Genomic DNA, 56,817 nt, shown 5'->3' with positions numbered 1-56,817 from the left:
CTGGTGGAGGAGGTCAAGACGCAGAACCGCTTCCGCGACCTGCCCATCGTCATCTACACCGGCAAGGAGCTGACGCCCAAGGACGAGGCCCGGCTGCGCCGCTACACCGGCAGTGTCATCCTCAAGAGCGGGACGAAGAGTCCGGAGCAGCTGCTCAGCGACACGGCGCTGTTCCTCCACCGGTTGGACCAGAACCTGCCGCCTCGCGCCCGCGCCGCCCTGGCTCAGCGCAACGAGAAGGACACGGAGCTGTCCGCCAAGAAGGTCCTGGTGGTGGATGACGACATGCGCAACATCTTCGCGCTCACCAGCGTGCTGGAGAACCACGGCATGCAGGTGGTGTTCGCGGAGAACGGGCGCGCGGCCATCGAGATGCTCGAACAGCACCGCGACGTCGACATCGTCCTCATGGACGTGATGATGCCGGAGATGGACGGCTATGAGACCATGCGGGCCATCCGCAAGGACCTCAAGTACTCCAGCCTCCCCATCATCGCGGTGACGGCGAAGGCGCTGAAGGACGACCGGGAGAAGTGCATGGCGGCCGGCGCGAGCGACTACCTGCCCAAGCCGGTGGACACCGACAAGCTTCTGGAGCTCATCCGTCTTTGGGTGACGGCTTGATTCGCTGAGTGATGGTTACCGTACGGCGCCTCTCTTCCGGGCTTGGGTCCGGTCGAGGGGCCGCCTAGCCTCTTCCACCTTGAGAACAGGTGGGACCGGGGCAGATTCATCCGCCGACTTCAATGACGCCTAGCGAACACATCTCCGCGGACCGCAACCAGGAAAGGGCTTCCCAGCCCCGGGCGAGCATCCTGATGGTGGACGACCATCCGTCCAACCTGCTCGCGCTCGAGGCCATTCTCGAGCCGCTCGGGCAGGAGTTGGTGAAGGCCACCAGCGGTGAGGAGGCCCTCAAGTTCCTGCTTCAGCGCGACTTCGCCGTCATCCTGATGGACGTGCAGATGCCGGGGCTGGACGGCTTCCAGACGGCCACGCTCATCAAGCAGCGCGAGCGCACGCGCACCATCCCCATCATCTTCCTCACCGCGCTCAGCCGCGACGCGGCCCACGTCTTCAAGGGCTATGCGCACGGCGCGGTGGACTACCTGCTCAAGCCGTTCGATCCGGAAATCCTCCGCTCCAAGGTCAGCGTCTTCGTGGACCTGTTCCTCAAGGAGCAGCAGATTCAGCGGCAGGCGGTGTTGCTCCGGCAGCGCGAGCGCGAGGCGCTGGAGCGGCAGAGCGAGCTGCGCCACCTGCGGCTCACGGAGTCCTTGCCGGAGGTGATGTGGGCGGCGCGCTCGGACGGCAGCTTCACCTACGCCAACCGCGCCGCGCGGGACTACACCGGCATCCATGCGGACCAGCCGCTGTCGCTCAACACCTTCCTGGAGTTCGTCCACCCGGTGGACCGCGAGGCCATGCGCGCCGCGTGGGTGCAGGCCATCCGCATGGGGCAGCGCGTGGAGCGCGAGTTCCGCCTGCGCCGCTTCGACGGCGTGTACCGCTGGCACCGGCGCGCGCGGTGCCGGAGCGGGATGAGAATGGCCTGCTGGCCGGCTGGATTGCCGTGGCCACGGACATCGACGACAAGCGCCGGGCGGAGGAGGCGCTGGGGCGCTTCAAGGCGACGCTGGACGCGACGCTGGACTGCGTCCTCATGTTCTCCCCGGACTCGCTGACGCTCACCTACGCCAACGCGGGCGCGGCCAAGCAGCTGGCCAGCAGCGCCGAGGAGCTGGTGGGCCTGTCGGTGCTGGAGGTGGAGAGCGCCTTCGACGAGGCCGGCTTTCGCAAGCTGCTGGCGCCGCTGGTGAGTGGCACGTTGCCCAGCCAGACGTACTCCACCAGCCACCGCCGGCGGGATGGCTCGGAGGTGCCGGTGGAGGTGGTGCTCCAGTACGTGGCGGCGGACGGCGGCCCCGGGCGCTTCATCTCCGTGGCGCGCGACATCACCGAGCGGCAGCGGGCGGAGACGGCGCTGCGGCTGGCCAGCGAGGCGAAGGATTCCTTCCTCGCGGCGGCCAGCCACGAGCTGCGCACGCCGCTGGCCGCGGCCAAGGGCCACGCGCACCTGGCGCTGCTGAAGCTGGGCGGTGAGACAGAGGCCGGGCCGGGCAAGTCGCTCAAAATCATCAACCGGCAAATCGACCGGATGGCCAAGCTGGTGGAGGACCTGTTGGACATCAGCCGGCTCCAGGCGGGCCGCCTGTCGTTGGAGCTGGAGCGGTTCGACCTGAGCCATCTGGTGCACGAGACGCGGGACCGCATGGCGGTGCTGTCGCAAGGCCATGAAATCCACGTCGAGGCGTCAGAGCAGCTCGAGGGGACGTGGGACCGGGGCCGGCTGGACCAGGTGCTCACGAACCTGCTGTCCAATGCGCTGCGCTACTCGCCCGAGGGCGGGCCCGTGTGGGTGCGGGTGCAGGGTGAGCGCGACGAGGGCGTCCACCTGTCGGTGACGGACACCGGCGTGGGAATCCCCAAGGAGAAGCAGGCGCTCATCTTCGAGCGCTTCGGCCGCGCGCACGGCAGCAAGTACGGCGGCCTGGGCCTGGGGCTCACCATCAGCCAGGGCATCGTGGAGCAGCACGGCGGCCGCATCTGGGTGGAGTCTCCGGGCGTCGCCGGAGAGGGCTCCACCTTCCATGTGTGGCTGCCGCGCGAGACGGAGGCGCCCTCCGTCGCCGCGCATCCGGACGCGGACACGCGCTCCACGAACTGAGCGGGCCCGCCCGAGCGGGCCCGCGTTTTTTCTAGGGGTGCGGTTCCCACGCTGGCACGGTCACGTGTCCAATGGAGCGTGGAGAGAAAATGGCCCGGGGACTAGGCGCCTCGGAGCTCGCCGACCTCTATGAAAAGTACGCGCCCACCGTTCACGGGAGGGCAAGGACCCTGCTCGGCCGCGACTCGGACGCCTGGGACGCCGTGCAGGAGGTCTTCTGCCGGCTCCTCCAGGCGGGCGGGGCGTTTCGCGCGGAGGCACGCCCCATGACCTACATCTTCCGGGTCACCACCCATGTCTGCCTCAACATGCTGCGGAGCCGGGCATTGAAGGACGTCCCCGCCCAGGCGCTTGCCGAAGCGGAGGAGGCGGGGGCGGACCCGCAGGAGGTGGAGGCGCGCAACCTGCTGCGGGTGCTGGCCCGCGAGCTGGATGACCGCGCCCTCCAGATTGCGACGCTCCACTTCGTGGACGCGCTCACCCAGGAGGAAATCGTGGAGGTGGTGGGCCTGTCGCGCAAGACAGTGGGGCGCGAGCTGGAGAAGGTCCGGGCCCGCGCGCGGGAACTGGCGCTGGAGCCCCGGTCATGAGCGGGCACCTGTCGAGGCTCGCGTTGGACGAGCTGGTGGTGGGGGACGCGCCACCTCCCGCGCACCTCGCGTCGTGCGAGCAGTGTCAGGCGAAGCTGGCGCGGCTGCGGGAGGCCGCGGGGGCCGCGCGCGTGGCGCCGGAGTTCGCCTGGACGCGGTCTCGGGTGCTGGCCGAGCGTGCGGCGCCCGTGCCTTCACGCACGTTCCTCGGGGCGTGGCGGTGGGCGGTTCCCCTGGTCCTGGCCCTGGGGTTGGCGTCGGTGGTGGTGCTGCGGGAGCCGCCGGAGGGCGTCCGCGTCAAGGGCGGTCCCTTCGTGTCCGTGGTGCGGCAGTCGGATGGCGCCGTGGATGCGCCGCTGTCGCCTGGGGACGTGGTGACGCTCTCGCTCAAGACAGCGCCCTACCGGTACGTGCTGGTGTTCGCCACGGACGCCGCGGGCAAGGTGTCGCTCCTGTGGCCCTCGCGGGGCACGCAGTCCGGAGACCCGGAGACGCTGGTGATGCCGCCGACCTTCATCGTCACGCCCGGTGACTTCGTGTTGGATGCCTTCTTCTCGGATGCGCCGCTGCTGGCTGAACCGGGCCGGGCGGCCCTGGCGATTCGCGCCGCCGCCTGCGCTGCCCGGAAGCAATCCTCGGACTGCCAGCCCTCCGCGCCATTGGACGGCGCGGCACACCACTACCGCCTCGCCGTCCCCGTGAACTCCGGCCCATGATGCTGCTCTCGCTGCTGACCGCCGCGCTGTTGTCCCAGGCTCCCGCCGGAGAAGCTCCGCCCCCAGGCGCTATGCGCTCCTCGTCGGCGCCAACCGGGGTCTGGCCTCGGATGAGCCCCTGCGCTTCGCCGATGCGGACGCGCGCCGCATGTTCACCCTGTTCCGGGACGCGGGCGGCCTTGTCCCGGAGGACGCACAGGTGGTCCTGGGCGCGGATGCGGGCCGGGTGAAGGCTGCCTTGGGGACGTTGCGGGAGCGCATGGCGCGCGATGCCACGCCGGGGGACCAGCTCCTCGTCTACGTGTCGAGCCACGCGGATGGCGAGTCGCTGCACCTCTCCGGGACGCGCCTGCCGGTGAAGGACCTGATGGCGTTCATGGAGGCGTCGCCCGTGGGCGTGGCGGTGATGTTCATCGACTCGTGCCGCTCCGGCGCCGCCACCCGCATCAAGGGGCTGGAGCCAGTGGAGGAGCGGCTGGTGCAGTGGTCCGCGCCCGCCATCAAGGGGCGCGTCATCGTCACGTCGTCCAGCGCGGACGAGGCCTCGCAGGAGGCCGATGACCTCCAGGGCTCCTTCTTCACGCACCACCTGCTGGCGGGACTTCGGGGCGCGGGGGACCTCAACCGGGATGGGCGCGTCACGCTCCAGGAGTCCTATGCCTACGCGTACGGGCGCACGGTGGAGTCCACGCTGCTGACCCGCGCGGGCACCCAGCACCCGAACTTCCACTTCGACTTGAAGGGGCAGGGCGAGCTGGTGCTCACCGAGCCCGTGCTCGCGCCAAGCCGGTTGCTCATCACGGTGCCCGAGCCGGGCGAGTGGGTGGTGGCGTCGGAGCAGGACGGCATGGTGATGGGCGTCTTCTCCAAGGGCAACGGTCCGGTGATGCTGGCCCTGCCGCCGGGAGGCTATCGCCTGCGCTCGCGGCGGGACGCCTCGTGGTTGGAGCTGCGCGTCGCGGTGCCGGAGAAGGGGCACGTGCTGGTGGATGAGCCGCTGCTCAGCAAGGGCACCTTCGTCGCGATGCAGGAGAAGGGGGCCAACGCCACCGGCTGGCGCGGCGCGGTGCACCTGGGCGGCTCCTTCGCGACGCGGACGGCCACCCACTTCGGCTCAGGCACGGGTGGGCAGCTCCAGGCCTTGTTCAACGCGCCCCTCCAGCCGGGCCTCGTGGAAGTGGTGTGGGGCACCGTCGCCGGACGCGCCAGCAAGTCCGTCGTGAGCGGCGGGCTCCGGCAGACGGAGTGGTCACTGCGGCTGGGCATGGGACGCAGGTTCCAGGGCCGGTGGAGCGCGCTGACGCTGGGGCCGGAGCTGGGCGCCTTGTACATCCACCAGCGCGAGGCGGGCACGTCAAGCACGGGAACGGCGCCGTATGGTGGCGTGAGCGCTTCGGCGTGGCTGGGCGTTGAAGGGGTGTCGCTGGTCGTCACCGGTTCCGTGGGCGGCGCCGTGATGCCATTGCCCCAGGGGAATGAGTTGAGGGCGCTCGCGAGCGCCGGCATCGGACTTGGCTGGAACTTCTGACACGGCAGGTTCCCAGCCGCACGGGCTCGCGTGTCCAAATGAAGCACGTCATGCCTGGAGCTATGATGCCTCGCTCTTTCTCGTGTCCTTCCGCGCGTTCCGCATTGCTCTTCGCCACGCTGTCCCTATGGGGGTGCGGCGAACTCTCCGATGGAACACCGCGGACTCCTCCTCCCGTCGACCCACTGCGATTGGAAATCAACAACTCGCGAGGCATGGAGCATGTGAACGATTCGCTCCTCGTCACGGTGCAGACGCAGGGCGGTACCCCGGACAAGATAGAGCTCCTCCGGAATGGCAAGTCGCTGGCCACGCTGCTGCCTCCCTTCCAGTTCACCTGGGATACGACCGTGTTCGAGGAGGGCATCCACCAGCTCCAGGCTCGCGCGGAGTGGAAGGGGCATACCTTCACGAGCGAGGCACATCCCGTGACGGTGGACCGCACAGGGCCCACCGTTCTCTGGGCTTCTCCCAGCGCCTTCGAAACGCTCTTCCATGAGACAGCGACCCTGCTGGTGACCTTCACGGAGCCCATCCGGCTCAAGAGCGCCGAAGCGCCGATGGCCAGCATCCAGGTTGATAACCAGGATTGGTCCTCCCGGATGACGCTGTCCGACGACCGCTTGAGTTTGTCCACGCCGATGATTCAGCCCTTTTCGTTGCCGTCGGAAGGCTCTGCTTCAATGTCCAGCGAGGACATCACGGACCTGGCTGGGAACCCCGCCCAGTTCAGTCCTTCCATGGGACCACGCATCACCTGGTACTGGAGAGTCCCCTCGTTCAAGTCGGAGCCCGGCTTTTCCTTCGAGCGAACCCCAGGGGTGCAGGATGGGGTCTTGGTCGCCGGTCGCCCGGCGCTGGCCGTGGAGCCCGGTGGCGCCTTGGTGTTCGCGGTCGCCGACAGCCGCGGCATGACGACGGAGCGGAACGAGACAGAAGGCGCACACATCGTCGTCGGGCGCCTGGAGGGCAACGTCTGGAGTGTCCTGGGCTCGCCGTTCGCCGCGCCGGGGGCGCGCAAGGAAATGACGGTCTCGCGTCCACAGCTCGCGCTGGGCTCGGACGGCCACCCGGTGGTGGCATTCCTGCAACATGACTCCGCGAGCGCCGACGCCGCGCTCCACGTCCTTCAATGGAAGGACTCCGCCTGGCGGCCACTTGGGACGCGTCTGAATCCGCCAGAGGACGCGGCTCCGTATGATGTCGCTCTCGGCGTCGACAGCGAGGGCCGTCCGGTCGTGGCCTGGAGTGCATCCGACGGCGTTCGCGTGCGACGTTGGACGGAGGGGCAGTGGCTCGCCCTGGGAGACGTCCTGCGGGTGGGCACGGGGCCCGGCTCAACTGTCTCCACGGATGCGCCCGCGTTGAGTGTGGATGGCTCCGGCGGGATTTTCGTGGCGTGGGCCGAAGCCGAGTCCTCGGACGTCTTGGCGGGACTGCATGTCCGCCACTGGAGTGGCACTGACTGGAATGCACTCGGGGAGCGGCTCCTTCACGACCGCTTTTTCCCGGACCGCTATCGAGTCACCCAGCCCGCCTTGGCCACGCTGCCGGATGGACGCCCCGTGGCTGTCTGGGGGGAGATGTATGGCTCGGACTACCATGACGGGGTGGTGGTGGCTCGCTGGTCCGGTTCTGCGTGGAACCTCGAAGTAGTGACCTCCTGGGATGAGAGACTTGACGTGGAGGAGCGGCGCTGGCCGACGGTTGCCGTGGATGGCCATGGCCGGGTGTTGATGACGTTCATCGGAGGCCGTTCGTCATCAAGCCTCTATGCGAGCTGGTACCCCCGTGAGATTTATCGGAAAGAGCGCGTCCGGGATTACTCGGGCGCGCTGCCAACCTCCCTGGCGTTGGATGTGGCGGGCCAGCCGGTGATAGCGGTGTCTAGAGGCGGTTCGTTGAGCATCTACCGTTCGAACCAATGAGCGCTCGTTCCTCGTGAAGGTCGCCTGCCCGTTCCCACCGACCGTCCTTCCAGCGAGGGGGGAGGTAGGGCCGGGCAGGCGCCGCGGTTGATGGCCTCCCCGGATGCTTACCCTTCGCGCGACGTCAGCTCTTTCGCGTCAGGGAGGCGCTCATGAAAGCCGTGGTGCTCAAGTCCTATGGAGACGTGGATGCGCTCGCCATTCAAGACATGCCCGAGCCGAAGGTGGGACCAGGCGAGCTGAAGGTTCGCGTCATCGCCGCCGGCATCAACCCGGTGGACTGGAAGATTCGGCGCGGGGACATGAAGGCGATGATGCCCGTGCAGTTCCCCACCATCCTCGGGCGCGACGTGGCCGGCGAGGTGATGGAGGTGGGCTCGGGCGTCACCGACTTCAAGCCCGGGGACCGCGTCATGGGCGTGGTGAACGCCGGCTACGCGGAGAAGGTCGTCGCGCCGGTGGACGCCTGGGCGAAGGTCCCCGAGTCCATGGACCTGAAGGACGCCGCCGCGCTCCCGCTCGTCACACTCACCGGCGTGCAACTGATGGAAGAGGCGGTGAACCCCCAGAAAGGGGACACGGTGCTCGTCATCGGCGCGCTGGGGGCGGTGGGCCGCGCCGCCGTCTTCGCGGCGAAGGCCCGGGGCGCGAAGGTGCTGGCCGGCGTGCGCGCCAGCCAGAAGGCGGAGGCGCAGAAGCTGGGCGTGGACGGCGTCTTCGCGCTCGACGTCGCGGACGAGTTCTCCAAGCTGCCCATGCTGGACGCGGTGGCGGACACCGTGGGCGGCCGGTGGTGGCCCGCGTGCTGGAGAAGGTGAAGCCCGGAGGCACCCTGGGCAGCGTCCTGGGTGAGCCTCCCGAGGCCAAGGGGCGGCAAATCACCGTGCGCGCCATCCTCTCGCACCCGGACTCGCGCCGCCTGACGCAACTGGGGCAGGCCGTCGCCAGGGGCGACCTGGTCATCCCCGTCAGCAAGCGCTTCCCGCTGGAGCAGGTGAAGGAAGCGCAGAAGCTCGCGGAGCAGGGCGGCGTGGGCAAGGTGCTGCTCGTCAACTGAGCGTCACTTCTCGCGCGTCAGCAACACGACCGCGCCCAGGATGGCGCCCATGGCCAGCCAGGCCGTGGGCGTCATCGTCTCGCCCGCCAGCAGGCCGCCCAGGAGCACCGCCAGCACCGGGTTGACATAGGCGTAGCTGGTGGCCAGCGACGGGCGCGCGTTGCGCAGCAGGTAGCCATAGGCGCTGTAGCCCACCAGCGAGCCGAAGACGACGAGGTAGAAGAACGCGAGCACCGCCTTGGGCGTGGGAATGACCGCGGGGCGTTCCCCAATCAGCAGGCTGAAGCCCAGCATGACGACGCCACCGCACAGCATCTGCGCCGCGGTGGACATCAGTCCCTGGGGCATGGGCAGCCGGCGGCTCCACACCGAGCCCAGCGCCCAGCTCATGGGCGACACCAGCATCGCCAGCGTCGGCAGCAGGCCGCCGCCCATGTCACCGCCCAGGTTGAGCAGGACGATGCCGCCAAAGCCGACGGCCAGTCCCCAGCGCTCCGCGCGTCCGGGCCACTGGCCGAAGAGCCCCCGAAGAGCGCCGTCCACAAGGGGAGGCTGCCCACCACCAGCGCGGCCACGCCCGAGGGCACCGACTGCTGCGCGAATACGAGCCCCCGTTGCCCACGCCCAGCAGCAACAGCCCCACCAGCGCGCTGGCGCCCCACTGACGGGCCGTGGGCATGGGCGCCCCGCGCAGCCACAGCACCGCGAAGAGCAGGGCGCCGGCGAGCACGAAGCGCACCCCTGACATCTGGAAAGGCGGCATGCCACCTTCCAGCGCCCACCGGATGGCCAGATAGGTGGAGCCCCAAATAATATAGAGGGACAGGATGCTGGCGATGAGCCACCCGCGCTGGGGACCACCGGGAAGGACGTCTCCGGAGGGCAGATTGACGGGGGCTGGCTGTGAAACGGGGAGCGGCGCGGCACGCGAGGCGAGCACGGCGCGGCTTGTATCGCTGGCGATTTTCGCCGGCCATGTGGGCATTGCCGCACCTCACAGCCGGGTCCTTCTCGGAGCAGTACAGTGGCGGGCACCGCGCTCGTGCGTCGGGGCGGCCGTCCGGCTGGCCGGAATGTTGGCGTCGGGAATGTCGCGCCGGGTCGCCCGTAGGGACAGGGTGGCTCCCGGATTGAATGCCCGGGGCCGCTTCCTTAGACTTTCCCAGGGAGCCAGGGCGGAGGTGCCGCCGCACCGTGGCTCCGGAGTGAGCGCCAGGGATGTCCGAAGAGCTGGGTGAGCGTGAGAAGGAAGTCCTCCGGGCGGTCGTCCAGGAGTACATCTCCACGGGCGGGCCGGTAGGCAGTCAGCAGCTCACCCGCAGGCCGGGGTTCGAGGTGTCCTCCGCCACCATGCGCAACGTGCTGGCGGACCTGGAGGAGCTGGGCTTCCTGGAGAAGCCCCACACCTCCGCCGGGCGTGTTCCCACCGACCAGGGCTACCGCTTCTACGTGGACACGCTGGTGAAGCTGAGGGACCCGACGCCCCGGGACAGGGAGCTCATCCACGCGGGGCTCGCGCATGAGGCCGACCTGGCGGAGATGCTGGGCGAGGCCAGTCGCATCCTCCATTCGCTGACGCGTCACGCGGGCGTGGTGGTGGCGCCGCGGCCGGAGTCGGCGGTGTTCCGGCGCATCGAGTTCGTCCGGCTGCGCGAGGACCGGGTGCTCGCCATCCTGGTGGGGCAGAGCGGCCAGGTGCACAACAAGGCGATTACCGTGGAGTTCCCCATCACCTCCGACGAGCTGCTCAAGGCGAGCAACTACCTGTCGGAGTTGCTGCGGGAGGTGCCGCTGGAGTCGGCGCGCGAGCGCATCCGCGCGGAGATGGACCAGGAGCAGGCGCTCTACAACGCGCTGACGGCCAAGGCGCTGAAGCTGGGCGCGGCGGCCACGGACCTGGCGTCCACGGAGCGGGTGCTCATCCAGGGCACGGGGTCCTTCTTTGAGCAGCCGGAGTTCGCGGACGTGGAGCGCATGCGCGCGCTCTTCAGGGCCCTGGACGAGAAGCACAAGCTGCTGTCGCTGCTGGACCGGGTGCAGGTGGCCAACGAGATGCAGATTTTCATTGGCGCGGAGAGCGACTTCTCCGCGGCCGGCGACGTCACCGTCATCGCCAGCCCCTACGGAAACCAGGAGCAGGTGCTGGGCACGGTGGGCGTCATCGGCCCCACGCGCATGGACTACCGGCGCGTGATTCCCCTGGTGAACTTCACCGCGCAGGTGCTGTCGCGCGTGCTGGAGAAGGTGTAGCGGGCCTCACTCCGCGCGGGTGACGAGCACCTCCTGCTCACCATTCGCGCGCCGGACATGGAGCCGCACGGGCGTGCCGGGCGCACCCCGGGTGCGGGACTCCGCCTCCGTGCTGTCGCGCACCACCTGGCCATCCACCGCCACCAGCCGGTCCCCCACGTTGACGCCCGCGCGCGCCGCGGGCCCGTCCGGCGTCAGCCACGCGAAGGCGACGTGGCCCCGGTCCTCACTGAAGCCCGCGCCCAGCGTGCCCGGCGTGGCCCGGCGCGGGGACACCGTGACGTCACCCACGTCGGTGGCCTCCGCCTCCGCCACCTTCACGGTGCGCGTCTCCACGCGGCCCTCCGGCGGCAGCAGCCGCACGGTGTGGATGCCCGGGCGCACGTCGCTCAGGCGGAAGCGTCCGTCCTGCCCGGTGAAGGCGTCCGAGCGCCCGCCCACGGCCTTGTCGAGGAACACCGCCACCCCTGGCGCGGGGCCGCCCCCGGCTCCACACCGCGCGCCCGGAGATGGACGCCACGCCGCCGGTGAGCGGCACCTCCACGTCCGAGGTGCCCCCGGGCCGCAGCGTCACCTGGGCTTCGCCCGTGCGGCTGTCCTCGGTGCGCACCGTCACCTTCAGCGCCTGGGCGGGCGCGTCTGGAAGCAAGAAGGTGCTGCCAGCGAAGCGCCGCGTGGTGGGCCAGGCACCGGCCCAGGGCAGGGCCTCACCGTTGGCCTCGAGCAGCTCCAGGGTGAAGCCCTCCGGAGCCGCGCCGCTGCCCGCCACCACGCGCCCGCGCAGGGTGGCCGCGGGCTCCAGCCGCACCGTGAGCGGCGCCTGGTCCTCATGCGCGGCGGGCAGCCGCCCCACGCGCCCCGCGTTGTGGGCCACCAGCTCCAGGGGCTGGGCGCCCTGGGGGCGCGGCGGCATGGCGAACTGGCCCGCCTCGTCCGCGCGCTCCTTGCGCGTCATGGGGAAGTCCCCGCCCTGGATGGCGGCCACGATGGCCAGCGGGCTGGGCACCCCGGAGGGCTCCAGCACGACACCGGACAACACGGAGTCCTCCTTCAACAGCAGGTCCTGCCGCACGGCACCGCCCGAAGGCACCGTCACGAACGGGTCGCTCTCCATGTGGAAGTAGATGGCGGGCGTCTGGTGGAGCAGCGCGACCAGTTGGTAGACGCCCGCGGGCAATTCCAGCTGGAACTGGCCCTGCGCATCCGTCTCCGTGGAGGCCGTGCCCGAGCCGCCCCGAGGCACGGCGTGGACCAGCGCGGGCTCGGTCAGCGGCCCACCCGACGCGCGCGTCACCTGTCCCCACACGGAGCCGGAGTCCGCCAGGGTGAAGTCCGCGCGGGTGACGACGCCCGCCTTCAACGTCTCCATGCGGGACGTCCACCGCTGCGAGCCCTCGCGCCGCGCGCGCACGGAGGTGGGCCCCGCCTCCAGCCCCTCCAGCTTCCAGGCGCCCTCGGCGTCGGTGAGCGCCGTGTGCGCCACGCCAGAGAAGGACGCCGGTTCGGCGCGCACCTGCGCGCCTCCCAGCGGCCGTCCCTCCGCGTCCACCACCAGGCCTTCCAGCGCCGCCGTCGCGGGCTCCAGCCGCACGTCCAGGGGCGTGTGGCCGCCCGGGTTCACCACCACGGCTTCGAACACGCGGCCCGTCATTCCCGCCGCGCGCACCGTCACGTCGTACTCGCCGGGGGGACGTCCATCCGCCACCCGCCATCATCCCCGGACGCCGCCCGGCCCAGCTCGCCCTGGCCGCCCGCGGGAGACGCCACCAGGATGGCTCCGCGCACCGGCGCGCCCTCCACCGTGGACACCGTGCCCGTCAGGCCACTGGCCGCGCCCAGCGTCACCACGAGCCCGCGCAGCGTCTCGCCCGGCGCGACGGACAGCGGCCCCGGCACGCGGCCCAGCTGGTCCCCTCGGCGCGCGGAGACGACCCACGTCCCGGCGTTGACCTCCAGCGCGAAGCCGCCACCTTCCCCGGTGGTGACGCGCACCGGCGCGGTGCCTCCCGCCGCCACCACCTCCGCGTCCGCGACGGGCTGACCCTTCGCGTCGACGACGAAGCCCTCCAGGGTGCTCGCGCCCCAGAGCCCCACGACGACTTCACCGGCCCGCGGCACCTGGAGCAGGCGCAAGGTGCGGCGGCTGAAGCCCGGCGCCTCGGCGGTGAGCTCGTAGCGCCCGGGCGCCAGCTGCGTGAAGGCGAAGCGGCCCTGGGCATCACTCGTCGTCTCCGCCGCTTCTTCCGGCAAGCCGGTGGGGGCCGCCCAGGCCGTGGGCGTCCCGGGGTAGGGCCGCAGCGTCAGTGAGGCGAGTGGCACCGGCTCCTCGCGCCCTTCCGCCACGGTGCGCCCACTCAGCGTCACGCCGTCGGGCAGGCGCAGCTCGACGGCCGTCTCCGCCTCGCCGAGCGGCCGCGTGGCCTCCAACCGCACGGGGCCGTGGCCCGGGGCATGCGCGGACAGCAGGTAGTCGCCGGGCGCCGCGGGCAGGCGGAGCACGCCGCCGTCCGCCGTGGTGCCCTCGCCCGCGCGGCGCCACGGCGTGGCCCCGGTGCCGTCCGCGCCCACGCGCAGGTAGGCCCGCACGCGCGCGCCCATCACGGGCCCCTGGGCGTCCACCACGCGCACCACGAAGGCGCCCAGCTCGGCGTCGGGGGCGGTCTCCAGCGGCGGGGTGGGCGGTGTGCTGGCGCGGGACGGGGCGCCGCTGGTGACGGGCGCTGGCGCGGTCAACGCCGCGGCCTCCGGGCGCGCGCCGGCAGGGGCCGCGGGGACGGGCATGCGGAACCACAGCAGCAGCACAGCCGCGATGGCCAGGCACAAGGCAATCAAGAAGGGGGTTCGATGGCGCACGGGCTCGGCCTCCCCCGCGTCCGGCCGTCGCCGTCGCGGCTGCCCACAGTGTAGGCCAGCCTCGCAGTGAACCGAAACTTCAGGAGGGCGCGGGCGCGTAGACGCGCAGGGCCGCGGGGGCCACCTCGAAGCGCATGGGCGTCTTGCCCACGAGCTCGCCGTCCGCGTTCACCTCCTGGACGGGGTCGGCCTCCACGTAGAGCCGCGCGGCGCGCAGGGCGGTGACGGCGGGGTGCTCCACGTGCTCGCCCGAGCGCAGGGACAGGGCCACCCGCATCAACGTGGCGATGTCCTGGAGCTGGCCCAGGCCGGTCCCTTCGTGCCCCGACGCGGCGGAGGGCGCGGCGATGGCGTAGATGTCCAGCCGCCGATCATCCAGCCGGGCATCGGGCGCCACCATGTTTCCGGCGCCGTGGTAGAGGCCGTTGCCCACCACCAACTGGAGCACGTCCAGCGCCAGCTCCTGGTCATCCGCCTTCAGCCGGATGTGGAAGGGGCGCAGGTCCTTCACCTCCGCCGCGGCCGCCACGGGGTAGGCCAGCTTGCCCGCGCGCTGCTTCAGCCGCTTCGTCAGCCGCTTGGCGATGCCGGTGGCCAGTCCCAGGCTGGCCGCGTTGAGGAAGGGGCGCCCATTGGCCAGGCCCACGTCCACGCGGGCCATGTAGCCCTGGGCGATGACGTCACAGGCGGCCTCGATGTCGGGCGGGATTCCCAGCGAGCGCGCGAAGTCGTTGCCAGTGCCCAGCGGGAGGACACCCAGCGTCACGTCGCGGCCCAGCAGCCGGACCACCGCGCGGCTCAGGGTGCCGTCGCCTCCTCCCACGATGAGGCGGCGGGTGCCCCGTGCCACCATCCGCTCCACCACCGCGTTCAACCGATCCGCTCGGGACAGCGCGTGGCATTCGACGATGGAGACGCCCCGCGCCACGAGTGTTTCCCTGGCGGTCTCGAAGGCCTCACGCCCGGAACGCGAGCGCGTATTCACCACCAACACCGCGGGGCCGTCATCCAGGACGGGCCTGCATGGGGGCTTGATGAGGGCGGGTTCCAGGGTGCCTCCTCTTTCGTGTCGCCCGCCAATCTGTGCACGCACTGCCCGTCCGACCAGCGGGACGCGAGGTGGTGCCGTGCGCGCATCCCCGCCGCGAGTCGCCCCGTGCTCCGGTGCATTCCCGATGTCGGGTGCCACGTGGGCGTGCATGCGTGCGTCGGCGGGTGAACAAGTCCATCCGGCTGCACGCTTCCGGATGAGTGGATGACTGCCCACCTCTGCGCTGGAGCTGGCCCCATGCAGGTGTCAGTCAGGCCTGGAGAGCAAGTCGCATGGCACGAGGAAGCAAGGCGAAGTACACGGCGAAGCAGAAGCGGATGGCCGAGCACATCGAAGAGGGCTACGAGAAGCGCGGCGTCTCCGACGAGACGGCCGAGTCCCGGGCCTGGGCTACCGTGAACAAGCTCACGGGCGGCGGGATGAAGAAGGGCGGCTCGGGCAGCAAGGCCAAGGTCGCGCGCAGCCGTCCCCTGGCGCGGAAGAACGCGCGCAAGGCGGGCCGCAAGGGAGGCAAGGCCACCGCCGCGAAGCGCGCCGGCACCCGTCGCCGCGCCACCACCGGTCGCACGCGCAAGCCCGCTGCTCGAGCCACGCGTTCGGGTTCCAAGTCCACCGCCGCCCGGAGCACCGTGGCCCGTCGCGCCACCGCCCGTCGCACCACCACCGCGAAGCGGCCTGCTTCCAAGTCCCGGAGCGGTACGCGTCGCGGAACCAGCAGCCGCGGCTCGCGCAGCCGCACCCGCACCTAGCACGCCGCCGCTTCCCCATCCCTCTCGCGGGGGTGGGGAAGGGCGGGGCGTGGCCTCAGCGTCGCTCGTCGTCCTTGGCCACCGGCTGGTGCCGGACTCGTTCCAGGGCCATTCGCGCCGGGACGCCTCGTAGCGCGCGAGCAGCGCCGCCGGGTCCTTCACCAGCGTGCGGCAGCCCGCGGCGCGCAGGTCATCCGGAGGAAAGCCGCCCGCGAGCACGCCCACGGAGGCCAGGCTCGACTTGTTGGCTGCGAGCGCGTCATAGGGCGTGTCGCCCACGACGACCGTCACGTCCGTAGGAGGCTTGCCCAGCCGCGCCAGGGCGGCCTCGAAGATGTCCGGGTGGGGCTTGCTCTTGTCCACCTCGTCCGCGCTCGTCTTCGTCTCGAAGAGGCCTTCGATGCCGCACAGCTTCACGTAGTGCTTCAGCTCCTGCTCTTTCGCGCTGGAGGCCAGCACGATGCGGATGCCGCCCGCGCGCAGCCGCTGGAAGAGCTCCCGTACCCGGGGGAAGGGACGCACCTTCGGCAGGAACTCGTCCAGGAACAGCTTGCCGCGGTATTCGTCCAGCTCCTTGCCGAAGCGCTCCACTTCCTCGTCATTGAAGAAGACGGGGATGATCTGGTCGGCGCCCTTGCCAATCTGGCTGCGCACGTGCGCGAACGGGATGTCCCGGCCGAAGTGAAGGAAGGCACGCCGCCATGCCTCGGCGTGCTCGTCCACCGAATCCACCAGGGTTCCATCCACGTCGAAGATGACGTTTTCCACCATGTGCCTTGTCCCTCGGCCTCGAAGGTGGGGATGCCGAGGGTGGCGGTCAACCGTCCGTGGGCTGGGTGGCGGGGGTGGACTCCACCAGTGTCTGCGTCTGTACGTCGTAGCCTTCGGGGGCGGTGAGGGTGAAGCCGTCGTTGGGCAGGGCCGCGTTCAGCTCCACGCGCGTGAGCACCGTCTCGCCTACGCGCTTGCCTCCCTGCCACCGGCCAAGGCGCTTGGGCACGCACAGCGACAAGGCCGCGTCGCAGTGCTCCTCCTCCACGCGCTCCTCGGCCGCGGCGCCGTCCGGTGAGACGGTGCGCCGGCCCAGGAAGTCCAGCTGGGGCCAGCGCAGCACGTAGACCATCTCCAGTCCCGCGGCGTCACCGTCCAGCTTCTGCACCAGCTCCACCGCCTGCGGCGCCAGCGGGTGCGTGGCGCGGCGGACCGTCGCGTGGCTCAGCAAGAGCGGCGTCCGGAAGCCCTCCGGCGTGAAGGGGTGGAACGTCTCCGACAGGAAGCCGGCGAGCTTCGCGGGCGGCAGCTCCGAGGTGAAGGTGCTGAAGCGCTGCTCCCCGTCGAGCTGCTGGAAGAAGTGCGTGCCGTCCCACGCGAAGGTGCGCGAGGCGGGCGGGCCCAGCGTGCCACGCAGGCGCTGCGGCGCGCGGAATTCGAAGGTGAACGTCACCGGCTCCAACCCCGCGTCCTGCACGGTGCCGGCGATGCGGTAGCTCTTCAGCTTCGCTTCGCGGGTGACGAGCCCGGCTTTGACTTCGGGCAGCAGTGTGGCCGCGTCATCGCCGCCCTTCTTGGGGCAGCCGGTGAGGGCCGTCAGGGCACACAACAGGAGGAGGCGTTCACGCATGGGAGGGCACAAAAGCAAGAAGGCCCGCCTGTCGCCAGGGGGCCTTCCGCATGAACCGCGCGGCTTGCGCGGTGTGGACTACTTGACCGCCACGCCCACGGCGCTGGAGCTGGTCACGCCGATGATGGTGCCGGTCAGGGCGTAGATGCCGTGACGGGCGGTGGTGCCCGCGGTCAGCAGCTCCACCTTGGAGGCGCCCATGGCCTTGGCCTCGGCGATGAGCAGCTTGTTGATGACGGTGTCGAGGTCGCTCTGCACGATGTCGACGATGTGGAAGATGGCGGTCAGGCCCAGGGCGTTGGCCTGGACAACGGCCACGGCCTCACCGTTGGAGGCGATCTCCGTGCCGGAGACAACGGCGCTCTCAACGCTGGTGCAGGCAACCATGCTGCTGGCGGCAACGGCGGACAGGACGAGCTTCTTCATGTTCTTTCCCCTCTTGAATTGGATGCTTGTGTGGCGGCCGGACGCCTTGGAGAGCAACCGGCCGTTGTCTTGAGACCTTCAAGCGGGCGGGGTCGTAGCAGATGTCGACTCCATGTCAAGGTCCGTCCGAGACACTTGGTATCGCTCCGGCTGGGCGGCTGCGCGTTGCAATGCACACCTCCTCTTGCTAGCCAACCTCGAGGCTCCCTTCATGGACACCGTCTCCGCTGCCCGCCCCGCGCCGCGTTACTGGGTGCACCTGTTGCTCCTGGTGCTGACGGTAGGGACCACCTTCACCTCGTACCTGCTCTACTTCCATTTCCAGCGGCCCTACTCACTGGGAGAGGTGTCCCCCGAAGCGGCCTTCCGCGCGCTGGCCTTCAGCCTGTCGCTGCTGGCCATCCTGGGGACCCACGAGATGGGGCACTACGTGTTGGCGCGCTGGCACCGGGTTGAAACATCCCTGCCCTATTTCATCCCGCTGCCGGTGCTCGGCGTGGGCACGCTGGGCGCCGTCATCCGCATTCGCGACCGCATCCCGAACCGCAACGCCCTGGTGGACATTGGCGCGGCGGGACCGCTCGCGGGGTTGGCGGTGGCCCTGCCCATCCTCTTCTGGGGGCTGGCTCACTCCACTGTGGTGGATGCGCCGGACATCCCGTCCACCCTCTTTCCAGGGGACGGCTCGCTGTGGGCCATTGGCCGGGACGTCTTCACCTGGGTGATGGACCGCGTCACCAACGCGCCGCCCGCGCCGGAGACGCCTTTCAACGGCGTGCAGACGCTCTTCGGCGACAGCCTGTTGATGCAGGGCCTGACGCGCCTGGCCCTGGGGCCGCTTCCGGAGGGCAAGGACATCCTGGTCCATCCGGTGGTCATCGCTGGCTGGTTCGGGCTGCTCGTCACGCTGCTGAACCTGATGCCCGTGGGGCAGCTCGACGGCGGGCACCTGGCCTATGCGCTGTGGGGCCGGCGCGCGCACTGGGTGGGCCGCGCGGTGGCGTTGGTGCTGTTGGTTCTCACCCTTTTCGTCACCGCGTCCTGGGGCTTGTGGCTGCTGGTGACGAGCAAGCTGGTAGGCTTCGGCCACCCCGAGGTGGTGGAACCCCAGCAACCGCTCAGTCCGCTGAGGAAGTGGATCTGCGCGCTGTGCCTGCTGGCACTCATCGGCTGCGCCATGCCCATTCCCCTGCGCCAGGTGATGACATGAAGTTCCAGTGTGACGCGTGCGAGCGGCTCGTGCCGCTGGAGACCTACCGGACGGAGGCCGGGGGACTCGTGGTGACGTGTGGCCGCTGCGGCGCGGACAGCCGCGTGGGCCCGCCAGCCGCCACCGCGCCGCGAACAGAGGTGCCGGCTGCTCCCGCCGGGGCGGCTGCGCTGGCGCCGTCGCCGGTGGTGCCGGTGGTGCCGCCCTCCGACAGTTGGAGCGCTTCCGCGCCAGTGACGCCGGCCCTGCGGGTGGTGCGTTCGGAGTCGGCGCCGCTGACGGACGACGCGCTCTTCGAGCCGCCCCTGGCGTCTGTCCCAAGTGCGTGGCGCCTCGGCGCGAGGAGGCCCTGTCCTGCCCGCAGTGCGGGCTTGTCTACGTCAACTACCAGCTCGAGGAGCACCCCTGTCGGACGTGCTGGCGGACGCGTGGCGCAAGCTGGCGGCGCGCTGGGAGGACTGGGACGCCCATGACCGGCTGATGACGCTGGCGGTGGGGCGGGGCGAGCTGGCCATGGCGGGGCGGCTGTACCGGATTCGCCTGGCGCGTGCGCCCGACGATGCCGTCGCCCGGCGGGGCCGTGATGAGGTGGTGCGCAGGGCCACCCTGGTGGTGCCGTCATCGGTGGAGCCCGCCGGAACCCCCAACGTCTTCCGACGCCTGAAGACGGTGGCGGTGGGCGTGGGCTTCATCGTGGTGCTGGTGCTGGCCGTGCTCGTCTTCCAGCACCTGCGCACGCTGAGCGCGGGGTACTGAGCGCCGGGCTGGGGCGCCTTGCCGCCGGGGGCGGTGCGGCTCGCTGGCGGAGGAGCAGGCGGCCACCCGGGCCGGCGGCGCGGCCGCGGCCGGAAACGCGCTTGAAACGGCGGTCGCTGCTATTTTGTCCGGCCGCTTCCCGTCTCCCCCTCGGTGCCGATGTCGCTCTCCGTCTCCACCCCCGTCCGTCGACAGCCTGCTCGGTCCGGGAGGCGCGCTCGAGGTCGCGCTGCCCGCGTACGAGCACCGCCCGGAGCAGCTTCAGATGGCGCGCGCCGTGGAGCGGGCCTTCGCCGAGCACAGCTACCTGCTGGCCGAGGCGGGGACCGGCACGGGCAAGACGCTTGCCTACCTGGTGCCCGCGCTGCTGTCGGGACGCCGGGTGGTCGTGTCCACGGCCACGAAGACCTTGCAGGACCAGATTTTCTTCAAGGACCTGCCGCTGATGCGGGAGAAGATGGGCCTGCGCTTCGAGGCCGCGTACCTCAAGGGCCGCAGCAACTATCTCTGCCTGCACCGCTATGACGCCTTCTCCAAGGAGCCGCAGTTCGGCTCGCGCGAGGAGTCGCGCTACTGGCCCAAGCTGAAGGCGTGGGCGGAGGAGACGGACACCGGCGACCGCAGCGAGCTGGACCTGCCCGAGTCCTTCAGCGCCTGGTCGCGCCTGTCCACGACGTCCGAGACGTGCGTGGGCACCCGGTGCCCGCAGTACGAGACGTGCTTCGTCACGCGCATGCGCAAGCGCGCGGAGCAGGCGGACCTGCTGGTGGTCAACCACCACCTCTTCTTCGCGGACCTGGCGCTGCGCAGCTCCGGCAAGCGCACCGAGGGCGTGCTGCCCTGGTACGAGGCCGTCATCTTCGACGAGGCCCATGCGCTGGAAGACGCGGCCAGCGGCCACTTCGGTTGCAGTGTGTCCAACTACCGGCTGGAGGAGCTGGCGCGGGACGCGGTGGCGTCGCTGAAGGAGGACGACGCCCGCCACGCCATGCTGCGCGCGCTGGCGGCCCGGTTGCGCGCGGGGGCGGATGCGCTCTTCGCGCAGGCGCCCCGGGCGCTGGGGCTGTCCGGCCACGAGGCCTCCGTGGCGCTGCGCGCGGAGGTCATGGCGAAGCTGTCCACGCCGCTGGAGGGCGTGCGGGACGCGCTGGCCGCGTTGTCCGCCTTCACGGTGGGCGAGCGCGAGCCGGAGCTGGCCGCCATCACCCGTCGCTCGGACGAGATGGAGGAGCAGCTCTCCTTCCTGGAGAAGGCCGAGTCCTCGGACCACGTCTACTGGGCGGAGCAGCGAGGCAAGGGCCTCTTCCTGCGCGCCAGCCCCATCGACGTGGCGAAGGAGCTGCGCGAGCGGATGTACGGCGCGCTGGACACGGTGGTGTACACGTCCGCGACGCTGGCGGCCGACAGCCGCTTCGACTTCTTCGCCAACCGCATGGGCCTGTACGGCGAGGACGGCCAGCCGGTGACGCGCGTGCGGACGCTGGCGGTGCCCAGCCCCTTCGACTACCCGTCCCAGGCGGCGCTGTACCTGCCCACGCACCTGCCGGACCCGTCCGCGCCGGGCTTCATCGAGGAGGCGGCGGAGGAGATTGAGCGCCTCTGCGAAGTCACGGGTGGGCGCGCCTTCGTGCTCTTCACGTCCCTGCGCAACATGGTGCGGGCCTATGAGCTGGTGGCGCCCCGGTTGCCCTATCAGTCGCTGCTGCAAGGCGAGCGCCCCAAGCAGCAACTGCTGGAGGCCTTCCGCGAGACGCCGAGCGTCCTCTTCGCGGCGCACAGCTTCTGGGAGGGCGTCGACGTGCCGGGCGACGCGCTGAGCCTGGTCATCATCGACCGGCTGCCCTTCGCGTCGCCAGGAGACCCGCTGGTGGCCGCGCGCATCAATCAGCTCCAGCAGCGAGGCGAGGAGCCCTTCGAGCAGTACCAGCTCCCGCACGCGGCGCTGGCGTTGCGGCAGGGCTTCGGCCGGCTCATCCGCACGCAGTCGGACCGGGGCATCGTGGCGATGCTGGACCGGCGCATCGTGACGAAGGCGTATGGCCGGGTGTTCCTCGACAGCCTGCCGCCCGCGCGCCGCATGGAGGACGTGGTGTCGCTGAGCCGCTGGTTCAACGGCCCGGTGCGACCGGTGCGCACCATCCGCTGAGCCTCAGGGCGCGTCGCGCAGCCGCAGGCCGATGCGCGCCAGCAGGGGCGGGCCCAGCGTGTCCACCCCGGCGCGGCCCGCGAGGTACTCGCGGTCGAAGAGGTTCTCCACCGCGCCGAAGACGTGCAGCTTCCAGAAGAGGCGGCGGCTGGCGGACACGTCCACCACGGCGTAGCCGCCCATGGGGCGCTCGTTGAGGTCGTCCTCGAACTGAGCGCCCGTCACGCGAAGCTGCACCGTGGCCGTCACGATGTCGGGGTCGTGGAAGGTGAGGATGGCGGTGCCCCGGTGTCGTGGGTCCTGGGCGAGCTGCTTGCCCACCAGCCCGGGCTGCCCGGGCGAGCGCGTCACGACAGGGTCCACGAAGGTGTACGCGAGCAGCGCCGTCCACTGGCGTGCCAGCCTCCAGTCCACGCTCGCCTCCACGCCGCGCACCCGCGCCTGTCCCAGGTTCTCCCGCTGGCGCGTGGAGCCATCCGGAAGCGGCTGCTCCAACGTGACGTTGGTGATGGGGTCGTCGAGCACGTTCCAGAAGCCCGTCACGCGCGTGGTGAGGCCCAGCGAGGAGGACTCGGCTTCCACGCCGGCCTCGGCGCCCCACAGTCGCTCCGCGCCCAGGTGGGCGTTGGCGGCGGTGAGGAGGGTGCCCACCTGGAAGGGGCGGTACAGCTCGTTGAGCGTGGGGGCGCGGAACGCACGGTAGGCGGAGGCGCGCAGGGTGAGCCCCTCCAGCGGACGCACTCGCAGGCCCAACCGTGGGCTGAGCTGCTGCTCGGTGCGGTCGTCGAAGCGCGTGGTGGCCACCGCGCCGTTGGCGCGCTCCAGACGCTGCTCACCGTCCTGGTTGCGCCACACGTCCATCCGGAGCGCGGCGCTGAGCTCCAGGGCGGGCGAGGGTGTGTAGAGGTCCTCGATGAAGACACCGCCGGACAGTTGGGTGCCTCCGGTGTCGCGCAGGCGGAGGGAGGTCTCCGAGGGCGCGGGCGGGAAGAGCTGCTCCCGGGACGTGCCCGCCATGCGGCGCGCGTCCAGGCCGGCGGTGAGGACGTGCGTGCCCAGGGCCGTCCAGGACGGGCCGGACCAGACGAGGGACGCGCCCTGGTCGTTGGCGGGCACATCCTGGCTGGCGGCCAGCGCCTCGGAAGAGCGGTCCTGGGTGATGCGCGCGCGGTCCTGTTCGAATCGTTGCACGCGGCCGAAGAGGTCCAGCGTGAAGGTGCCGCTGTCCGCGGTGCGCAGCCGTGCACCCGCGCCGAAGTGCGCCAGCTCCACGCGCGCGGTGGTGAGCCGGGTGCCGCCGTTCTGGTCCTCCCGGAACAGGCCGGCGCGAGCGGAGAGGGTGAGCGCATCGGTGGCATCCGCTTCGACGCGCCCGTTGAGGACGGCATGGCTGCTGGGCGTGTCCGCGTCGATGGCGCCGCGCTGGGCGGCGCTGACGATGGGGTAGCCGTCGCTGTCGAGCAGCTCTGCCTCCAGCGAGGCGCGGACGGGACCCCACATCTGCGCCCCGCGTGCCGCGAGCATGCCCGTATGCGCGTTGCCATAGGTGGCATCCGCGTCGAGCTGCGTTCCGGTGATGTCGCGTGACACGAGCTGCACGACACCGCCGAGCGCGCCGCTGCCGTAGAGCGCGGAGCCGCCGCTGGGGACGACCTCGATGCGCTCGAGTCCGAGCCGTGGCAGCGAGCGCCAGAAAATCCAGCCACCAAACGGGTCGTTGACGGGGATGCCGTCGAGCAGCACGAGGCTGCGCGCCACGCCCGAAGGCGCGAGCCCGCGCAGGTTGAGTCCCTGCGCCGTCGGGTCGGAGACGAGGCTGGGCGTGCGGCGGAAGGTGGCGGCGGAGGGCACGGTGCGGACCAGCGAGTCCTGCGTCAGCGTGGGGCTCCGGTCGATTTCCGGGCGGGGGAGGACCGTGGTGGTGGCGGGCACGTCCCTCGCCGGCCGGGGACGCCGCGAGCCCGTGACGACGGTCCGCCCAGCGTCCGCATCCTCTGCCTCCGCCCGCTCCCGCGTGGGCGCATCCGTTGGCGGCTGCCCGTTCGTATCAGGAACCTCCTGGGCCTCAGGAGCAGGCGCCGCCATCACCGTGGAGGAGGCGAGGGCCCAGAGCAGGGGCGCGAGCACCCGGATGCGGCGCACGTGAAGACTCCGATGAGTCACGAGGAGGTCGGGCATCGATGCCCGCTCTAGCAGCCCGACGCCCTGGTTCCAGGTCGTCGGGCGGATGGCCCCGCCGAAGGTGGCGATTGTCCGTCCGATGCTGAACGCACGCTCCAAACCCGGCTGCGTCATCCGCCGGCGCGGTTGCCCGCTACGTCCCGCACGGTGAGCACGGCGGCGTCCACCTCCGCCAGGATGCGACGCGCGTGCCGCAGGAAGGCTTCGCCCGCGGGGAGCAGGCGCATGCCACCCCGGGTCCGCTCGAAGAGGCGCGCTCCGAGTTCGTCCTCGAGCGCCTGGATGTGGCGGCTGAGCGGCGGCTGCGTCAGGTGCAGGCGGCGCGCGGCCCGGCCCACGTTGCACTCCTCGGCAACGGCGACGAAGGACTGGATGTGCGTAAGGCTCACGTCCGCCACTCTATCGCTGTCGGCCATACCGAAACAGCATTGGACGCCAGGCACCCTGGCCCCTCACCTTGGCGGCCATGAGCATTCCCTTGTTCAAGGGCACGGACGTCGAACGTCTGCGCCGAGCGAGTCAGGCCGCCGCCGGTACGCTGGCTTTCGTTGCCTCGAAGCTGACCCCCGGTGTCACCACGGCGGACATCGACCAGTGGGTTCGAGAGGACACGGCGCGTCGGGGTGGCAAGCCCAGCCAGTTGGGGTTCAAGGGCTACCCGGCCACCGTCTGTACCAGCCGCAACCACATCGTCTGTCATGGCATCCCGAACGCAGGCGAGCAACTGGTCCGTGGGGACATCATCAACGTGGACGTGACGACGTGCCTGGACGGCTTCCACGGGGACACCTCCGCGACCTTCCTCATTGGCGAGGTGTCCGAAGACGCTCGTCGCATCGTGGACGTGGCGCGCCGGTGCCGTGACGCGGGCATCGCCGTCGTCCGCCATGGCGCGCGGCTGGGGGACATCGGCGCGGCCATCGAGGAGCTGGCGAAGAAGGAGGGCTGCAGCGTGGTGGAGGAGTTCGGCGGGCATGGCATCGGCCACCAGATGCATGGGCCGCCCACTGTGCCCCATACCGGCAAGCGAGGCTCGGGCATCAAGCTGCGCTCGGGCATGGTCCTCACCGTGGAGCCCATGGTGAATCTGGGACGGCCGGACATTCGCATCCTGGCCGACGGTTGGACGGTGGTGACGGAGGACGGCAGCCTGTCCGCGCAGTTCGAGCACACCATCCTGGTGACCCCTGACGGCTGTGAGGTGCTCACCCAGCCCGAGCTTGCCCTTTCGCTCGAAATCGCCTGCTGAACGCTTCCCCGCTCTGGAAGGGCGGGCAGGCGGCCGTGCCTGCCATGGGTCCTCGGGGTGCCTACCCTTGGAGGATGAGGGCAGGAGGCCGCGCGATGAAGAAGGAGATGCTGTTGTACGAACTGCACCCGGCACTGGTGCACATGCCACTGGCCTTGCTTCCCACGGCAGCCGTGGCGGACCTCATCTCGGTGACGACGGGCGACGGCGCCTGGGCCCGGGTGGCACGCCGCATCTGGGTGGCTGGCTCCATTGGTGGCCTGCTCGCGGGCGTGTCGGGACTGGCGGCCAGCCAGGAGGTCCGGCTGGAGACGCCGCGTGCCCGGGACATGACGTTCCTGCATGGCGTGGGCAACGCCTCCGTGCTGCTCGGCGCCTTGGGGGTGACGGTGTGGCGGCTGCGGCGCGAGCCCACCGCGGCCACCGTGGCGCTGGGGCTGGGCGCCTGTGGGCTGGCGCTCGGCACGGCGACGCTCGGCGGAAAGATGGTCTACGAGCTGGGCGTGGGACAACCCGCTTCAATGCGCGATGCGAACGCCCCCGCGTTGCTGTCGCGAGACGCGCCGCTGCTGCTGGTGCGTGACGCGCTTCGTGGAGTGCAGTGGCTGGTGACGCGTGCGCGGGAGGTGCTCGCCGGTGGGCGTCCGCTCGCGAAGGGCGCCGCGGGCACGGCGCCAGAGGACGAGCCGCTCACGTTGTCCTCGCCCGTCGCCGTGTTCCACGGCCCGGGCCGTCCCATGCCTCAGGCGTAGTGCCCGCCCTTCCGGCGTCCATGTCATGACACTTCGGCGTGACGTGGATACCCCCGCACAGGCTGCTGCGGGGTGGGTTTGCCGTCCCCGGCAAATGGCGCTAGAGCTCCGCGCCAGCGAGTGGGGGACGACGCATGCGCACACGAGGGGAAGTCGCAGCGGTAGTGCTGGGCATCATGCTGGTCGGAGCGGGTGCTTCGTTGCTGGTCCCCCGGTGGGCGCTCGGCAATCAAGGGGCACCGCGCGAAGTCGCCCGGACGCCCGCGGCTCCACCCCAGGTCACCGCCGAGCCGCGCTTCCACGTCGAACCCGCGAAGGATGACACCGGCCGCTCCGTGCAGGTGGCGAGCCTTCGCGACGAAGCGCCGGAATGGGAGCGGTTCGCTGCGCGCGCGCTGGTGCCGCTGACGCCGGACGAACGGGCCTTGCTTCGAGAAGAGCCGGTGGACGATCTGGCGGCGCTGGTGACGCGCACGGAGCGCGCCTTCATGGACGCAACGCCCGAAGCGCGCGTGGAGAAGGAACGGCGCTATCTGGCGGCGCTGAACCTGGTGGCGAAGCTGGCCACGCCGCCGGAGCCCTCGGCCGAGGACCTCCGCGCGCGCGAAGTGGACGCGCGCTACCAGCAGGCGCTCACCGTGGAGCAGGTGAAGTGGCGGTCGCTTCCGCCAGAGGAAAAGTCGCGTCAGCATGACGCCTTCAAGGAAGCCTTCTTCCGCGCGGAGGAGACGCGATGAAGGCGCTTCCGAGGAGTCTCCTCGCGCTGGTGTTGCTGGCGCCCGCGTTGGTGCTGGCCGGGCCGCACTACGTGGCCTCGCGTGACTGGGGCACCTTCATCTGGTTGAGCACGTGGCTGGACGCGGGGCAGACGTACACCTTTGAGACGCGGGAATTGACGGGCACCGCGCCGGACACCGTCCTTCACGTGCTCCGGGACCGGGGCGGCTGGAGCCAGGTGGCCATGGGTGACGACTGCGCGGGCGCGGCGCGTTCCTGCGTGACGTTCACCGCGCCAGACTCCGGGCTCTACCGCGTCTGGGTGCGCGCCTATGCGGAAGGACGCGGCGGGACGGCCAGCCTGTATCGCAACGGAGCGCTCCTCCTGAGCAACCAGCCCTTCGGCGGCGTGCCGCTCAGCTTCGCCTGGAACGTGAAGGACACCTTCCGGGCCACGTCCACGACGCCGGGCGAGGGGGACCACCTGGTCTTCCTGCTGCGCTCCAACGCGGAGTACCTGCAACACGACGATGACAGTGGGCCTCGCTCCTACCCGCTGGTCGTCGCGGCGAGCACACAGAACGCGGGCGCCCAGCGCGTGGTGGTGGGCCGCTTTCCCGGCAGTACGGGCACGGCCAGCTTCGTCCACGACGACGCGCTGTGGTCCACCATCTTCAGCGACAACGACGAGGATGAAGACGGCATCTCCAATGCGCTGGAGCCGCTCGTGGGGATGAACCCGGACTCGAAGGACTCGGACGGGGATGGGATACCGGACACGCTGGAGCTGTTCGGCAATGACGGCTTCTCCTTCTCCGAGTGGGGCAGCCCCACGGTGAAGGACCTCTACGTGGAGGTGGATTGGATGGAGCACCCCACCAATCCCTATCTCACGCGGAAGCCCTATGCCGGGCTGATGGCGGACGCGGCGGCGGTGTTCGCGCGGGACGCGGGCGTGCGGCTGCATGCCTTCGTCGACAGTGCGCTGCCCTGGCATGAAGTGGTGTGCTTCGGCGCGTGCAGCGGCGGCGTGGACTTCTATTCACTGAAGCAGGGCGGGTTCTCCACCGGGTACCCGGAGCGGCGGCCCTACTTCCACTATGCGGTGTGGGCCTACCGGCAGGGCAGCAGCACGTCGTGTTCCTCCGGCAAGGCGGAGGTGCTGGGCAATGACCTCATCATCAGCCTGGGCTGCTGGAGCAGCCCGAGCATCCAGGAACAGCGTGGCACCTTCATCCACGAGCTGGGCCACAACCTGGCGCTGGACCACAACGGCAACGACGTGGCGGGGCAGACCAGCGTGGTGCACGCCAGCGTGATGAACTACCGCTACCAGATGCTCGGCGTGGGCTCGCCGGGCTCGCACACGTACTCGTTTGGAGGCAATGCGTGCGCGGCGTGTAGCGCGTCCCCCAAGAGCAAGTGTGTCTCCTGCCGGAACGGCTTCCTGGGATGCGGCTTCCCTGGGTGCGGCTCGTGCGACTGCGATGTGAATGAGTGGGGCGCCGTGGAGCTGGACTTCCTGGACGACGGCGACGCGGACGACGGCACCCACCGCGCGCTGCTGGCGAAGTACGCTCCAGACGACAAGGGAGGGCCGGTGCGGTTCCAGCCGCGCGTGCCCCACGCGGAGCCACCCGTCGCGGCGCGTCGCCTGAAGGTGGAGCGCACGCGGGAGCGGCTGCGGGCGCGGGGGCAGGTGGAGGGGCAGGACTTCTTCGTGTCGGCCGACGGCACGACGCTGTACGCTGAGTGCCCATGAGCATTCGCCCGCGCCCGGCCCGTTGTCGTGCCCCGGTGCGCTGGGCGCGCGGCGCCGCGGGGCTCCTCCTGACCGGCTTGATGGGCTGCCAGATGAAGTGCTCCGAGCCGGTCCCCGACGCCAGGGGCGCCTTTTCGCTCCGGCGCGAGAGCCCGTGTGTCGAGGTCTGGCGCGCGGCCCAGGTGGACGTGGCGTTCAAGGAAGAGCCCGAGGACGCCGCGCGGCAGCGCACGGACACGCGGCTGGAGCGCCGCTTCACCGTCGCCCGGCAGTTGCGCGGTGCGTACCGGCACCAGGACCGGTGGGCCTCGGTGCTGGAGTACGAGGCGGGGCCGGTGCGCGGCGGCGTGAGCTACGGCCTCCAGGTGCCGGACGTGCTGGCGGACCTGACGGGTCAGGTCGTTCAGTGGACCAGCCATCGCGAGCCCGCGTCCTGTCCTACGAAGGAGGATGGTGAGGTTCCCGTGTTGTTGTCGGGGGACACCCTGCGGGACGCGGAGGGCCGGCTGTTGCTGCTCACAGTGCCGAGTGCTCCCACCACCATCGCGGGAGATGTGCTGCTTCCTCCAGGGCTCGTTCCGGAGCTGGGCTTCCAATGGGAGGACGCGGGCTGCACGCTGGCGGATGGGACGCATGCGCTGGACGTCCAACTCCGTGTGACGCACGCGAATCGTTCGCAAGGCCCGGGGACCACCGTGACTGCCGAGGTAGGACAGCCGGCCCCGCTGACCCTGGACGGTGTGCGCTATGTCGTTCGGGTGGCGCGTGCCACGGCGGATATGCAGGGCCGGTGTGGGCAGGCTGTCTTCACGCTGATGCGCGAGGACCTGCTCGAACAGGGGCAGCCCGGACCCTGAGTCACGGCGCTGGATGCCGTTCCTGGAAATAGTCTGCCTTACCGCTCGTTGTGCGGGACCGGTATGTAGGCATGCCGCGCCCAAGCGCTTCATGCGTGGCGTGGGCCCAGGCCTGCTATCTTCGCGGGCTTCAACGGACACCTGAGGGACGACACCATGCGAAGCGGGCTGAAGCGGAACTGGGCGGGGTTCGCGGTGGGCGGCCTGCTCGGCGCATGGGTGCTCGGCTGTGGCGGCTCGACGACGGAGGGACTGGAGTCGCTGGAGCAGGGGACCGCGCCGCCCCCGTCCGTCTCCGTGGACCTGTCGAGCGTGGACCTCCGCACCCGGCTGGAGTCCATCGCCGGCCTCACGGTGCTGACCGACGTCGAGGTCAACGGCTTCCGCTTCTTCACGATGGACTACGAGCAGCCCGTGGACCACCTGCGTCCCTGGGGCACGCGCTTCCAGCAGCGGGTGACGCTGATGCACCGCTCGGAGACGGCGCCCATGGTGCTGGACACGGAAGGCACCGCCATCTTCGAGGAGCCCATCCCCGCCGAGCCCACGGACCTGCTCCAGGGCAACCAGCTCACCGTGGAGCACCGCTTCTACGGCGCGTCCAAGCCGGCCGACATGGACTGGCGGAAGCTGACGATGTGGCAGGCGGCCGCGGATGCCCACCGGCTCGTCGAAGCCTTCAAGCCGCTGTACGGCGGGCGCTGGCTGTCCACCGGCGTCTTCAAGGGCGGCACCGCCGCCCTGGCCCACCGCTTCTATTTCCCGAACGACGTCCACGCCACGGTGACCTATTCGGCGCAGCACAACCGGGGCCTCCATGACGCGCGACACGGGCGCTTCATCCTCACCAAGGTGGGCGACGCGGCCTGCCGCCAGCAACTCGCGTCCCTCCAGTACGCCGCGCTGACCCGCCGCGACGAGCTGCTGCCCTTCATGGATGGCTACGACGCCCAGGGCTTCACCTTCAACACGCTGGGGAAGGACCGCGCCTTCGAGTTCGCCGTCATCGAGGTGCCCTTCATCTTCTGGCAGTACTACGGCATGGCGGGGACGTGTGAAGGGCTGCCCTCGCCGGAGGCGAGCGCGGAGGAGCTCTTCGCCTTCTTCAGCTACGTCTCCACGCTGGAGTTCACCTTCTCCGACCAGGCGCTGGAGGAGTCGGCGCCGCTCTACTACCAGGGCGCCACGCAGCTGGGCGGCCCGGGGTACCCGGAGGTTCACCTGCGGCCGTTGCTGCGCTACGCCGGTGAGCACCTCCCCACGCGCTTCCCGCCCACGGGCGTGCGCAAGCAGTACGAGCCGTGGACGGTGGGCCTGCTGGAGGCGTGGACCCGCTTCGAGGCCAAGCGGGTGCTGCTCGTCTATGGAGACCTGAGCCCGTGGTCCGCCAGCGCCTTCAGCACCACGACGGGCAACGACGCGTACCGCGTCATCGCCGATGACAGCATCGGCTTCTTCGGCACGCTGAGCGCGCTGCCGGAGCCGCAGCGGAGCTTCCTGCTCGGGCGCCTGTCGGAGTGGGCGGACGCCCCGGTGCAGCTCCCGACGGGGATGGATGCCCTGCGGCGCCGCGAGTCGAGCGACGCGCGCATGAAGGCCTACCGCGCCCGGTAGCGGGCGGGCCGCCGCTGTTTCACCGGACCGGCTCAGGCCGGGCTGGAGTCGATGACCTTCTTCGCGATGCCGAAGGAGAAGCCCGCCCGGGCCAGCGCGGCCAGGTCCCGCTTCCGATTCTCCTCCCGGGTGCCGGGCTGCGTGCGGAAGGGACCCAGCCGCTTCTTCCGTGCCCAGATTCGCGCGGCATCTTCCTCGGACACCTCGTGGGTGGCGTCGGCGACCTTCTTCGCCACGACTTCCGCGGGGACGCCCTTGAGGCGCAGCTTCTGGGCAATCACCCGCGTGCTGCGGCCCGAGGCGCGCAGTGAGTGCGCCTTCATCTGGGCATAGGCTTCGTCGTTGAGCAGGCCGTTTCGCACCAGCTTGGCGACCAGCGCCTCCACCCAGGCCAGCGCCTCGCCGCGCTCACCACCGTGGAACTTGATGGAGCGGTCCACCCGGCGCAGCAGCACGCGCTGCAACTGGCTCTTCGTCGCCGCGTAACGCTTCAGGTAGTGCAGCGCCGCGTTCTCCAGGTAGGTGGGGGACACCTTCCGGGGCCGCTTCGGACCGCGCTCCTTCTTTTTGTCGGGTCCTCCCCGCGCCTCATCCATCACGGGCCTGGGTCTACCACCCAGGTCCGACACCCGGAAGGAACGCCAAGCGCGTGCGAGCCGTCAGTCGCCTGCCTGCTCGAAGAGCGCGGACATCGTGCCGGACGGGTCCTCGATGAGGCAGAAGCGGCCCGAGGGGCCGGCGCTACGAATCTTCCCGCGCACGCGGCCGCCCATCGCGGTGACGCGCTCCAGACTGTGCTCCAGGTTCGCCACGATGATGTAGATGATCCAGCCGGTGGGCTGGTCCTCGTTCGGCCCGCGCGCGTGGCAAATGCCGCCGACGGGCGTCTCGCCGCCGCCCGGGGGCATCATGACGAAGTCCTCGTAGCCGCCCATGTCCAGGCCGGTGGCGGACCAGCCCGCCACGTCCTTGTAAAAGTCCCTCACCGCCACGGCGTCCTTCACCGTGAGGTCCATCCAACCCACGCTCCCCACCGCTGGCTTCTTCATGTCCGTGTTCCTGTCCTTCGAAATGCCCGTGGCGCGCTAGCCCAGCGACTTCAGGGACTCCGGCACCTGCCAGTCCGGCTTGAGGCGGGAGATGACCTTGGCCAGGTTCTCCTTGTCCTGGGCCTTCTCCAGCGCGGCCTCGGGCGTAATCACGTCGTCCTTCACCAGCCGCTCCAGGTGCATGTCCAGCGTCTGCATGCCTTGGCCCTGGCCCGCCTGCATCTTCGAGGCAATCTGGAACACCTTGCCCTCGCGAATCATGGAGGCGATGGCGGGCCCGCCCACCAGGATTTCCAGCGCGGCCACGCGGCCCTTGCCGTCCGCCGTCTTGATGAGCTGCTGGGCGACGATGCCCGCCAGGCTCTCCGCCAGCATGCCGCGCACCTGCTGCTGCTCGTCCGCGGGGAAGGCGTTGATGATGCGGTCGATGGTGGCCGGCGCGCTGTTGGTGTGCACCGTGGCGAACACCAGCACGCCGAAGCTCGCCAGCTGGAGCGCCAGCTTCATCGTCTCGTTGGTGCGGAGCTCGCCAATGAGGATGACGTTGGGGTCCTCGCGGCCCGCGGAACGGATGGCGGTGGCGAAGCTGGACGCGTGCGGCCCCACCTCCCGGTGCGTCACCTGCGCCCGCATGGACTCGTGCACGAACTCCACCGGGTCTTCGATGGTGAGCACGTGCGCGGGTCGCGTCTTGTTGATGTAGTTGATCATCGCGGCCAGCGTGGTGGACTTGCCGCTGCCCGTGGGGCCGGTGACGAGCACCAGCCCGCTGCGGCGCTCCGACAGCTTGCGCACCACCTCCGGCGTCTTCAGGTCCTCCAGTGACAGCACCTTGCTGGGGATGGTGCGGAAGACGGCCGCAAGGCCCGTCATCTTGTTGAAGTAGTTGGCGCGGAAGCGGGCCTTCGTCCCGTAGCTGTAGGCGAAGTCCAGGTCCAGGTCCTCGACAATCTGCCGCTGCTGCTCCGGCGAGCAGATTTCGAAGAGCAGCGCCTGCATCTCCGGCGCGGTGAGGGGCTGCTCGCGCAGCGGCACCAGCTCGCCGCGGATGCGGCCCATGGGCGGGTAGCCGATGCCCAGGTGCAGGTCGCTGCCCTTCTGCTCCAGCAGCGCATCGAACAGGACGGCCAGACGGGGCGTCGTCATCTCAGGAGCCCTTCCTTCCCATCAGCGAGCCCATCTTGCTGAGCAGCCTCGCGCTATCCTGCTGCGTCTCCGGCGCGGCCACGGTGGCGCCGGACCGCTTGCCCGTCACCACCGCCTCCAGCTCGTCCGGGTTGTCCGCGAAGCCCTTGGCGACCTCCAGCTTCACCTTCCCGGCGCGCACCAGGTCCGCCAGCGAGTCCTCGAAGCGGATGATGCCCAGGCTCTTGCCGCGCTGCTGGAGCGAGGGAATCTGGAACGTCTTGTTGTCGCGGATGAGGTTGCCCAGCGACACCGAGCCCGGCAGCACCTCCGCCGCGGCCACCAGCCCCTTGCCGTCCGCGCTTGGCATCAGCCGCTGGCTGACGATGAGCCGCAGGCCGCTGGACAGCGACAGGCGCACCTGCTGCTGGTCCCCCGGCGGGAAGAGGTCGATGAGCCGGTCGATGGTCTTCGCCGCGCTCGGCGTGTTCATGGTGCTGATGAGCAGGTGGCCCGTCTCGGCGGCGGACAGCGCCATGCGCACCGTCTCCGTGTCGCGCAGCTCGCCCACCACGATGACGTCCGGGTCTTCACGCAGGCTGCCCTTCAGCGCGCTGGCGAACGTCTTGGTGTGCGAGCCCACCTCGCGCTGGCTGATGAGCGCGCGCTTGCGCGGGTGGACGAACTCCACCGGGTCCTCCACGGTGAGCACGTGGTGGGACGTCTCGCGGTTGATGAGGTCCACGAGCGCCGCCAGCGTGCTCGTCTTTCCGTGGCCGGACGGGCCGGTGATGACGATGAGTCCCTGGTGGTGGTGCGTGGCCTTGGCGATGTCCGCGGGCAGGCCCAGCGACTCCAGCGTGGGCACGTCCCGCGCAATCAGCCGGAAGGTGCCCTTGAGGCCGGTGCGCTGGCGGCTGACGTTGACCCGGAAGCGCCCCATCTCCGGCGTCTCCAGGGAGAAGTCACAGCTGCCCTCGCGCTCCAGCACCGGCCTCAGCCGCTCCGGCACCACCGGCAGCAGCAGCTTCTCCACCGTCGTCGCGTCCAGCACCGGGCCCTGCGCCATCAGCTCGCCCGCGAAGCGGAAGAGGGGCGGGCGCTCCGCGATGATGTGCACGTCGCTGGCCGGCCCCGACGGCCTTCCTCCAGCAACACGGCCAGCTCGCGCCCCGCGCCCGTGAAGGTCCGGGCCGGCGCGGCCACCGGACGGGCCGCCGCGGGCTCGGGCGTGCGGTAGGGCTGCGACGCAGCGGGCTCGGGCGTGCGGTATGCCGGAGCAGGGGCGGGCTCGGGCGTCCGGTAGGACGGTGCCGCGGCCTGCACGGGCGCTGGGGCGGCGGGACGCGCGGGCTGCGCGGACGCGGGCGCCGCGGGACGCGCGGTGGCGGCCTGGGCGGCGGCCCCCGCGTCGGCGGCCCGGCTGAGGCGCAGGTGGATGAGGTCCCCTCGCCGCATGGCGGCGATGGACAGCGAGCCCAGGCCGGTGGCGTTGACGGTCCACTGGACCGGCGTCTCCGTGACGGTGGAGGCCCGGGCCACGCCCACCATGGCCTGCAGAGCGCGAGTGATGTCCTCGGCCGTGGCGGTGGTGGGGTCTACCGGCTCATAGCCATTGGCGCCGCGGATCATCGGCGGACGGCCGGTGGCCAGGGTCAACTCGGTGACACCCGGACGCGACAGGTGCCGCAACAGTTCTGCGAGCGATTTCATGCGGGATGTCGGCTCAGCCGCGACAGCGCGCGGGCGCGGGGGAGCCGCAGGATAGACGACATCGCGCGGAATCCGGCCACCCCTTGTCCCAGGATTGCCCGCCTGCTTCCGGACAGACGGAAATCGTCCGTGCCTGACGGAGACTGTCACCTGGAATGCGGGGGGAGGGAGCTCCGGGACCCACCAGGGGCCCGCTCGGAGCAGCAGGCGGGAGGAGGGCCCCCCGCCCGGCGGCATTACGTCCCGTGGAGTCTAGAGCTCGCGGGACATCAGGAGGCGAAGCTTCCCGGACTTCTTGGAGACCACCGTGGCCACCGTGGTGAAGCCTTCCTTCCGGTAGAAGCTCACCGCGGGCGAGTTGGACGGATCCACCCGCAGGGCGATGGTCTTCCGGTACATGTCCCGGGCCGCCTTCAGCGCCTGCTCCAGCAGGATGTTGCCCAGGCCCTTGCGGCGCAGCTCGGGCTTCACCACGATGTTGCGCAGGTACGCCGCGCCCGGAACCGGGCCGTCCCGCTCCACCGTGACATAGCCGACAAGCTGGCTTTGCAGCTTCGCCACATGGATGAAGGGCTTGAGCTGCGTCAGGGCCTTGAGGCTGTCCTCCTGCGTCTCACCCCGGCTCTTCCAGGGCTCAGAGCCGGCGCGCAGGTCCGCCACCGCCGTCATGTCTTCGTCGGTGGGCAGGCCGAACTTCACCGCCGCCATCAGGTCGTTGGGGAGGCCAGCCACATCCAGTATCGGTGCTGGGGCCACCTCCACGCCTGCGTCCACCTGCTTCATCGTCATCGCCTTGCTCCTCCGTCGAGTTGCGATCCTAACCGCTCCGGCGGCACCGGTGCACGCGGTGATTCCGCGCACATTGTCCCATGAAGTGAGGAGAGGCCCTCCTCTCCGCTGGTGAGGAGCCGGATTTCGTCGAACCGGCCATGCGTTCAGCCCATTCCAAGGATGAGCATCGCCTCCACGCCTGGCACCCTGCCGGCCTTCCGTGTCGGACCGCTTCCCACTATAAAACCCGCAGTCGGGCGCGAAGGCGTCAAACTCCTCCGCTCGACCGTCAGCCAGAGCCCCACCTTGCAACTCAACCATGCCCAGCGAGAGCTGACGCTCAAGATCGTCTACTACGGGCCCGGCCTCAGCGGGAAGACGACGAATCTGCGTCATCTCCACGCGAAAGCGTCCCCGGAGGTGCGGGGGCGGTTGCTGACCGTGGAGACTCACGACGACCGCACGCTCTTCTTCGACCTGCTGCCCGTCTTCTTCTCCACGTCCTCCGGCTTCAAGGTGAAGGTGAAGCTCTTCACCGTGCCGGGCCAGGTCATCCACAACGCCACCCGGCGCATCGTCCTGCAGGGCGCGGACGCGGTGGTCTTCATCGCGGACAGCCGCCGCGGCGCCACGGCGGACAACAACGCCTACTGGCGCAACCTCCAGGAGAACATGAAGGAGAACAACCTGGACCCCAGCCAGGTCCCGGTGGTCATCCAGTTCAACAAGAAGGACCTGCCGGACGCGCGCACGGATGCCGAAATCGAGGAGTCGCGCCGGCGTGGCGGCGAGGCGGTGGTGGGCGCGGTGGCGCTGCGGGGCGAAGGCGTGCTGGAGACCTTCCACGCGGTGGCGCAGGCCGCCTACCGGCGGCTCGACTTGCGCGCCCACCGGCGCGCAACCTGGGCCTGACGGAGGCGGAGTTCCTGGGCCAGATCTTCCGGCGCATGGACCTCACGGGCACGGCGTTGGCCTCCATGTACGGGCGCGCGGCGGGTGAAGCGCGCAGCGGAGACGGGCGATGAACGGCGCGTCGGGCAACGGGGCGTCGGACGGCGTCGGCGCCTCGCGCCGTGAGTCCGTGCTCCAGCGGAGGCTGTCGCTGGCGGACATGCTGGACCTTCCCTCCTTCGTGGAGGTGGTGCGGAGCTTCAGCGAACTGTACCGCGTGGGCATCAAGGTGATGGACACCGCGGGCGACAAGCTGGCCGACGTGAAGGTGGGCCACGGCGACTTCTGCTCGTACGTGTTCGGCTTCCCGGAGGGCCGCTCGCGCTGCACCGCCACGGTGGCCCGCGTGAAGGACGGACCGGTGGCCCTGGTGCAGGGCGCCCGGCCCGCGCGCGGTGATGGCTCGGAGGCGGCGGGCATCATCGCGCTGCCGTGCTTCACCGGCCTGCGCTACCTGGTGATGCCGGTGCGCTGGGAGGGCGACGAGCTGGGCCGCGTCATCCTGGGCCCCTTCACGCCGGAGGAGCTGGCGGACTTCCCGCCGTCGCTGACGGACATCTCCGGGGTGGACCTGTCGCGCGCGCACGAACTGGTGGCCCGCGTGCGGCGCGTGCCCGAACGCACCGCCGCGCAGGTGCTGGTGCACTTCGGGCAGGTGCTCGCCGCGCTGGTGGCCAGCGGGCAGCGCGCCTTCCTGGCGACGCAGCTCCACATCGAGGCGATGCTGGAGACGCACCGGGATTTGGAGGCGAACAACGCCCGGCTGGCGCAGGCCAACACCCGCCTGAAGGAGCTGGACCGGCTGAAGTCCACCTTCCTGGGCACGGTGAGCCACGAGCTGCGCACGCCGCTGGCTTCCATCATCGGCTACTCGGAGATGCTGGCTGAGGGCCTGGCCGGCGCGCTCAACCCGGAGCAGCTGCTCTACGTGCGCACCATCGTGGAGAAGGGCGAGTCGCTGCTCAACCTCATCTCCTCCATCCTGGACCTGAGCCAGATTGAAGCCGGACGGCTGCGCCTGGTGATGGGCCCCGTGGACCTGGGCAGCGTCATCCAGACGGCGGTGTCCAGCGTGGCGCCCCAGGCGCAGCGCAAGGGCGTGGAGCTGGAGGTGCGCCTGCCGCCGTTGCCTCAGCCGCGCCTGGCCGCGGACGCGGACAAGCTGCGCCAGGTGGTGGTGAACCTGCTCGCCAACGCGGTGAAATTCACCTCGTCCGGGGGCCGGGTGTCGGTGGTGATGTCGGAGGCCACCGCGCAGAAGGAGCTGGCCGCGCCGGGCTACCGCGTGAGCGTGGAAGACACCGGCATGGGCATCCGCGAGGACCAGTTCGAGAACATCTTCCAGAGCTTCTACCAGGTGGACGGCAGCTCCACGCGCGAGCACGGCGGCGCGGGGCTGGGACTGGCCATCGTGAAGAGCCTGGTGGAAGGCCACGGCGGCCGTGTGTCCGTGGAGAGCGAGTTCGGCCGGGGCTCTCGCTTCACCGTGGTGCTGCCGCTCCAGCCGCCGCTGTCGGAGCACGGCGGCTTCTCCGCGCTGGCGCCCACGCCGTCGCCCAGCGGACACGACCGCTTCTGACGCGACCTGACGCACCGGGGGACTGAACTGAGTTCCCCGGCCGGAAGGGCTCCCGCGTATCCTCGCGCGCATGCTCTCCGGACGCCCCCCCGCCTCCTCCTACGTACTCATCGACGCCGAGAACATCGACTGGGCTGTGTCCAACGTGGTGGGGCGCAAGCCCGAGTCCCAGGACCGCGTCCAGTTCGACCGGCTCGTGTCCTTCTGTGAGACGAACTTCCCGGCGCCCGTGCGCTGCGTGGTGGTGCTCAACGCCCGCGGAGAGCAGCTGCCGGACGTCATGATTGGCTTCGTGCGCGCGCTCAAGTCCGCCGGCTGCGACGTGGCCCTGCTCTACGGCCGCCCCGACCAGAAGGTGGTGGACCTGGGCATCCTGAAGCTGCTGGAGAACATCCGCACCCAGCGCCCCGGCGCGGCGGTGGTGCTCGCCAGCCATGACGGCGCGGACTTCGCGGACGCGCTCAAGCCCATGCTGGAGGAGAAGCGCCAGGTGGCCGTGCTCGGCCTGCGTGAATACGTCAGCCAGCGCTTCCGGGAGCTCGTCCCCTCCGGGCTCAAGATTCTGGATTTGGAGTTGAACGCCAAGGTGTTCAACCGGCCCCTGCCGCGCATGCTCCCTGTCAACGTGGACGAGTTCGACCCGGGGCTGTTCTTGTAGCAATGGCAGTCACATGACCCGCCAGGGCTGTGGTGATTCCTGTCACAGCCCGGTGTATTCTGAGAGTGCGGTAAAACATGGCATGACGCTTGAAGTCGCTTCTCCTGAGCTCAGGGATTCCCCCTGGGTCGTCAGGAGCCTTCATGCGTTCGTCTCGTCGCGTTGGAACCGCCCTCTGGGCCGCCGTCTTCTCGCTCGCTCTTCCGCTCAGCCAGGCCCACGCCGCTGACGATTGTGTGGAGTTCCAGGGGCTCCAGCACTGTGGCCTTGGCGCCGTCAAGGTGAGTGGTTCGGAGAAGGGCGTTCGCATCGACAGCCAGGAGAAGGAGCCCTCCGGTAAGGCCGGCGTCGCCATCCACACGCCGCCCGCGGCGGCCTGGACGGCGGAGACCCAGTCGGACGGCGCGCAGCGCAACTTCTTCACCGCCTACGCCGAGGATGTGCCGGTCAGCACGTCCACCGTCAGCTCGTCGCGGGAGTCCACCTCGTACTCCGCGACGTTCACCGGCTCCGGTGACGCGACCACCTACTCCGTGCTCGCGTACTACAACGGCCGGCTCCAGGCCGCCGTGGGTGGCATCAGCAGCGGTGACACGGGCGCCGTGGGCATCATGGTCCCCAACCCGGGTTGGACGCCGAACTGCCGCCCGCGCACCCAGACGTATGCCCAGTGTGAGTCGGCCTGCTACGCGAACGGCTACTCCAACTGCAACTACTGCAACACGCTGTGCCCCCTCACCGTAGGCTTCGCGAGCGCTCAGCTCAGCAGCGCCTGCCTGTGGCAGTACACCGTCGCGGAGCCGGGGGTCCGGCTGCCGAACGGCCAGATTGTCCGGGCTGACCAGATTGTGTTGCAGGAGGAGATCTCGGGCCCGTCCAACTACCCGTACCTCAACTTCAACCGCATCGACCTGCAGACCACCGCGCGCTCGACGGTCATCACTGGCGAGTCCCTGGTCCCCGCCGGCAAGTAGTCATCGCGTCGTTTCGGCCTGGAGCGGGCTCAGGGGGGGAGCCTGCTCCGGGCCGTTGTCTTTCCCGTTCCAAATCCTCTCTCCGAAGAGCGTCCCATGAAGGCATCGTGGTGGTTGACGGCCCTGCTGCTCACGGCGGGAGCACCCAGGCAGGAGACCGACGCCCCCGCGCCGGGCGCGGCCGTCTCGGAGGTGCCCGGGCGCCCGGACGACGAGGCCCTGGCGGGGGCGGCACCACGGTGTTTGACGTCTCGCACAATGCCTATGGCCGCGCGCTGGGAAACCTGGCGCCCACGCGCTGGTACCAGATGCGCGAAGGCAAGGTGTTGTTCATGCGGGACTGGGCCGCGCATGAAGAAGGGCTGGCGGGCCCGCTGACGAACGCCGCCGGGTGTGGTTCGTGTCACTTCAAGGATGGCCGGGGCCGCCCGCTGCCCGACGTGGGGCCGGAGGCGCCGCTGCTCGTCCGGTTGAGCGTGCCCGCGAAGGACGCGCCCGCGGGGCGTCACGAGCCCGTCTACGGCGTGCAGCTCAATGACCGTGGGACCGCGGACGTCCCGGCCGAGGGCACGGTCCAGGTCTCCTATACGGACGTGAAGGGGATGTACGCGGACGGGACGCCGTACACGCTGCGCCAGCCGCGCTACCGCATCAACCAACTGGGCTATGGGAAGCTGGCGCCCGATGTGATGCTCTCGCCGCGCATCCCCTCCCAGCTCTTCGGCCTGGGGCTGCTGGCGGCCATCCCGGATGAAGCCATCCACGCCCTGGCGGACGCGGATGACCGCGATGGGGACGGCGTCTCGGGCCGTCCGAACCGCGTGGTCAGCGTCCACTCCGGCAAGGCGGAGCTGGGCCGCTTCGGGTGGAAGGCCAATCAGCCCACGCTGGAGCAACAGGTCGCCAGCGCCTTCTCCGAGGACCTGGGACTGACGTCACCGCTCTATCCGGAGAGCAACTGCACGGCGAAGCAGGCAGGCTGCATGACGCGAGTGGCCGCCAGGGGCCCCGCGTTGTCGCGCCACGTCCTGGAGCGGACGACGCTGTACCTGCGGCTCATCGGCGTGCCCGCGCGGCGTGACGTGTTCGAGCCCACCGTGATGAAGGGACAGGTCCTCTTCCAGCAGGCGGGCTGCGCGGCGTGCCACCAGCGGGAGTTCACCACGGGCACGGTCGAGGACGTCCCCGAGCTGTCCAACCAACGCATCCGTCCGTACACGGACCTGCTGCTGCACGACATGGGGCCGGAGCTGGCGGACGGCCGCCCTGACGGAGAGGCGAGCGGCACCGAGTGGAGGACGCCGCCCTTGTGGGGCCTGGGGCTGCTGGAGACGGTGAACCGTCAGGTGCGGATGCTTCACGACGGGCGCGCGCGCAGCTTCGAGGAGGCCATCCTGTGGCATGGCGGCGAAGGCGCTCGTGCCCGCGAGCGCTTCAAGGCCTTGGGCAAGGCGGAGCGTGAGGCATTGGTGGCCTTCCTGCGCTCGCTCTGAACGCGAGCGCAGGGGGCGCCGCCGTCAGCTGTTGGCCATGGCGGTGCGGAGGCTGTCCAGGATGTAGTACCGGAGCTCCTCGCTCGTCATCTCAGGCGTTTCCTTCAGCTTCTTTTCGGCGAACTTCTTCCATTCGTGCAGTTCGTTGGGCGTTGGCTCGCTCGACGGTTGCGAGGGCCCGGCCTCGTTGAGGTAGATGAGCCAGCCGTAGGCCGCCCGGATGTGGTCTTCGATGCGATTGCTGGCGGGGGCGTCCGTCCCCATCTTCTCGTTGCGCATCGCGTCCTGGATGGCGAACTTGAGCTCCTCCGGGGAGATGTCCTTGTTCTCCTTCTTCTTCTCGTTGGCGAAGGCGCGCCAGCGCCGCATCTCCTCGGGCGTGGCGTCGCGCTCCTGTCCCTCGTAGCAGAAGGACACCCACTTGACGGCGTCCTGGATGAACTTGTCGGTGTTGGTGGTGCCCGTGCCGTCCATGCCCGTCGCCTTCACGCGGATGGCGTCCTGGATGGCGAACTTGAGCGCCTCCGGCGTGATGTCCGGGTTCGCCTTCTGGTGCTTTCGGGCGAAGTCGCGCCAGTGTGCCAGTTCCCCGGCGGTGGGCTTGCGCTCCTGGCCCTCGTAGCACTGGGTGACCCACTTGACGCCGGCCTCGATGAACTTGTCGATGTTCAGCGGCGTCGCCTCACCGGTCCCCGTCATCTTCGCGCGCACGGCGTCGGTGATGGCGTACTTGAGGTGCTCCGGCGAGATTTCCGGGTCCTTCTTCAACTGCTCCTGGGCGAAGGCGCGCCACTCCTTCAGCTCCGCGGGCGTGGCCTTGCGCTCCTTGTCCTCGTAGCACTGGGTGACCCACTTGACGGCGTCCTGGATGAACTTGTCGATGTTCTCCGGCGTCACCGCGTCCGTCCCCAGCACCTTCCCCCGGACGGCGTCGATGATGGCGTACTTGAGCTCCTCCGGGGTCGTCTTCGGATTCTTGCTCATCAGGTCGGCGGCGAAGGCGCGCCAGTGCTGCATGTCCGCCTCCGTGGGAGGGGGCGCCTTGTCGTCGTAGCACTGGTGGACCCACGCGAGGGCCTCGGAGATGAACCTGTCGGTGTTCGCCGGCGAATGGGCGTCCAGTCCGTCCCGCTCCAAGCGCAGCTTGTCTTGGATGGCGAAGCGGACCTCCTCGGCGGTGATTTCGGGGTTCTTGTTGCGGAGCTCCCGCGCGAAGTCCAGCCACTTGGAGCGCTCGGGCCCGCTCGCCCAGCGCTCGCCTTTGAAGACATTCCGGTATGCTTCGGCAATGCATTCCGCCAAGCGCTCATCCCTGAGCGGGCCCAGGGCGGAGGGGAGAATCTCCTTGCCGAAGGGGGGCTGCGGGGTGCCCGGAGTCCCCGGGGCCTGCGCGGCGAAGGTGCTCGCGGGGGCTGCTTTCGTCACGCTCTGCGTTGGAAGCACGGAGCCGAGCAGGTCCACCCACTGCTGGGCAGTGACGTCCTTTTGGCCCGTGGGGCTCGTCTGGGTTTTGGACGTGGAAACGAAAGGCAGCCGCTCGCCAATCTTCGACATGAAATTCCCCCAGGAGATGGAAGTCCCAATCTTTATGTTGTCTTGGATTGGTGGGAAAAAGTTGCGTCTGCCCAAGGTTCCAAAAAGCGTCGTTGCCCGGACAGGCCGTCTGGTCTTACATGTACGTCCATGTCTGGTGAGTTCGATTTCATCCGCCGGTTCCTCGCGCACTTCCCGGCCGCGCGCGTGCCCGTGGGGCCCGGGGACGACTGCGCGGTGCTGCCCCCTTCCGTTGGTGCGCAGTGCGTCACCACGGACGCGGTGGTGGAGGACGTGCACTTCACGCGCGCCGCGTTCTCTCCCGCGGACATCGGCCACAAGGCGCTGGCGGTGAACCTGTCGGACCTGGCGTCCATGGGGGCCACGCCGCGCTGGTTCGTCTGCGCGCTCGCGCTGCCGAAGGACTATCCCCTGCGGGAGCTCACGGGCCTGGCGCGAGGCATGGCCGCGCTGGCCACCGCGCACCGGATTGCCCTGGTGGGTGGCAACTTCACCTCCGCGCGCGAGCTGTCCGTCACCATCACCGCGGCGGGCGAGCTGTCACGCGCGCCCCTCACCCGCGCGGGGGCCCGGCCCGGGGACCTCCTCTATGTCTCCGGCACGTTGGGCGATGCGCGCCTGGGCCTGGAGCACCTTCGTGCGGGGCTGCGCCGGGGCGCCGCCGTGCGCCGTCAGCGCCGCCCCGAGCCTCGCGTGGCGCTGGGCCTGCTCGCCTCGCGCCATGCATCCGCCGCGCTGGATGTTTCCGACGGACTTGCACAAGACCTGGGTCATCTCTGCACCGCCTCGGGTGTCCGCGCGGAGCTGGAGGTGGAGCGACTGCCGCTGTCGGCGGCGGTGCGCAAGGCCCTGGGGCCCGAAGGCGCGCTGGCGGGGGGCGAGGACTATGAGTTGCTGCTGGCCGTTCCTCCGGGACGCAGCCGGGCATTCGAGCGCGCGTGCGCTAGAGGAGGGCACGCCATCACCCGCATCGGCCACTTCACAGAGGGGCGCGGGTGGGTGAGCCGGGACAGGACAGGCCGCGTTCTCCCACTGCCAGAGGGGTTCGACCACTTCCGACCTCGGGCGATGGATTGACCCTGCGGAGCAGCAAGGCTAAACCCGAGACGCTTCTCATCCCCCGAAAGCAACCCGTGCGCCGTCCCCTCCGCGACGACACAGTCCCCGGACACACTCCCCGCCGCGAGCCCCTGCAGCGACTGCTGCGCGCCGTGGACGGACCTCGCGCGACCCGCGAGGTCTCCCTTCACCGGAAGATTCTCAACGGCTACGTCTTGATGGGGCTGGCGCTGACGGGGTGGATGTACGCGTCGGACGGCCTCATCAGCTTCGTCTTCCCCGCGCTCAGCGCGGGGGGGAAGGACGCTGTGCGCATCGGCGTCGCCATCATCATCACCGGGGCCGCCGCCGCGCTGCTGCCTTCGTGGCTGGCGCGCGTCACCCGCGTGAAGGTGCTCAGCCGCTCCGCATACGAAATCTCGCAGGGCGACCTGTCCAAGCCGGTGGCCGCCGAGGGCGGCAGCAAGCGCGACGAGATTGACGAGCTGACGGGCGCCATCACCCGCATGCAGGAGAACCTGCGCGAGCTGGTGGGCAAGATTCAAGAGACGGCCAAGAGCGTGGCCGACACGGCCATCGACCTCCAGCGCTCGGCGGAGAACGTCAACGGCTCCACCGAGGAGGTGGGCTCGTCGATGGAGAAGATTGCCGGCGGCGCCGAGTCCCAGTCGCAGCTGGTGTCGAAGGCGTCCAAGGTCATCACCGAGATGGCCGGCAGCATCCAGCGCACCACGGCCAGCGCCGAGGACGCGGCGCGGACGACGGCGGAGACGAGCAGCGCGGCGGAGGACGGCTCCAAGGCGGCGCGGCTGGCCGGCGACAAGGTGAAGAAGGTCTTCAACCGCATCGAGTCCGCCAGCCAGCAGGTGTTCGCCTTCGGCGAGAAGACGCAGGAAATCTCGAAGATCGTCGACGCGATTACGCAGGTGGCGCAGCAGACGAACCTGCTGGCGCTCAACGCGACCATCGAGGCGGCGCGCGCGGGTGAGTACGGCCGCGGCTTCGCGGTGGTGGCCGATGAAGTGCGCAAGCTGGCCGAGAGCGCGGGCCGCTCCGCCGAGCAGATCTCCAAGCTGGCGCGCGACATCTCCGGGCAGTCCACCTCCGTCGTGAGCGCCATGAAGGAAGGCATCGCGGAGCTGGCCGAGGGCCGTGAGGACCTGACCAACATCGTGCGCTCCATGGGCGCCATCACCGACACCATCCGCAAGGGCTCCGAGAAGGTGCACCTCATCTCCGAGAGCGCCCGCGAGCAGCTCAAGGGCAGCGAGGAGATGGTGACGGCCATCGAGGAAATCAAGCTGGTGGCGCGCAACAACGCCTCCTCCACCGAGGCCATCCAGGCCGTCATCCAGGAGCAGACCGCCGCCGTGTCCCGCATGACGTCGCTGGCCAGTGAGCTGACCAACCTCTCCGTCGAGCTGCAGAGCGTCGTGCGCAGCTTCCGCCTGGGGCCATGAGCCAGACGCCCTCGGACAACGTCGACGCGAAGCTGAAGGCCGCGGAGGACCATCTGCGCGAGGTGATGCTCGCGCTCCCCGAGGTCACCGAGGAGTTCCCCTGGGGCCACCGCACGGCCAAGGTGAAGGGGAAGATGTTCGCCATCCTCGTGCTGGACAACGACGGGCTGGGGGTCACCACCAAGCTCCCGGAGTCCAACGAGGCCGCGCTCACGCTGCCCTTCACCGCGCCCACCGGCTACGGCCTGGGCAAGAGCGGCTGGGTGTCCTCCCACTTCAAGCCGGGCAGCGAGGTCCCCATCGGGCTGCTGGCCCAGTGGATTCACGAGAGCTTCCGCGCCGTGGCGCCGCAGAAGGTGCTCAAGGCGCTGATGGCTCCGGGCGCGGCGCTGGCTCCGAAGGCGAAGCCGGCGGCACGGAAGGCGAAGTCAGCGGCGAAGCCCGCGGCCCCTGCAAGGACGTCCGCGGCGGCGAAGCCGGAGGCCGGTGTTGGGAAGGGCGGGGCGGCGAAGCGGGGCGTGGCGGCGGGGCGGGCCGTGGCCCGGACGTCAGCGGCCGGAAAGAAGCCCGCACCGGGCAAGGCGGCGGCGGGCGGGAAGAAATCCGTGGCGAAGCCGGCCCCGGCGCGCGAAGGTCCCACCAGGCGGGTCGGCGCGAAGCAGACGTCCACGGCGAAGCGGGGCGCGGCGGGTTCGTCCCGGTCGAAGCGGTAGCGAATCGGGCCGGTCATTCCAGAGTGGATAGAACGTTACTCCTGTGCGGCACGTCATCTTCCGGGTGGAGAAGGAGCGTTACGGGTTGCCGCTCTCGGCGGTGCGGGAGGTCGTCGTGCCTCCCGAGCGCTTCACCCGTGTGCCGCGTGCGCCACTGGCCATTACAGGCGTAATGAATCTGCGCGGCAGGGTCGTGACAGTGGTAGAGCTGCGGCAGCTTCTGAGTCTTCCCGAGGGTCCTACCCCGCCCGGACGGGTGGTTCTACTGGACCGCGGGCGGAGAGACCTGGGACTGTTGGTAACAGACGTAGATGGCATCGAAGCGGTGGAGCGGGTGAGCACGGCGCCAGGAAAGATGACGCCTGCCATCCGGGGCGTCGCCAGGCTGGGTGGCCTGGGAGTGACGGTCCTGGACCCAGAAGGGTTGGACGCCGCGGTGGTTGCCTTGTTCACCCATTCCAAGTGAGTAGCCCCCTGGAAAGCGCGGATGCTAGTGTCCGCGCTCCTCTAGGTGATTCGGAGGCGGAGTTCTTCACATGGCTAAGCGGGTCCTGGTCGTCGACGATGCCATCTTCATGCGCAACATGATCAAGGACATCTTTGCGTCTGGGGGGTTCGAGGTCGTCGGTGAGGCGGCCAACGGCCTGGAGGCCGTGGAGAAGTACAAGGAGCTCAAGCCCGACCTCACGACGATGGACATCGTCATGCCCTTCAAGAGCGGCATCGAGGCCACGCGAGAGATCATCAAGGCGGATAGCAGCGCGGTGGTCATCATGTGCTCCGCGCTCGGGCAGGAGAGCCTGGTGATGGAGGCCATCGAGGCGGGCGCCTCGGACTTCATCGTCAAGCCGTTCCGGGCCGAGGACGTGCTGGCCGTGGTGAAGAAGGTCCTGGGCGAGACGTGAGCGGCTGCGCCCTGGCGCGGGCTGTCCACCCTTCCTGACACGAGGCCGGGTCCATGACGATGGACATGTCCCGCTACCTCGGGCTCTTCATCTCCGAGGCGACCGACCACCTGGAGGCGCTCGGGCGCGACCTCGTGGAGCTCGAGCGCGAGGGCTCGTCCAGCGCGGTGGATTCGATGTTCCGCCATGCCCACTCGGTCAAGGGCATGGCGTCGTCCATGGGCTTCGAGCCCATCGCCATCGTGGCGCACCGTGTAGAGGACCTCGTGGACGCCGTCCGTCAGGACCGCGGCCGCCTGGACCGCGACCTGGTGGACCTGCTGCTCACCGCCGCCGACACCATGCTCGCGCAGGTGCGCGCGGTGGCGGAGGGCAAGCCGCCGGATGATTCCGCGGCGCTCCTGACGCAGCTCAGCCAGCGCGTCACCACCATGACGGGCCAGGCCCCGGCCGCCACGCGCGTCGCGAAGGTGACGGCGCTGAAGCCGGAGGGCGGCGGCTCGGATGGCACGGGCTCGGATGGCCCTGGCGGAGGCACGGGGTCTGGCTCGGATGGCTCGGGCACGGGGGCGGCTCGGGCGGAGCTGGCGGCTCAGGCACGAGCGGCGCAGCAGGAAGTGCAACGAGCACTGCGGGCGGAGCTGGCGGCTCGGGCCCCACAGGCGCCGGTGCCAACCCTGCCTCAACACACGGTGGCGGAGCTGCTGGCAGCGGCACCCGGAGCAGCGTCGACGGAGGCTCGGGCGCCGAGGGTGGCAGTGCCAGCCCAGGCGTGGCCAGCGGCCCCAGTGTTGACGGTGCGGGGACCGGCTCGGTCAGCCCCAATCTTCTGATGAACGGCGGTCCCGGTACCTCCGCCACCTCCAGCGCGCCGAATGGAGCGCACGGCACCAGCGCCCCATCATCCCCGGACGGAGCCGCCGGAGGCGTGGTGGTGCCGCTGTCCGCGCGCCGGGCCTCGGACGCGCCCGGAGCCGACGCCGGCACCGCGGCTCCAACGCCCGACCTGGCCAACTCCCTGAAGGCCGCGGCCAGCGCGCCGTTCCCGGAAACACTGGCCCAGCGCTGGGCGGTGCGGCTGCGCATCGCGCCCACCTGTCAGGTGCCCGGCGTGCGCGCCTTCCTCGTCCACAAGCGCCTTACCAACCTGGGCACGCTGGTGGAGCTCCGGCCCGCGCTGGAGGAACTGAAAGCCGGCCGCATCCCAGACGGCAACATCCAACTGGAACTGGAGACCCCGGCGGGCGAAGCGGGCATTCACGCGGCGCTGAAGAACGTGGCCGAGGTGGAGGTCATCTCGGTGAAGCCCGCGGTGGCCGCGCCCGTGGTGCAGCCCACCCTGGTGCCTGTCCCCGACGGTGCCCGAGCGCCCTCGGACACGGCGTCGCGCACGGTGCGCGTGCGCACGGAGCTCCTCGACTACTTCCTCGACACCGTGGGTGAGCTGATGCTCGCCACGGCCCGTCTGCGCGAGGTGGGCAAGGTGCTGCCGGAGAACACGCGCCCCGCGCTGGAAGAGGGCGTCTACCGGCTGCACACGTTGGTGAAGGACCTGCACGACAAGGTGATGACGGCGCGCATGACGCCGCTGTCCCTCATCACCGACCGGCTGCCCCGGGCGGCGCGAGACATCGCCCGCCGCAAGGAGCGCGAGGTCGACCTGGTCATCACCGGCGCGGAAATCGAACTCGACCGGGCCATCCTCGAGGAGCTGTCGGACCCGCTGCTCCACCTGCTGCGCAACTGCATCGACCACGGCCTGGAGGCGCCCGAGGATCGCGCCGCCGCGAAGAAGGGCCCACGGGGCCGGGTGCTGGTGGCGGTGAAGCGCGCCAGGGACCGCGTCATCATCGAGCTGGAGGACGACGGCCGCGGCATGGACCCCGCGAAGCTGAAGAACGCCGCGGTGTCGCGAGGCCTGCTCTCGGCGGAGGCCGCGGCGCGCCTGACGGACCGCGAGGCCTTCATGCTGTCGTGCCTTCCGGGCGTCTCCACCGCCAAGGACATCACCGACATCTCCGGCCGCGGTGTGGGCATGGACGCGGTGAAGCGCGTGGTGGAGAACGTCGGAGGCACGCTCGAAATCGACAGCGAGCGAGGCCGGGGCACCCGCTTCACCCTGCGACTTCCACTGACGGTCGCGGTGGTGCACCTGCTGCTGGTGGAGGTGGGCGAGGAGGTCTTCGGCCTGCCCATCGCCAAGGTGGTGGGGGCGACGGAGGCGGACGGGGAGTCACTCAGCCGCAGCCGCGAGACGGCCCTGCTGCCCCATGGTAATTCGCTGCTGCCGGTCCATTCGTTGGATGCGCTGGTGGGCGTACCTGCCCCCCGGAGACTGGGAGCCCGGCCTTTCGTGGTGATGGACGGGGATTCCGGCAGGGTGGCCCTGGCGGTGGACCGCCTGTTGGGACAGGAGGAAGTGGTGCTCAAGCCGCTGTCGCGGCCCCTGGACTTGCTGCCCGGCCTGTCCGGCGTCACCATTCTGGGAAGTGGGCGTCCGGTGTTCATCCTGGACGTGCCGAGGTTACTGTCCGCGTGAGCCAGCCCCTGCACAGCGACGCGCAACTCGACGCACTGCGCGAGGTGGCCAACATTGGTTGTGGCCACGCGGCCAATGCGCTCTCCCGGTTGATGGGGGGACGCAAGGTGGACCTCTCCATTCCCCGCGTGCTGCTGACAGGCCCCTCCGACGCCGCCGAGCTTCTGGGCGGAGCCGCGCCGGTGGTGTCGGGGTGGCTGGGCATCCAGGGCGGGCTGCGGGGTGCCCTGTTGCTGGTGCTGCCCCAGCAGGACGGAGCCGCGCTGGAGGCGCTGCTCCTGGAGGGACAGCCCGCGATTCATCAGGCCGAACGGGACAGCGTGATGGCGGAGACGGCGAACATCGTCGCCAGCGCCTGCCTGTCCGCCATGGGCCGGCTGACGGGCTGGAAGCTGGTGCCCACGGTGCCCACGGTGCGGCGAGGCCGCGCGCGGGACGTGGTGTCCGACGCGGTGGGGCGGGTGGAGGGCGACGCCAGCAGCGTGGTGGTGCTGGAGGCCCGCTTCCTCGCGACCGCGGCGCCCCCGGTGGGTGGGCAGCTGCTGTTGGTGCTGGCGCGGGACAGCATCCGTGACCTGCTGGCGCGGCTGGGCGTGTAGCCCGTTTCGAGCTAGACGGGCGCCCATGGATGAGAAGGCGCTGAAACAGCTCCTGGGCAGTGTGAAGTCCGGCCGCGTCTCCGTGGACGACGCGGTGGGCAAGTTGAAGGACCTGCCCTTCGCGGAACTGGGGTACGCGACGCTCGACACGCACCGCAACCTGCGCTTCGGCTTCCCGGAGGTGGTGCTGGGTGAGCCCAAGACGGTGGAGCAACTGCTGGGCATCGTCGGGGCGTTGGTGGAGCGCAAGCAGACGGTGCTGGTGACGCGGCTCCAGCCGGACAAGGCGGAGGCGCTGGTGGCGCGCTTCCCCAAGGGCGAGTACCACCCGGTGGCGCGCATCTTCCATCTCAAGCAGGGCAAGGTGCGCGCGGGCCGCGTGGCCGTGGTGACGGCGGGCACCAGCGACATCCCCGTGGCGGAAGAGGCGGCCACGACGGCCGAGGCCATGGGCGCGGAGGTGCGGCGCGTCTACGACGTGGGCGTGGCTGGCATCCACCGGCTGCTGCGGCGCCGCGAGGAAATCCAGGAGTGCCATGCCGCCGTGGTGGTGGCGGGCATGGAGGGCGCGTTGGCCAGCGCGCTGGGCGGACTGGTGGGGATTCCCGTGGTCGCGGTGCCCACGTCGGTGGGCTACGGCGCCAACTTCAAGGGCGTGTCCGCGCTGCTGGCCATGGTGAACTCGTGCGCCTCCAACGTGGCCACGGTGAACATCGACAACGGTTTTGGCGGTGGCTTCTACGCCGCCCTCATCTCCCGCACGAAGGGACGCAGGTGAGCACCATGCGACGCATCCTCTACCTGGAGCCGGTGGGTGGCATCGCCGGGGACATGTTCCTGGCGGCGGGCCTGGACCTGGGCATTTCCCCGGCGGAGCTGGAGCGCGCGCTGTCGGGCCTGCGCGTCCCGGGCTGGAAGCTGGCGGTGAGCCGCTCGGTGCGCCACGCCATCAGCGGCACGCACCTGGACGTCGTGCTGGATGCGCGCGAGGCCCATCCGCACCGCGCCTACGCGGACATCCGGCGCCTCATCGAGGAGGCGGACACGCTGCCCCCGCGCGCGAAGGAGCGGGCGCTGGCGGTGTTCCGCGCCATCGGCGAGGCGGAGGCGAAGGTCCACGGCGTGTCCATCGACGACATCCACTTCCATGAAGTGGGCGCGGTGGACTCCATCGTCGACATCTGTGGCGCGGCGGTGGTGCTGGAGCTGCTGGGCAACCCGGAGGTCCATGCGGCGCCGCCGCCGCTGGGCAGCGGCACCATCCGCGTGGCCCATGGCGCCATGCCCATTCCCGTGCCCGCGACGCTGGAGTTGCTGCGGGACGTGCCCGTGCGCTTCGAAGGCGTGGGGGAGCTGACGACGCCCACGGGCGCGGCGCTGCTCAAGGTGCTGGCGCACATCGGCCATCCGCCGGACTTCATCGTGGAGAAGGTGGGCTACGGCGTCGGAACGAAGGACTTCAAGGACCGGCCCAACGTGCTGCGCGCGTCGCTGGGCCGGCTGGAGCAGGCCCGCAACGAAGGGCTCTGGGTGGTGGAGGCCAACCTGGACGACGCCACGCCGCAGCTGCTGGGGCACCTGCTGGAGCGGTTGCTCGCGGTGGGCGCGCTGGACGCGTGGGTGACGCCGGTGGTGATGAAGAAGAGCCGGCCGGGGCACCTGCTGAGCGCGCTGGTGGAGGGCGGCACGCGCGAAGCCATCGTGGACGTGGTGTTGCGCGAGTCCACCACGCTGGGCGTGCGCTACCACCGCGTGGAGCGTCAGGCGCTGGAGCGTGACTGGGTGGAGGTGGAGACGCCGTGGGGCAAGGTCCGCGTGAAGCGCGGGCTGCGCCAGGGCGCGGTGCTCAACGCCCACCCGGAGTTCGAGGACTGCCGCCAGGTGGCGGAGGCCGCGGGCGTCCCCGTGAAGCAGGTGGTGGCCGCGGCGGTGGCGGCGCTCGGCCCCAAGGACTGAGCGCCGTGGGCTCCCTCTCCGGGGGCTTCGCGGACAGCTTCGTCAGGGGCGATGAAGTCCCGGGCGCGGGCGCCCGGGCCGCGGTGGTTACGCCGGCAAACGCACCTGGATGCGGGTGCCGCCCTGCTCGGCGCGCACGCACAGGTCGCCGCCATGGCGCTCGACGATGCGCCGGCAGACGTCCAGGCCCATGCCCGCCGCATGGGGCTTCGTGCTGAAGAAGGGCTCGAAGATGCGCGGCAGCAAGTCCTTGGGAATGCCCGGCCCGTCGTCGGAGACCTCGACGACCACGTGCGCGGCATCCTTCCAGGTGCGCAGTCGCACGCGGCCTCCGCGCTCGCCCAGCGCCTCCAGCGCGTTGAGCACCAGCTGCGTCCACAGCTCGTCGAGCGCGACGCCTTCCGCCTTCAGCAGAGGCAGCTGCGGGTCGTACTCACGCTCCACCGTGAGGTGCTCTCCGCGCAGCCGGTGGCCCAGCACCGCCAGCGCGCGCTCCAGTCCTTCGTGGACGTCCACGTCCTCACGGGGCACCGGGTCCATGAAGGCATAGGCCTTCACGCCTTCGACCAGCGCGGACACGCGCGCCGTTCCTCGCGCCACCTCCGCCATGAGCACGTCACAGCTCACCGCCACCACCAGCCACGCGAGCACGTCGCCCAGCAGCGCCCCGCCCACGCGCGTCGCCACCGACTCCAGCCACGCGACGTCCAGGCCTGAAGCCACCAACGCGGGCGCGGCCTCCCACGCATCCGCCACGCCGCGCGCCTCCAACCAGGAGCCCATCGCTTCCTCGCGCTCGGCGCGGGCCAGGGCTCCAGCGGCGGAGAGGTCCGCCCGCGCTCCGCCGCTTCCCGAGGCAGCGCCAGCAGGACGCTGCGCTGGGGCAGGGAAAGGCCGTGGTCGCCCAGGGCCATGGCGCGCGCGGACACCGTGGCCATCAGCTCGCCCAGCCGCACCGCGCTCCGCCGGGCCGCCGCGGCGGGGCTGCCCAACTCGGCGCCCAGCTCGGCCGCCATGCGGCCCACGGGGAGCACTTCTGACTGCGGACGGACGTCTTGCGCCTGCTGCTGGGTGCGCTGTGAGGCCAGCTCCATCAGTCCCCGGCTGAGTCCGGGCGCCAGCCGCAGCAGCTCCCAGAAGGTGGCCGGCTCCATCCGGAACAGGCGCACGTCCGTCACCGCGTCGCCGCTGTGGGGGTAGGGCGCGTTCAGGAAGAGGATGAGCTCGCCGAAGAGGTCGCCGGCCTCCAGCGTGAACGTGGGCACGCTCTCCGTGCCGGTGCGGCGGCTCCACTGCGTGTGGCCCTCCAGGATGACGGACAGGCCATCCGCGGCGGCGCCTTGCTCGGCGATACGAGTGCCAGCGGGGAAGTGGAGTTGACGGCCATGGTCCGCCATCCAGCGGAGCTGTTCTCCGGTGAGCCGGGCGAACAGTGGAACCTGGCGCAACGCCGCGACGATGTCGTCACTTCCCATACGCCGGGATGCTGCCTGTCCCCGCCAGGGAGTCCATCGGATTCGGCGGGGCCCCGCGCTATCGCAAGGGTTGCCGCGTCAACGCCTGTGCGAAGGCGTCGTTCCGCTGCCCGGCCACGCACACCGGCAACCCCTCCAGCATCCCGCAGCGCGCGCCCGCCCGGAGGAAGGCGCCCACCTGCTGACGCACCACGACGTACACCGTGTCCCCGTCCACGCCGCCAGGGCGCATGGTGGCGTTGCACTCCTCCGCAATCGACGGTGGGGTCCGGGTGACGTAGCCGCTGTTGAAGGTGAGGCCCAGCCGGTAGGCCATGTACCCCGTCGCGTTGACCAGCGGCTCGTTGTAGGGGCACACCCACTGCACCTGCGGCGGGAAGAGGGCCAGGTGCTGGTAGTGGCCCTTCAGCTCCGCCCACTCCGGGGCCTGGAGCCGGCGGAAGCCTTCCGGGCGACGGCGCAGCTCGCTCTTGTCCTGGCGTACGTCATAGGCCTGCACGGCGACCACCAGCGCGAGCACCGCCGTCCCCACCCAGGCGCGCTGTCTCCACTGCCGCAGCCACAGGAGGAGGGCGCCGCCCATCACCGCGTAGCACAGCGGCCAGATGAAGCGCCCGGACGCGCGGAACGCGGACGTCAGCCGCGAGAAGGGCTCGTACAGCCCGCCCAGGTCCACCACCAGCCGGCCCGTCCACGTCACCCGGGACGACAGCGCGTAGACGGCCAGCAGCAGCACCGCCACCGCGAAGGGCAGTCCCCGCCGCCAGGGCACATCGCGCAGCGTGCGGAAGCGAAGCGCCGCGCCCACGACGGAGAGCACCACGAGCAGCAGCGCCCCCGCGCCCACATAGCCGAAGCCTTCGCCCTGCCGCCGCGCCACGGGCAGCGAGGGCAGCAGCCGCGACCAGTCCGTGGGATTGAACAGCGTGGTCAGGTCGGCGGAGAACTGGCCGAAGCCCTCCGCGCCCAGGTTGCTGCCGACGAAGTAGCCGAAGAGGGCGAAGATGAGCACGTCCAGCACGACGATGCCCACCGAGGCCAGCAGCGCGCGTCCCCAGCTGATGACACGGCCCAGGGCCAGGCGCACGGTCTGCGCCATGGCCAGCGGCGCGAGCATGGCCACCAGGTACGGATGCGTGCCCGCGCCCACGGCGTTCAACGCGGCGGCCCACAGGAGGCTCCGCTTCGCCGCGTGGGCGTCCGGTGTGTCGCGCAGGTGCAGCCACATCATGGCCACCAGCAGCCAGTGCGAGCACAGCGTCAGGTGCCCCAGCCGCGCCGCCATGGGCGGAGCCAGGGCCAGCAGCAGGCCGCCCAGCAGTTGGTGCGTGGGGCGGGACGAAACGACGGACACCAGCTTCGCGCCGAACCAGCCCATGAGCGCGAAGCCCAGCGCGAGCCAGAGGCCGTGGTACTGGAAGTCAGCGGGCAGCAGCGCGTTGAAGGGTTTGAACAGCACCGCCAGCAGGGGATTGCCGTCCGTGAGCGCCACGGAGGTGCCATGCGGGAAGAGCTGGTTGGGCGAGCTCGTGAGCGGCAGGCCCCAGGGTGCGTTTCGGTAGAACAGCCAACCGAAACCGGAGGCCGCCCAGTCCTCGCGAATCATCCAGTCGATGCGCGTGGGCGGAATCGCCCGGCCACCGCCGAGCCAGAGGAACCACGCCAGTCCACCCAGCGCGGCGCCCCAGGGCGCCCACCGGCTCGCGGGTGACGGAGAAGGCGCAATGGTGGGGGCGGGCGGAGTCGGGGCGAGCGCCGGTGAAGCGGATTCCCTCGACGCCGGTGGACTCGGGATCGTCATGGCGGCCTTGGTGGAGGCCGGCACTGTAGGACCGCGCTTCCCGCACGGGCAAGCACCGTTCCGGGCCGCGCGCTTCCAGCCAGCCTAGGGGTGGCAAGGCGTGACGCTGTCGTTGTTCCCGATGGAGCGCTCCTCCGGCGGCCCGGTGTAGGCGTCGTCCGCGAGCATCGTGGCCCAGCACGAGGGGAGCCGGGGGTTGTCCGTGACGACGAACGAATCGCGCACGCGCGCGAGTGCATCCAGGCTCAGCGCCGTCATCGCTGGATTCCCCTGCACCTTCAGGGTGCCCACGGTGTGGAGCGAGCCCAGGGTGCTCAGGTGCTCCAGCGCGTCATTGCCCGTGACGTACAGGCCGCGCATCCACGTCACTTGCTGGAAGCCAGACAGGTCCGTCAGCAGCGGGTTGAGGTTGACGAACAACGCGCCACCCATGCTCTGGAGCTTTGGCAGGTCCGCCGCGCGCAGCAGCCGTGGGTTCTCCGCCAGGATGACGTCCTGATTCACCCGGAGCAGCGACGGCATCGGGCCCACCTGCTCCAGCGCTGGGTTGCCCGCCACAGCGAGCGCGCCTGTTTCGGAGAGGGCATCGAAGCGGAGGTCGAGGAGCCGGGCGTTGTTCATCACGTTGATGCGGTCCTTCACCACCGCCAGGTGTTCCAGCCCGGTGAGGTGCGTGAGGGCGTTGTTGTTGGAGACGTCGAGCCCACCGCCAACTCTCGTCAAACGTCCCAGCCCCTCCAGGGACTGAAGCATCGGGTTGCCCGAAATCGTGACGCTCCCCCCCACCTCTGTCAGACGGGACACCGGCAGCTTCTCCAGCGCGGGGTTGACGTGGACGGTGAGCGTGCCCGCCAGCACCTGGACGTGGGGGAACGTGTCGGGGCTCCACAGCACGCCGGTGTTCCACACGGTGAGGTCGAAGTGGGGCGCCACGGCGGCCACGCCGCTCAGGGAGGACAAGGCGGGGAGCGTGTAGAGCGTCAGGCTGTCGACGCGAACGGCTGGAAGCGCCTCCTGCGTCTGCGGTCCGACGCGCACCTCGTTGAGCAGGTTGCTGCCACGGATGCTCAACGTTCCTCCCACGTAGCGAAGCCCAGACAGCTCCACCCGCGTCAGCGCCGGGTTGTCGTGGATGGACAGCGGACCTTCCACCGACACGAGGCCGGGCAGCGCCACCGTCGTGACATCCGTGTTCTCGATGGAGAGCTCACCGCGAATGATGGAGAGGGACTTCAACGCTTCCAGGTCGGCCGCGTTCTCCACCGCGTACATCCCGTCATGGGCCGCCGACAGCTGGCACACGAAGGCGGCCGCGAGAACCTCGGTGTCGTCGAGCACCCTGTTCAGGTTGGTGTCCACGCCTGCCTCCACCTGGGTGCCTCCCGTGGTGCAGTTCGGGCCCGCCGGCTCTGGCCGCTGGCGCAGCAGTGTCACCGCGGGGTCCGCGCAGAGGCGGGCGGCTGCCCGGAGCTCGTTGTCATCGAGCACGCCGTTCCCATTGAGGTCCACGCCGGCCTCCACGAGCGCGTTGTCGTACCGGCAGACGAAGGGGTGGGTCAGCAGCGGGCGCACGCGGGCGAGGACAGGCGCCGGCTCCATGCAGCCGTGGACCTCGCGCGTCACTTCGTCATCCGAAAGGAGGCCGTTGCCATCCAGGTCCGCCCCCGCCAGGGTGAGCTGCCCGCCCAGCGCACAGGGCTCG

At 70.3% G+C, this 56,817-nt stretch carries 49 protein-coding genes and 4 pseudogenes (2 of these 53 running past the window's edge); 32 read left to right on the top strand and 21 right to left on the bottom strand.

What is annotated here, in order from left to right:
* From QEG98_RS37020 to QEG98_RS36985, 8 genes and pseudogenes are all read left to right on the top strand, one after another.
* A protein-coding gene (locus QEG98_RS37020) for a response regulator (RefSeq protein WP_316564672.1) crosses the window boundary here: on the top strand, positions 1-624 show its 3' portion. The gene continues 657 nt to the left of window position 1, outside the view; only the last 624 of its 1,281 coding nucleotides appear in the window; its start codon lies beyond the left edge, outside the window; it ends in the stop codon at positions 622-624.
* Positions 625-746: 122 nt separating this feature from the next.
* Positions 747-2,728 (top strand): annotated as a pseudogene (locus tag QEG98_RS37015) (ATP-binding protein).
* A gap of 89 nt (positions 2,729-2,817) precedes the next feature.
* Positions 2,818-3,318, top strand: coding sequence for a sigma-70 family RNA polymerase sigma factor (locus QEG98_RS37010; protein ID WP_316564671.1), 501 nt, complete (start codon positions 2,818-2,820; stop codon positions 3,316-3,318).
* Positions 3,315-4,034 carry a hypothetical protein gene (locus tag QEG98_RS37005; protein ID WP_316564670.1) on the top strand — a complete coding sequence of 240 codons (720 nt, stop codon included), beginning with the start codon at positions 3,315-3,317 and terminating at the stop codon, positions 4,032-4,034. Before QEG98_RS37010 ends, QEG98_RS37005 begins: the two co-directional genes overlap by 4 nt.
* Positions 4,035-4,134: 100 nt before the next feature.
* A complete protein-coding gene (locus tag QEG98_RS37000) occupies positions 4,135-5,562 on the top strand; it encodes a caspase domain-containing protein (protein WP_316568028.1) in 1,428 nt (475 codons plus the stop codon).
* Positions 5,563-5,786: 224 nt separating this feature from the next.
* Entirely contained in the window at positions 5,787-7,490 is a 1,704-nt protein-coding gene (locus QEG98_RS36995; RefSeq protein ID WP_316564669.1) for a hypothetical protein, read from the top strand.
* A gap of 152 nt (positions 7,491-7,642) precedes the next feature.
* Complete coding sequence (locus tag QEG98_RS36990) at positions 7,643-8,308, top strand: NADP-dependent oxidoreductase (protein WP_316564668.1); 666 nt, start codon at positions 7,643-7,645, stop codon at positions 8,306-8,308.
* Entirely contained in the window at positions 8,293-8,547 is a 255-nt protein-coding gene (locus tag QEG98_RS36985; RefSeq protein ID WP_316564667.1) for a zinc-binding dehydrogenase, read from the top strand. Before QEG98_RS36990 ends, QEG98_RS36985 begins: the two co-directional genes overlap by 16 nt.
* A 3-nt stretch (positions 8,548-8,550) precedes the next feature.
* Here QEG98_RS36985 and QEG98_RS36980 read toward each other — a convergent pair whose 3' ends face one another.
* Both QEG98_RS36980 and QEG98_RS36975 read right to left on the bottom strand, forming a co-directional pair.
* Positions 8,551-9,090 carry an EamA family transporter gene (locus QEG98_RS36980; protein ID WP_316564666.1) on the bottom strand — a complete coding sequence of 180 codons (540 nt, stop codon included), beginning with the start codon at positions 9,088-9,090 and terminating at the stop codon, positions 8,551-8,553.
* Entirely contained in the window at positions 8,984-9,487 is a 504-nt protein-coding gene (locus QEG98_RS36975; protein WP_316564665.1) for an EamA family transporter, read from the bottom strand. Before QEG98_RS36975 ends, QEG98_RS36980 begins: the two co-directional genes overlap by 107 nt.
* A 278-nt stretch (positions 9,488-9,765) precedes the next feature.
* Here QEG98_RS36975 and hrcA point away from each other — a divergent pair, with 278 nt between their 5' ends.
* The gene (hrcA, locus tag QEG98_RS36970; RefSeq protein ID WP_090487989.1) at positions 9,766-10,797 is read left to right on the top strand and encodes a heat-inducible transcriptional repressor HrcA; all 1,032 of its coding nucleotides are present in this window, start codon (positions 9,766-9,768) and stop codon (positions 10,795-10,797) included.
* Positions 10,798-10,803: 6 nt separating this feature from the next.
* Here hrcA and QEG98_RS36965 read toward each other — a convergent pair whose 3' ends face one another.
* From QEG98_RS36965 to QEG98_RS36930, 7 genes are all read right to left on the bottom strand, one after another.
* Positions 10,804-11,133 (bottom strand): PDZ domain-containing protein, encoded by a 330-nt coding sequence (locus QEG98_RS36965; RefSeq protein WP_316564664.1) that lies wholly within the window; start codon positions 11,131-11,133, stop codon positions 10,804-10,806.
* The gene (locus QEG98_RS36960; protein ID WP_316564663.1) at positions 11,081-12,502 is read right to left on the bottom strand and encodes a carboxypeptidase-like regulatory domain-containing protein; all 1,422 of its coding nucleotides are present in this window, start codon (positions 12,500-12,502) and stop codon (positions 11,081-11,083) included. The genes QEG98_RS36965 and QEG98_RS36960 overlap by 53 nt, the downstream gene beginning before the upstream one ends.
* The gene (locus tag QEG98_RS36955) at positions 12,466-13,650 is read right to left on the bottom strand and encodes a carboxypeptidase-like regulatory domain-containing protein (protein ID WP_316564662.1); all 1,185 of its coding nucleotides are present in this window, start codon (positions 13,648-13,650) and stop codon (positions 12,466-12,468) included. The genes QEG98_RS36960 and QEG98_RS36955 overlap by 37 nt, the downstream gene beginning before the upstream one ends.
* A gap of 79 nt (positions 13,651-13,729) precedes the next feature.
* On the bottom strand, positions 13,730-14,635 hold the full coding sequence (locus QEG98_RS36950) for a lipid kinase (RefSeq protein ID WP_316568027.1): 906 nt from the start codon (positions 14,633-14,635) through the stop codon (positions 13,730-13,732).
* A complete protein-coding gene (locus QEG98_RS42485) occupies positions 14,632-16,221 on the bottom strand; it encodes an HAD family hydrolase (RefSeq protein WP_410477893.1) in 1,590 nt (529 codons plus the stop codon). The genes QEG98_RS36950 and QEG98_RS42485 overlap by 4 nt, the downstream gene beginning before the upstream one ends.
* A 46-nt stretch (positions 16,222-16,267) precedes the next feature.
* Positions 16,268-17,071 carry a hypothetical protein gene (locus tag QEG98_RS36935; RefSeq protein WP_316564660.1) on the bottom strand — a complete coding sequence of 268 codons (804 nt, stop codon included), beginning with the start codon at positions 17,069-17,071 and terminating at the stop codon, positions 16,268-16,270.
* Between the two features lie 78 nt (positions 17,072-17,149).
* Positions 17,150-17,497 carry a hypothetical protein gene (locus tag QEG98_RS36930; RefSeq protein ID WP_011556645.1) on the bottom strand — a complete coding sequence of 116 codons (348 nt, stop codon included), beginning with the start codon at positions 17,495-17,497 and terminating at the stop codon, positions 17,150-17,152.
* A 211-nt stretch (positions 17,498-17,708) separates the two neighbouring features.
* Between QEG98_RS36930 and QEG98_RS36925 the strand changes: the two genes are divergently transcribed.
* From QEG98_RS36925 to QEG98_RS36915, 3 genes are all read left to right on the top strand, one after another.
* A complete protein-coding gene (locus QEG98_RS36925) occupies positions 17,709-18,707 on the top strand; it encodes a site-2 protease family protein (protein ID WP_186817987.1) in 999 nt (332 codons plus the stop codon).
* A gap of 414 nt (positions 18,708-19,121) precedes the next feature.
* Complete coding sequence (locus QEG98_RS36920) at positions 19,122-19,463, top strand: hypothetical protein (RefSeq protein WP_316564659.1); 342 nt, start codon at positions 19,122-19,124, stop codon at positions 19,461-19,463.
* A 265-nt stretch (positions 19,464-19,728) separates the two neighbouring features.
* Positions 19,729-21,609 carry an ATP-dependent DNA helicase gene (locus tag QEG98_RS36915; RefSeq protein WP_316564658.1) on the top strand — a complete coding sequence of 627 codons (1,881 nt, stop codon included), beginning with the start codon at positions 19,729-19,731 and terminating at the stop codon, positions 21,607-21,609.
* Between the two features lie 3 nt (positions 21,610-21,612).
* Here QEG98_RS36915 and QEG98_RS36910 read toward each other — a convergent pair whose 3' ends face one another.
* Positions 21,613-23,904, bottom strand: a complete 2,292-nt coding sequence (locus QEG98_RS36910; RefSeq protein WP_316564657.1) for a TonB-dependent receptor — start codon at positions 23,902-23,904, stop codon at positions 21,613-21,615.
* Positions 23,901-24,179, bottom strand: coding sequence for a LysR family transcriptional regulator (locus QEG98_RS36905; protein WP_090488753.1), 279 nt, complete (start codon positions 24,177-24,179; stop codon positions 23,901-23,903). Before QEG98_RS36905 ends, QEG98_RS36910 begins: the two co-directional genes overlap by 4 nt.
* A gap of 77 nt (positions 24,180-24,256) precedes the next feature.
* Here QEG98_RS36905 and map point away from each other — a divergent pair, with 77 nt between their 5' ends.
* From map to QEG98_RS36875, 6 genes are all read left to right on the top strand, one after another.
* Positions 24,257-25,039 carry a type I methionyl aminopeptidase gene (gene map / locus QEG98_RS36900; protein WP_090488008.1) on the top strand — a complete coding sequence of 261 codons (783 nt, stop codon included), beginning with the start codon at positions 24,257-24,259 and terminating at the stop codon, positions 25,037-25,039.
* 95 nt (positions 25,040-25,134) lie between these two features.
* A complete protein-coding gene (locus QEG98_RS36895; protein WP_316564656.1) occupies positions 25,135-25,791 on the top strand; it encodes a DUF2231 domain-containing protein in 657 nt (218 codons plus the stop codon).
* Between the two features lie 176 nt (positions 25,792-25,967).
* A complete protein-coding gene (locus tag QEG98_RS36890) occupies positions 25,968-26,528 on the top strand; it encodes a hypothetical protein (protein ID WP_316564655.1) in 561 nt (186 codons plus the stop codon).
* Positions 26,525-28,270 carry a hypothetical protein gene (locus QEG98_RS36885; RefSeq protein WP_316564654.1) on the top strand — a complete coding sequence of 582 codons (1,746 nt, stop codon included), beginning with the start codon at positions 26,525-26,527 and terminating at the stop codon, positions 28,268-28,270. The genes QEG98_RS36890 and QEG98_RS36885 overlap by 4 nt, the downstream gene beginning before the upstream one ends.
* Complete coding sequence (locus QEG98_RS36880; RefSeq protein ID WP_316564653.1) at positions 28,267-29,127, top strand: hypothetical protein; 861 nt, start codon at positions 28,267-28,269, stop codon at positions 29,125-29,127. Before QEG98_RS36885 ends, QEG98_RS36880 begins: the two co-directional genes overlap by 4 nt.
* A gap of 156 nt (positions 29,128-29,283) precedes the next feature.
* Positions 29,284-30,741 carry a S28 family serine protease gene (locus tag QEG98_RS36875; RefSeq protein WP_316564652.1) on the top strand — a complete coding sequence of 486 codons (1,458 nt, stop codon included), beginning with the start codon at positions 29,284-29,286 and terminating at the stop codon, positions 30,739-30,741.
* Positions 30,742-30,773: 32 nt separating this feature from the next.
* On the opposite strand, the gene QEG98_RS36870 is transcribed toward QEG98_RS36875, so the two are convergent.
* From QEG98_RS36870 to QEG98_RS36850, 5 genes and pseudogenes are all read right to left on the bottom strand, one after another.
* Entirely contained in the window at positions 30,774-31,337 is a 564-nt protein-coding gene (locus QEG98_RS36870) for a regulatory protein RecX (protein ID WP_090488022.1), read from the bottom strand.
* Between the two features lie 63 nt (positions 31,338-31,400).
* Positions 31,401-31,790, bottom strand: a complete 390-nt coding sequence (locus QEG98_RS36865) for a VOC family protein (RefSeq protein WP_316564651.1) — start codon at positions 31,788-31,790, stop codon at positions 31,401-31,403.
* A 36-nt stretch (positions 31,791-31,826) separates the two neighbouring features.
* Positions 31,827-32,936, bottom strand: a complete 1,110-nt coding sequence (locus QEG98_RS36860) for a type IV pilus twitching motility protein PilT (protein ID WP_316564650.1) — start codon at positions 32,934-32,936, stop codon at positions 31,827-31,829.
* Position 32,937: 1 nt separating this feature from the next.
* A pseudogene (locus QEG98_RS36855) lies at positions 32,938-34,628 on the bottom strand (type IV pilus twitching motility protein PilT).
* Positions 34,629-34,880: 252 nt separating this feature from the next.
* Positions 34,881-35,417 (bottom strand): GNAT family N-acetyltransferase, encoded by a 537-nt coding sequence (locus QEG98_RS36850; protein WP_011556629.1) that lies wholly within the window; start codon positions 35,415-35,417, stop codon positions 34,881-34,883.
* 288 nt (positions 35,418-35,705) lie between these two features.
* On the opposite strand from QEG98_RS36850, the pseudogene QEG98_RS36845 reads away from it, so the two are divergent.
* From QEG98_RS36845 to QEG98_RS36825, 5 genes and pseudogenes are all read left to right on the top strand, one after another.
* Positions 35,706-36,424 (top strand): annotated as a pseudogene (locus QEG98_RS36845) (GTP-binding protein).
* Positions 36,421-37,929: an ATP-binding protein gene (locus QEG98_RS36840; RefSeq protein ID WP_316564649.1), complete on the top strand. Its 1,509-nt coding sequence runs from the start codon at positions 36,421-36,423 to the stop codon at positions 37,927-37,929. The pseudogene QEG98_RS36845 and the gene QEG98_RS36840 overlap by 4 nt, the downstream one beginning before the upstream one ends.
* A gap of 70 nt (positions 37,930-37,999) precedes the next feature.
* Positions 38,000-38,587 carry an NYN domain-containing protein gene (locus QEG98_RS36835; protein WP_011556626.1) on the top strand — a complete coding sequence of 196 codons (588 nt, stop codon included), beginning with the start codon at positions 38,000-38,002 and terminating at the stop codon, positions 38,585-38,587.
* Between the two features lie 143 nt (positions 38,588-38,730).
* Positions 38,731-39,561 carry a hypothetical protein gene (locus tag QEG98_RS36830; protein ID WP_316564648.1) on the top strand — a complete coding sequence of 277 codons (831 nt, stop codon included), beginning with the start codon at positions 38,731-38,733 and terminating at the stop codon, positions 39,559-39,561.
* Between the two features lie 239 nt (positions 39,562-39,800).
* The gene (locus tag QEG98_RS36825; RefSeq protein ID WP_316564647.1) at positions 39,801-41,054 is read left to right on the top strand and encodes a di-heme oxidoredictase family protein; all 1,254 of its coding nucleotides are present in this window, start codon (positions 39,801-39,803) and stop codon (positions 41,052-41,054) included.
* A 24-nt stretch (positions 41,055-41,078) separates the two neighbouring features.
* On the opposite strand, the gene QEG98_RS36820 is transcribed toward QEG98_RS36825, so the two are convergent.
* Entirely contained in the window at positions 41,079-42,608 is a 1,530-nt protein-coding gene (locus tag QEG98_RS36820; RefSeq protein WP_316564646.1) for a hypothetical protein, read from the bottom strand.
* A gap of 129 nt (positions 42,609-42,737) precedes the next feature.
* On the opposite strand from QEG98_RS36820, the gene thiL reads away from it, so the two are divergent.
* From thiL to larC, 9 genes and pseudogenes are all read left to right on the top strand, one after another.
* Positions 42,738-43,685, top strand: coding sequence for a thiamine-phosphate kinase (gene thiL / locus QEG98_RS36815; protein WP_316564645.1), 948 nt, complete (start codon positions 42,738-42,740; stop codon positions 43,683-43,685).
* A gap of 56 nt (positions 43,686-43,741) precedes the next feature.
* A complete protein-coding gene (locus QEG98_RS36810) occupies positions 43,742-45,127 on the top strand; it encodes a methyl-accepting chemotaxis protein (protein WP_090488042.1) in 1,386 nt (461 codons plus the stop codon).
* Positions 45,124-45,840: an MmcQ/YjbR family DNA-binding protein gene (locus tag QEG98_RS36805; RefSeq protein ID WP_316564644.1), complete on the top strand. Its 717-nt coding sequence runs from the start codon at positions 45,124-45,126 to the stop codon at positions 45,838-45,840. The genes QEG98_RS36810 and QEG98_RS36805 overlap by 4 nt, the downstream gene beginning before the upstream one ends.
* A 43-nt stretch (positions 45,841-45,883) precedes the next feature.
* Positions 45,884-46,306: a chemotaxis protein CheW gene (locus QEG98_RS36800; RefSeq protein ID WP_011556619.1), complete on the top strand. Its 423-nt coding sequence runs from the start codon at positions 45,884-45,886 to the stop codon at positions 46,304-46,306.
* A gap of 70 nt (positions 46,307-46,376) precedes the next feature.
* Positions 46,377-46,745 (top strand): response regulator, encoded by a 369-nt coding sequence (locus QEG98_RS36795; protein WP_011556618.1) that lies wholly within the window; start codon positions 46,377-46,379, stop codon positions 46,743-46,745.
* 53 nt (positions 46,746-46,798) lie between these two features.
* A pseudogene (locus tag QEG98_RS36790) lies at positions 46,799-49,284 on the top strand (chemotaxis protein CheW).
* Positions 49,281-49,883: a chemotaxis protein CheC gene (locus QEG98_RS36785; RefSeq protein ID WP_316564643.1), complete on the top strand. Its 603-nt coding sequence runs from the start codon at positions 49,281-49,283 to the stop codon at positions 49,881-49,883. Before QEG98_RS36790 ends, QEG98_RS36785 begins: the two are co-directional and overlap by 4 nt.
* Positions 49,884-49,908: 25 nt before the next feature.
* Complete coding sequence (gene larB / locus QEG98_RS36780; RefSeq protein ID WP_090488050.1) at positions 49,909-50,661, top strand: nickel pincer cofactor biosynthesis protein LarB; 753 nt, start codon at positions 49,909-49,911, stop codon at positions 50,659-50,661.
* A 5-nt stretch (positions 50,662-50,666) separates the two neighbouring features.
* A complete protein-coding gene (gene larC, locus QEG98_RS36775; protein ID WP_316564642.1) occupies positions 50,667-51,839 on the top strand; it encodes a nickel pincer cofactor biosynthesis protein LarC in 1,173 nt (390 codons plus the stop codon).
* An 87-nt stretch (positions 51,840-51,926) separates the two neighbouring features.
* On the opposite strand, the gene QEG98_RS36770 is transcribed toward larC, so the two are convergent.
* The 4 genes from QEG98_RS36770 to QEG98_RS36755 form a co-directional block, all read right to left on the bottom strand.
* Positions 51,927-52,526, bottom strand: coding sequence for a sensor histidine kinase (locus QEG98_RS36770; RefSeq protein WP_316564641.1), 600 nt, complete (start codon positions 52,524-52,526; stop codon positions 51,927-51,929).
* Positions 52,463-53,314 (bottom strand): cyclic nucleotide-binding domain-containing protein, encoded by an 852-nt coding sequence (locus QEG98_RS36765; RefSeq protein ID WP_316564640.1) that lies wholly within the window; start codon positions 53,312-53,314, stop codon positions 52,463-52,465. Before QEG98_RS36765 ends, QEG98_RS36770 begins: the two co-directional genes overlap by 64 nt.
* A 58-nt stretch (positions 53,315-53,372) precedes the next feature.
* Complete coding sequence (locus QEG98_RS36760) at positions 53,373-55,115, bottom strand: DUF6311 domain-containing protein (RefSeq protein ID WP_316564639.1); 1,743 nt, start codon at positions 55,113-55,115, stop codon at positions 53,373-53,375.
* Between the two features lie 84 nt (positions 55,116-55,199).
* Positions 55,200-56,817: the 3' portion of a hypothetical protein gene (locus QEG98_RS36755; protein ID WP_316564638.1), read on the bottom strand. The gene runs 269 nt beyond the window's last position; the window shows 1,618 of its 1,887 coding nt (coding positions 270-1,887); its start codon lies off the right edge, out of view; the stop codon is at positions 55,200-55,202.

It is taken from the genome of Myxococcus sp. MxC21-1 (assembly GCF_032612255.1).
Lineage (GTDB): Bacteria > Myxococcota > Myxococcia > Myxococcales > Myxococcaceae > Myxococcus > Myxococcus virescens.
The sequence above is the reverse complement of the archived record's forward strand: the minus strand, read 5'-3'. Positions and strand labels throughout refer to the sequence as shown.

Excerpts from the sequence above, each read along its gene's own strand:
- QEG98_RS36835 (WP_011556626.1), top strand. The coding sequence starts at position 38,000 with ATGCTCTCCGGACGCCCCCCCGCCTCCTCCTACGTACTCATCGACGCC.
- QEG98_RS36930 (WP_011556645.1), bottom strand. The coding sequence starts at position 17,497 with ATGAAGAAGCTCGTCCTGTCCGCCGTTGCCGCCAGCAGCATGGTTGCC.
- QEG98_RS36840 (WP_316564649.1), top strand. The coding sequence starts at position 36,421 with ATGAACGGCGCGTCGGGCAACGGGGCGTCGGACGGCGTCGGCGCCTCG.
- QEG98_RS36935 (WP_316564660.1), bottom strand. The coding sequence starts at position 17,071 with ATGCGTGAACGCCTCCTCCTGTTGTGTGCCCTGACGGCCCTCACCGGC.
- map (WP_090488008.1), top strand. The coding sequence starts at position 24,257 with ATGAGCATTCCCTTGTTCAAGGGCACGGACGTCGAACGTCTGCGCCGA.
- QEG98_RS36915 (WP_316564658.1), top strand. The coding sequence starts at position 19,729 with ATGGCGCGCGCCGTGGAGCGGGCCTTCGCCGAGCACAGCTACCTGCTG.
- QEG98_RS36910 (WP_316564657.1), bottom strand. The coding sequence starts at position 23,904 with ATGACGCAGCCGGGTTTGGAGCGTGCGTTCAGCATCGGACGGACAATC.
- QEG98_RS36880 (WP_316564653.1), top strand. The coding sequence starts at position 28,267 with ATGAGCATTCGCCCGCGCCCGGCCCGTTGTCGTGCCCCGGTGCGCTGG.
- QEG98_RS36865 (WP_316564651.1), bottom strand. The coding sequence starts at position 31,790 with ATGAAGAAGCCAGCGGTGGGGAGCGTGGGTTGGATGGACCTCACGGTG.
- QEG98_RS36870 (WP_090488022.1), bottom strand. The coding sequence starts at position 31,337 with ATGGATGAGGCGCGGGGAGGACCCGACAAAAAGAAGGAGCGCGGTCCG.
- QEG98_RS36875 (WP_316564652.1), top strand. The coding sequence starts at position 29,284 with ATGCGAAGCGGGCTGAAGCGGAACTGGGCGGGGTTCGCGGTGGGCGGC.
- QEG98_RS36760 (WP_316564639.1), bottom strand. The coding sequence starts at position 55,115 with ATGACGATCCCGAGTCCACCGGCGTCGAGGGAATCCGCTTCACCGGCG.
- QEG98_RS36990 (WP_316564668.1), top strand. The coding sequence starts at position 7,643 with ATGAAAGCCGTGGTGCTCAAGTCCTATGGAGACGTGGATGCGCTCGCC.
- QEG98_RS37005 (WP_316564670.1), top strand. The coding sequence starts at position 3,315 with ATGAGCGGGCACCTGTCGAGGCTCGCGTTGGACGAGCTGGTGGTGGGG.
- QEG98_RS36850 (WP_011556629.1), bottom strand. The coding sequence starts at position 35,417 with ATGACGATGAAGCAGGTGGACGCAGGCGTGGAGGTGGCCCCAGCACCG.
- QEG98_RS36890 (WP_316564655.1), top strand. The coding sequence starts at position 25,968 with ATGCTGGTCGGAGCGGGTGCTTCGTTGCTGGTCCCCCGGTGGGCGCTC.
- QEG98_RS36830 (WP_316564648.1), top strand. The coding sequence starts at position 38,731 with ATGCGTTCGTCTCGTCGCGTTGGAACCGCCCTCTGGGCCGCCGTCTTC.
- QEG98_RS36895 (WP_316564656.1), top strand. The coding sequence starts at position 25,135 with ATGAAGAAGGAGATGCTGTTGTACGAACTGCACCCGGCACTGGTGCAC.
- larB (WP_090488050.1), top strand. The coding sequence starts at position 49,909 with ATGGATGAGAAGGCGCTGAAACAGCTCCTGGGCAGTGTGAAGTCCGGC.
- QEG98_RS36860 (WP_316564650.1), bottom strand. The coding sequence starts at position 32,936 with ATGACGACGCCCCGTCTGGCCGTCCTGTTCGATGCGCTGCTGGAGCAG.
- larC (WP_316564642.1), top strand. The coding sequence starts at position 50,667 with ATGCGACGCATCCTCTACCTGGAGCCGGTGGGTGGCATCGCCGGGGAC.
- QEG98_RS36805 (WP_316564644.1), top strand. The coding sequence starts at position 45,124 with ATGAGCCAGACGCCCTCGGACAACGTCGACGCGAAGCTGAAGGCCGCG.
- thiL (WP_316564645.1), top strand. The coding sequence starts at position 42,738 with ATGTCTGGTGAGTTCGATTTCATCCGCCGGTTCCTCGCGCACTTCCCG.
- QEG98_RS36795 (WP_011556618.1), top strand. The coding sequence starts at position 46,377 with ATGGCTAAGCGGGTCCTGGTCGTCGACGATGCCATCTTCATGCGCAAC.
- hrcA (WP_090487989.1), top strand. The coding sequence starts at position 9,766 with ATGTCCGAAGAGCTGGGTGAGCGTGAGAAGGAAGTCCTCCGGGCGGTC.
- QEG98_RS36925 (WP_186817987.1), top strand. The coding sequence starts at position 17,709 with ATGGACACCGTCTCCGCTGCCCGCCCCGCGCCGCGTTACTGGGTGCAC.
- QEG98_RS36885 (WP_316564654.1), top strand. The coding sequence starts at position 26,525 with ATGAAGGCGCTTCCGAGGAGTCTCCTCGCGCTGGTGTTGCTGGCGCCC.
- QEG98_RS36765 (WP_316564640.1), bottom strand. The coding sequence starts at position 53,314 with ATGGGAAGTGACGACATCGTCGCGGCGTTGCGCCAGGTTCCACTGTTC.
- QEG98_RS36820 (WP_316564646.1), bottom strand. The coding sequence starts at position 42,608 with ATGTCGAAGATTGGCGAGCGGCTGCCTTTCGTTTCCACGTCCAAAACC.
- QEG98_RS37010 (WP_316564671.1), top strand. The coding sequence starts at position 2,818 with ATGGCCCGGGGACTAGGCGCCTCGGAGCTCGCCGACCTCTATGAAAAG.
- QEG98_RS42485 (WP_410477893.1), bottom strand. The coding sequence starts at position 16,221 with ATGGTGGAAAACGTCATCTTCGACGTGGATGGAACCCTGGTGGATTCG.